At 68.5% G+C, this 42,521-nt stretch carries 53 protein-coding genes and 1 pseudogene; 23 read left to right on the top strand and 31 right to left on the bottom strand.

The window, feature by feature from the left end:
* The first annotated feature begins 516 nt into the window (after nucleotides 1-516).
* The 3 genes from ACFLIM_RS47105 (at nucleotide 517) to ACFLIM_RS47095 (ending at nucleotide 3,605) form a co-directional block, all read left to right on the top strand.
* The gene (locus ACFLIM_RS47105; protein ID WP_393176843.1) at nucleotides 517-1,464 is read left to right on the top strand and encodes an NmrA/HSCARG family protein; all 948 of its coding nucleotides are present in this window, start codon (nucleotides 517-519) and stop codon (nucleotides 1,462-1,464) included.
* Between the two features lie 57 nt (nucleotides 1,465-1,521).
* Nucleotides 1,522-2,586: an MBL fold metallo-hydrolase gene (locus ACFLIM_RS47100; protein WP_393176841.1), complete on the top strand. Its 1,065-nt coding sequence runs from the start codon at nucleotides 1,522-1,524 to the stop codon at nucleotides 2,584-2,586.
* A 161-nt stretch (nucleotides 2,587-2,747) separates the two neighbouring features.
* A complete protein-coding gene (locus ACFLIM_RS47095) occupies nucleotides 2,748-3,605 on the top strand; it encodes a helix-turn-helix domain-containing protein (protein ID WP_393176839.1) in 858 nt (285 codons plus the stop codon).
* 82 nt (nucleotides 3,606-3,687) lie between these two features.
* On the opposite strand, the gene ACFLIM_RS47090 is transcribed toward ACFLIM_RS47095, so the two are convergent.
* From ACFLIM_RS47090 to ACFLIM_RS47080, 3 genes are all read right to left on the bottom strand, one after another.
* Entirely contained in the window at nucleotides 3,688-4,545 is an 858-nt protein-coding gene (locus ACFLIM_RS47090; protein ID WP_393176836.1) for an oxidoreductase, read from the bottom strand.
* A 130-nt stretch (nucleotides 4,546-4,675) separates the two neighbouring features.
* A complete protein-coding gene (locus tag ACFLIM_RS47085; protein WP_393176834.1) occupies nucleotides 4,676-5,524 on the bottom strand; it encodes an NAD-dependent epimerase/dehydratase family protein in 849 nt (282 codons plus the stop codon).
* Between the two features lie 398 nt (nucleotides 5,525-5,922).
* A complete protein-coding gene (locus tag ACFLIM_RS47080; RefSeq protein WP_393176831.1) occupies nucleotides 5,923-6,969 on the bottom strand; it encodes an integrase core domain-containing protein in 1,047 nt (348 codons plus the stop codon).
* A gap of 125 nt (nucleotides 6,970-7,094) precedes the next feature.
* On the opposite strand from ACFLIM_RS47080, the gene ACFLIM_RS47075 reads away from it, so the two are divergent.
* Nucleotides 7,095-7,586 (top strand): helix-turn-helix domain-containing protein, encoded by a 492-nt coding sequence (locus ACFLIM_RS47075; RefSeq protein ID WP_393176829.1) that lies wholly within the window; start codon nucleotides 7,095-7,097, stop codon nucleotides 7,584-7,586.
* Nucleotides 7,571-8,167 (top strand): integrase core domain-containing protein, encoded by a 597-nt coding sequence (locus ACFLIM_RS47070; RefSeq protein WP_393176827.1) that lies wholly within the window; start codon nucleotides 7,571-7,573, stop codon nucleotides 8,165-8,167. The genes ACFLIM_RS47075 and ACFLIM_RS47070 overlap by 16 nt, the downstream gene beginning before the upstream one ends.
* 341 nt (nucleotides 8,168-8,508) lie before the next feature.
* Here the strand turns inward: ACFLIM_RS47070 and ACFLIM_RS47065 are convergent, their stop codons facing one another.
* The 4 genes and pseudogenes from ACFLIM_RS47065 to ACFLIM_RS47050 form a co-directional block, all read right to left on the bottom strand.
* On the bottom strand, nucleotides 8,509-9,243 hold the full coding sequence (locus tag ACFLIM_RS47065) for a TetR/AcrR family transcriptional regulator (protein WP_393176825.1): 735 nt from the start codon (nucleotides 9,241-9,243) through the stop codon (nucleotides 8,509-8,511).
* A 24-nt stretch (nucleotides 9,244-9,267) separates the two neighbouring features.
* Nucleotides 9,268-10,215, bottom strand: a complete 948-nt coding sequence (locus ACFLIM_RS47060; RefSeq protein WP_393176822.1) for an SDR family oxidoreductase — start codon at nucleotides 10,213-10,215, stop codon at nucleotides 9,268-9,270.
* A 331-nt stretch (nucleotides 10,216-10,546) separates the two neighbouring features.
* Nucleotides 10,547-11,231: pseudogene (locus ACFLIM_RS47055) on the bottom strand (response regulator).
* Nucleotides 11,228-11,512, bottom strand: a complete 285-nt coding sequence (locus tag ACFLIM_RS47050) for an ATP-binding protein (protein WP_393176819.1) — start codon at nucleotides 11,510-11,512, stop codon at nucleotides 11,228-11,230. Before ACFLIM_RS47050 ends, ACFLIM_RS47055 begins: the two are co-directional and overlap by 4 nt.
* Before the next feature lie 79 nt (nucleotides 11,513-11,591).
* Between ACFLIM_RS47050 and ACFLIM_RS47045 the strand changes: the two genes are divergently transcribed.
* Nucleotides 11,592-12,233 (top strand): YceI family protein, encoded by a 642-nt coding sequence (locus tag ACFLIM_RS47045; RefSeq protein ID WP_393176816.1) that lies wholly within the window; start codon nucleotides 11,592-11,594, stop codon nucleotides 12,231-12,233.
* Nucleotides 12,234-12,327: 94 nt separating this feature from the next.
* Nucleotides 12,328-12,537 carry a hypothetical protein gene (locus tag ACFLIM_RS47040; protein ID WP_393176814.1) on the top strand — a complete coding sequence of 70 codons (210 nt, stop codon included), beginning with the start codon at nucleotides 12,328-12,330 and terminating at the stop codon, nucleotides 12,535-12,537.
* A 142-nt stretch (nucleotides 12,538-12,679) separates the two neighbouring features.
* On the opposite strand, the gene ACFLIM_RS47035 is transcribed toward ACFLIM_RS47040, so the two are convergent.
* The gene (locus tag ACFLIM_RS47035) at nucleotides 12,680-14,605 is read right to left on the bottom strand and encodes a protein kinase domain-containing protein (RefSeq protein WP_393176812.1); all 1,926 of its coding nucleotides are present in this window, start codon (nucleotides 14,603-14,605) and stop codon (nucleotides 12,680-12,682) included.
* Between the two features lie 87 nt (nucleotides 14,606-14,692).
* On the opposite strand from ACFLIM_RS47035, the gene ACFLIM_RS47030 reads away from it, so the two are divergent.
* A complete protein-coding gene (locus tag ACFLIM_RS47030) occupies nucleotides 14,693-15,754 on the top strand; it encodes an integrase core domain-containing protein (protein ID WP_393176850.1) in 1,062 nt (353 codons plus the stop codon).
* Between the two features lie 243 nt (nucleotides 15,755-15,997).
* On the opposite strand, the gene ACFLIM_RS47025 is transcribed toward ACFLIM_RS47030, so the two are convergent.
* From ACFLIM_RS47025 to ACFLIM_RS46985, 9 genes are all read right to left on the bottom strand, one after another.
* Complete coding sequence (locus tag ACFLIM_RS47025) at nucleotides 15,998-16,519, bottom strand: DinB family protein (protein WP_393176810.1); 522 nt, start codon at nucleotides 16,517-16,519, stop codon at nucleotides 15,998-16,000.
* 2 nt (nucleotides 16,520-16,521) lie between these two features.
* Nucleotides 16,522-17,553, bottom strand: coding sequence for an alpha/beta hydrolase (locus ACFLIM_RS47020; protein WP_393176847.1), 1,032 nt, complete (start codon nucleotides 17,551-17,553; stop codon nucleotides 16,522-16,524).
* A 19-nt stretch (nucleotides 17,554-17,572) separates the two neighbouring features.
* On the bottom strand, nucleotides 17,573-18,049 hold the full coding sequence (locus ACFLIM_RS47015; protein WP_393176807.1) for a DinB family protein: 477 nt from the start codon (nucleotides 18,047-18,049) through the stop codon (nucleotides 17,573-17,575).
* Nucleotides 18,050-18,262: 213 nt separating this feature from the next.
* A complete protein-coding gene (locus tag ACFLIM_RS47010; protein ID WP_393176804.1) occupies nucleotides 18,263-18,703 on the bottom strand; it encodes an Lrp/AsnC family transcriptional regulator in 441 nt (146 codons plus the stop codon).
* Nucleotides 18,704-18,988: 285 nt separating this feature from the next.
* Nucleotides 18,989-19,813, bottom strand: coding sequence for a sigma factor-like helix-turn-helix DNA-binding protein (locus ACFLIM_RS47005; protein WP_393176802.1), 825 nt, complete (start codon nucleotides 19,811-19,813; stop codon nucleotides 18,989-18,991).
* Between the two features lie 189 nt (nucleotides 19,814-20,002).
* Nucleotides 20,003-20,566, bottom strand: a complete 564-nt coding sequence (locus ACFLIM_RS47000; RefSeq protein WP_393176800.1) for a DUF4158 domain-containing protein — start codon at nucleotides 20,564-20,566, stop codon at nucleotides 20,003-20,005.
* Nucleotides 20,567-20,777: 211 nt separating this feature from the next.
* Nucleotides 20,778-21,059, bottom strand: a complete 282-nt coding sequence (locus tag ACFLIM_RS46995) for a hypothetical protein (RefSeq protein ID WP_393176798.1) — start codon at nucleotides 21,057-21,059, stop codon at nucleotides 20,778-20,780.
* Nucleotides 21,060-21,094: 35 nt separating this feature from the next.
* Nucleotides 21,095-21,718: an NADPH-dependent F420 reductase gene (locus tag ACFLIM_RS46990; protein WP_138712430.1), complete on the bottom strand. Its 624-nt coding sequence runs from the start codon at nucleotides 21,716-21,718 to the stop codon at nucleotides 21,095-21,097.
* Nucleotides 21,719-21,751: 33 nt separating this feature from the next.
* Nucleotides 21,752-22,486, bottom strand: coding sequence for an SDR family NAD(P)-dependent oxidoreductase (locus ACFLIM_RS46985; RefSeq protein WP_189316376.1), 735 nt, complete (start codon nucleotides 22,484-22,486; stop codon nucleotides 21,752-21,754).
* A 144-nt stretch (nucleotides 22,487-22,630) separates the two neighbouring features.
* Between ACFLIM_RS46985 and ACFLIM_RS46980 the strand changes: the two genes are divergently transcribed.
* Both ACFLIM_RS46980 and ACFLIM_RS46975 read left to right on the top strand, forming a co-directional pair.
* Nucleotides 22,631-23,242 (top strand): TetR/AcrR family transcriptional regulator, encoded by a 612-nt coding sequence (locus tag ACFLIM_RS46980; protein WP_393176796.1) that lies wholly within the window; start codon nucleotides 22,631-22,633, stop codon nucleotides 23,240-23,242.
* 220 nt (nucleotides 23,243-23,462) lie between these two features.
* Nucleotides 23,463-23,819 (top strand): tetratricopeptide repeat protein, encoded by a 357-nt coding sequence (locus tag ACFLIM_RS46975; protein WP_393176793.1) that lies wholly within the window; start codon nucleotides 23,463-23,465, stop codon nucleotides 23,817-23,819.
* Nucleotides 23,820-24,102: 283 nt separating this feature from the next.
* Here the strand turns inward: ACFLIM_RS46975 and chrA are convergent, their stop codons facing one another.
* Genes chrA through ACFLIM_RS46955 form a run of 4 tightly spaced genes read right to left on the bottom strand, consistent with a single transcriptional unit; the run spans nucleotide 24,103 to nucleotide 27,567 of the window.
* Entirely contained in the window at nucleotides 24,103-25,461 is a 1,359-nt protein-coding gene (chrA, locus tag ACFLIM_RS46970; protein ID WP_393176790.1) for a chromate efflux transporter, read from the bottom strand.
* The gene (locus ACFLIM_RS46965; protein WP_393176788.1) at nucleotides 25,458-26,642 is read right to left on the bottom strand and encodes an MFS transporter; all 1,185 of its coding nucleotides are present in this window, start codon (nucleotides 26,640-26,642) and stop codon (nucleotides 25,458-25,460) included. The genes chrA and ACFLIM_RS46965 overlap by 4 nt, the downstream gene beginning before the upstream one ends.
* Nucleotides 26,639-27,070, bottom strand: coding sequence for a chromate resistance protein ChrB domain-containing protein (locus ACFLIM_RS46960; protein WP_393176785.1), 432 nt, complete (start codon nucleotides 27,068-27,070; stop codon nucleotides 26,639-26,641). The genes ACFLIM_RS46965 and ACFLIM_RS46960 overlap by 4 nt, the downstream gene beginning before the upstream one ends.
* A complete protein-coding gene (locus ACFLIM_RS46955; protein ID WP_393176782.1) occupies nucleotides 27,067-27,567 on the bottom strand; it encodes a Chromate resistance protein ChrB in 501 nt (166 codons plus the stop codon). Before ACFLIM_RS46955 ends, ACFLIM_RS46960 begins: the two co-directional genes overlap by 4 nt.
* Before the next feature lie 464 nt (nucleotides 27,568-28,031).
* Between ACFLIM_RS46955 and ACFLIM_RS46950 the strand changes: the two genes are divergently transcribed.
* Together ACFLIM_RS46950 and ACFLIM_RS46945 are read left to right on the top strand one after the other, a co-directional pair.
* Nucleotides 28,032-28,469 carry a hypothetical protein gene (locus tag ACFLIM_RS46950; RefSeq protein ID WP_393176780.1) on the top strand — a complete coding sequence of 146 codons (438 nt, stop codon included), beginning with the start codon at nucleotides 28,032-28,034 and terminating at the stop codon, nucleotides 28,467-28,469.
* Nucleotides 28,466-29,194, top strand: coding sequence for a recombinase family protein (locus tag ACFLIM_RS46945; protein ID WP_393176778.1), 729 nt, complete (start codon nucleotides 28,466-28,468; stop codon nucleotides 29,192-29,194). The genes ACFLIM_RS46950 and ACFLIM_RS46945 overlap by 4 nt, the downstream gene beginning before the upstream one ends.
* A gap of 238 nt (nucleotides 29,195-29,432) precedes the next feature.
* Here the strand turns inward: ACFLIM_RS46945 and ACFLIM_RS46940 are convergent, their stop codons facing one another.
* The 5 genes from ACFLIM_RS46940 to ACFLIM_RS46920 form a co-directional block, all read right to left on the bottom strand.
* The gene (locus ACFLIM_RS46940; protein WP_393176776.1) at nucleotides 29,433-29,987 is read right to left on the bottom strand and encodes a bifunctional DNA primase/polymerase; all 555 of its coding nucleotides are present in this window, start codon (nucleotides 29,985-29,987) and stop codon (nucleotides 29,433-29,435) included.
* 10 nt (nucleotides 29,988-29,997) lie between these two features.
* The gene (locus tag ACFLIM_RS46935) at nucleotides 29,998-30,372 is read right to left on the bottom strand and encodes a hypothetical protein (protein WP_393176774.1); all 375 of its coding nucleotides are present in this window, start codon (nucleotides 30,370-30,372) and stop codon (nucleotides 29,998-30,000) included.
* A gap of 227 nt (nucleotides 30,373-30,599) precedes the next feature.
* A complete protein-coding gene (locus ACFLIM_RS46930; protein ID WP_393176771.1) occupies nucleotides 30,600-31,205 on the bottom strand; it encodes a hypothetical protein in 606 nt (201 codons plus the stop codon).
* 180 nt (nucleotides 31,206-31,385) lie between these two features.
* Nucleotides 31,386-31,556 carry a hypothetical protein gene (locus ACFLIM_RS46925; RefSeq protein WP_393176769.1) on the bottom strand — a complete coding sequence of 57 codons (171 nt, stop codon included), beginning with the start codon at nucleotides 31,554-31,556 and terminating at the stop codon, nucleotides 31,386-31,388.
* Between the two features lie 31 nt (nucleotides 31,557-31,587).
* Nucleotides 31,588-31,866, bottom strand: a complete 279-nt coding sequence (locus ACFLIM_RS46920) for a hypothetical protein (protein WP_393176766.1) — start codon at nucleotides 31,864-31,866, stop codon at nucleotides 31,588-31,590.
* Nucleotides 31,867-31,968: 102 nt separating this feature from the next.
* On the opposite strand from ACFLIM_RS46920, the gene ACFLIM_RS46915 reads away from it, so the two are divergent.
* The gene (locus tag ACFLIM_RS46915) at nucleotides 31,969-32,499 is read left to right on the top strand and encodes a hypothetical protein (RefSeq protein WP_393176763.1); all 531 of its coding nucleotides are present in this window, start codon (nucleotides 31,969-31,971) and stop codon (nucleotides 32,497-32,499) included.
* A gap of 216 nt (nucleotides 32,500-32,715) precedes the next feature.
* On the opposite strand, the gene ACFLIM_RS46910 is transcribed toward ACFLIM_RS46915, so the two are convergent.
* Complete coding sequence (locus ACFLIM_RS46910; RefSeq protein WP_393176761.1) at nucleotides 32,716-33,366, bottom strand: hypothetical protein; 651 nt, start codon at nucleotides 33,364-33,366, stop codon at nucleotides 32,716-32,718.
* Here ACFLIM_RS46910 and ACFLIM_RS46905 point away from each other — a divergent pair.
* Nucleotides 33,353-33,661: a hypothetical protein gene (locus tag ACFLIM_RS46905; RefSeq protein ID WP_393176758.1), complete on the top strand. Its 309-nt coding sequence runs from the start codon at nucleotides 33,353-33,355 to the stop codon at nucleotides 33,659-33,661. The two genes, ACFLIM_RS46910 and ACFLIM_RS46905, sit on opposite strands and share 14 nt — an antisense overlap.
* A gap of 229 nt (nucleotides 33,662-33,890) precedes the next feature.
* Here the strand turns inward: ACFLIM_RS46905 and ACFLIM_RS46900 are convergent, their stop codons facing one another.
* The 4 genes from ACFLIM_RS46900 to ACFLIM_RS46885 are packed head-to-tail and all read right to left on the bottom strand — an operon-like array spanning nucleotide 33,891 to nucleotide 37,106.
* Complete coding sequence (locus tag ACFLIM_RS46900) at nucleotides 33,891-34,136, bottom strand: ATP-dependent DNA ligase (RefSeq protein WP_393176756.1); 246 nt, start codon at nucleotides 34,134-34,136, stop codon at nucleotides 33,891-33,893.
* 15 nt (nucleotides 34,137-34,151) lie between these two features.
* Nucleotides 34,152-35,264 (bottom strand): alpha/beta hydrolase family protein, encoded by a 1,113-nt coding sequence (locus tag ACFLIM_RS46895; RefSeq protein ID WP_393176754.1) that lies wholly within the window; start codon nucleotides 35,262-35,264, stop codon nucleotides 34,152-34,154.
* Between the two features lie 60 nt (nucleotides 35,265-35,324).
* A complete protein-coding gene (locus ACFLIM_RS46890) occupies nucleotides 35,325-36,005 on the bottom strand; it encodes a response regulator (RefSeq protein WP_393176752.1) in 681 nt (226 codons plus the stop codon).
* A 3-nt stretch (nucleotides 36,006-36,008) separates the two neighbouring features.
* The gene (locus ACFLIM_RS46885) at nucleotides 36,009-37,106 is read right to left on the bottom strand and encodes a sensor histidine kinase (protein ID WP_393176750.1); all 1,098 of its coding nucleotides are present in this window, start codon (nucleotides 37,104-37,106) and stop codon (nucleotides 36,009-36,011) included.
* A gap of 76 nt (nucleotides 37,107-37,182) precedes the next feature.
* Between ACFLIM_RS46885 and ACFLIM_RS46880 the strand changes: the two genes are divergently transcribed.
* From ACFLIM_RS46880 to ACFLIM_RS46840, 9 genes are all read left to right on the top strand, one after another.
* Nucleotides 37,183-37,713 carry a hypothetical protein gene (locus tag ACFLIM_RS46880; RefSeq protein ID WP_393176748.1) on the top strand — a complete coding sequence of 177 codons (531 nt, stop codon included), beginning with the start codon at nucleotides 37,183-37,185 and terminating at the stop codon, nucleotides 37,711-37,713.
* Between the two features lie 47 nt (nucleotides 37,714-37,760).
* A complete protein-coding gene (locus tag ACFLIM_RS46875; RefSeq protein ID WP_393176746.1) occupies nucleotides 37,761-38,366 on the top strand; it encodes a hypothetical protein in 606 nt (201 codons plus the stop codon).
* Nucleotides 38,363-38,740 (top strand): hypothetical protein, encoded by a 378-nt coding sequence (locus tag ACFLIM_RS46870; protein ID WP_393176744.1) that lies wholly within the window; start codon nucleotides 38,363-38,365, stop codon nucleotides 38,738-38,740. Before ACFLIM_RS46875 ends, ACFLIM_RS46870 begins: the two co-directional genes overlap by 4 nt.
* A complete protein-coding gene (locus tag ACFLIM_RS46865; RefSeq protein ID WP_393176742.1) occupies nucleotides 38,737-39,195 on the top strand; it encodes a hypothetical protein in 459 nt (152 codons plus the stop codon). The genes ACFLIM_RS46870 and ACFLIM_RS46865 overlap by 4 nt, the downstream gene beginning before the upstream one ends.
* A gap of 4 nt (nucleotides 39,196-39,199) precedes the next feature.
* Nucleotides 39,200-39,427, top strand: coding sequence for a hypothetical protein (locus ACFLIM_RS46860; protein ID WP_393176740.1), 228 nt, complete (start codon nucleotides 39,200-39,202; stop codon nucleotides 39,425-39,427).
* 10 nt (nucleotides 39,428-39,437) lie between these two features.
* A complete protein-coding gene (locus tag ACFLIM_RS46855; RefSeq protein WP_393176738.1) occupies nucleotides 39,438-40,223 on the top strand; it encodes a GNAT family N-acetyltransferase in 786 nt (261 codons plus the stop codon).
* Between the two features lie 571 nt (nucleotides 40,224-40,794).
* Nucleotides 40,795-41,640, top strand: coding sequence for a tyrosine-type recombinase/integrase (locus ACFLIM_RS46850; RefSeq protein ID WP_393176845.1), 846 nt, complete (start codon nucleotides 40,795-40,797; stop codon nucleotides 41,638-41,640).
* Between the two features lie 97 nt (nucleotides 41,641-41,737).
* A complete protein-coding gene (locus ACFLIM_RS46845; protein ID WP_393176736.1) occupies nucleotides 41,738-42,016 on the top strand; it encodes a hypothetical protein in 279 nt (92 codons plus the stop codon).
* On the top strand, nucleotides 41,902-42,435 hold the full coding sequence (locus tag ACFLIM_RS46840) for a Mu transposase C-terminal domain-containing protein (RefSeq protein ID WP_393176734.1): 534 nt from the start codon (nucleotides 41,902-41,904) through the stop codon (nucleotides 42,433-42,435). Before ACFLIM_RS46845 ends, ACFLIM_RS46840 begins: the two co-directional genes overlap by 115 nt.
* Nucleotides 42,436-42,521: the final 86 nt, after the last annotated feature.

Genomic DNA, 42,521 nt, shown 5'->3' with positions numbered 1-42,521 from the left:
GACAGGCCGCGACCCGCGCACGGCGGCCCTCCCACGCCCAAAACCAGGCTGCCAACTGCGGGAACGGCCCTCATCGAGGAATTGGACCCCAAAATGATCAACAGAATTCACGCCGTGGATCCAGGCTAAGCGATCGCTCAAATCGACTTGTGCAGTCGCTCAATTCGATTGAGCGACTGCACAACATCGCTTGAGCGTCCGCTTAAGAGATGATCTTTGCTTATCAAAGACTTGCAGGTGAGACCGTCGGACGTGATTTTCGCACTCGCACCCACCGCGAACGCGGCATAGATCACTGGAGAGCCACGTACTGGGAAACCAGTCCGCGTGGTTCGGAGGGAGGCCGCGCGGAAAAGGGCCTGTCAAGCAGGAACCTCGCCGCGCGGCCCCACCCTGTTCGTTTGCGATGAGCCTCGCCCAATCCGTGCCTGGTTGCCCCTCCGGTGCGCTCGCACAATCGAGCCGTGACAGGGCACAAGGGCCCGTCGCATTGACAGGATATGGAGTGACTGAAAGATGTCCGAGAAGAAGATCATCGCGGTGGTCGGGGCCACGGGTGCGCAGGGTGGCGGATTGGCGAGCGCCATCCTGGCGGACCCGGACGGCCCGTTCGCGCTTCGCGCGATCACCCGCCGCGCGGGTACGGACAAGGCTCGTGCGCTGGCCGACCGCGGCGCCGAGGTGGTCGAGGCCGACCTCGGCGACGAGGCCGGCCTGCGCCGGGCGTTCGCCGGCGCGTACGGCGCGTACGTGGTGACGAACTACTGGGAGGGCATGTCCGCCGAGACAGAGCTGGCCCAGGCCCGCAACGCGGCGCGGGCAGCGAAGGACGCCGGGCTGCGGCATGTCATCTGGTCGACGCTGGAGGACACCCGCGCCCACATCCCGGTCACCGACGCGCGGGTGCCGGTACTCGAGGGGTCCTACACCGTTCCGCACTTCGACGCGAAGGCTGAGGCGGACCGGTTCTTCGTCGACCTCGGCGTGCCGACGACATTGCTGCGCACCACCTTCTACTGGGAGGCGTTCCTGCAAGGCTTCGCCCCCAGCCGCGACGACGCCGGCCGCCTGGTGCTGACCCTGCCGATGGGAGACAGCGCGTTGGCGGGAATCGCCGCCGAGGACATCGGCCGGGTCGCACTGGCGATCTTCGCCCGTGGCGAGGAGTTCATCGGCGCGGCGGTCAGCATCGCCGGTGAGCACCTGACCGGCGAGCAACTGGCCGCGGCGTTCGCCGAGCTGTACGGCGAGCCCGTGGCCTACCGGCCGCTGACCCACGACCAGTTCCGCGCGCTGGGCATTCCCGCCGCCGCGGAGATCGGCAACATGTTCCAGTACTACACCGAGGCCGCCGACGCCTTCACCGGCGCCCGCGACCTGGGCCTCGTCCGGGACCTGCACCCGGGCCTGCAGACCTTCCGCGACTGGCTGGCCGCCCACAAGGACGCTCTCACCGTCGGCTGAGACCACCAGACCGACCCCCGTGTGCGGTCCACCGCTCACCCTTCAACGGAGACAACCATGTCCGCATCCGACCACTCCTCGAGCCGGCGGTCGTTCCTCGCCCGCACCGCCGCCGTCATGGCCGTACCGTCGATCGCGGCGCTCGCGGGCGGCACCCTGGCCGAACCCGCGGCGGCCGAGACCACCCTGCCCGACTACGCGCCCGTCCCACCGTCGGCGCTCGGCCCCGCCCTCAACGAGCAGGGCTACTACGTCGGGCGGGTGGAGCGGAACCTGTACTGGGTCACCGACGGCACGTACCAGGCGGCGTTCCTGACCACCCGCGACGGCGTCGTGCTGTTCGACGCGCCCCCGACCATCGGGCACAACCTGCAGCGGGCCATCGACCAGATCGCCGCCGCCGACGGCGTGTCCAACAAGGTGACGCACCTGGTGTACTCGCACCACCACGCCGACCACCTGGGCGCCTCCTCGCTCTTCGGCCGCGACGTCGTGCGGATCGGCCATGCCGAGACCAGGAGGCTGCTGCTGCGCGACAACGACCCGGCCCGACCGGCACCCGACGTCACCTTCAAGGACCGCTACACGCTGCGCGTCGGCGGGCAAAGCATCAAGCTGGCCTGGCACGGCACCAACCACAGCCCGGACAACATCTACATCCACCTGCCCGACCACGACACACTGATGCTCGTCGACGTCGCGCTCCCCGGCTGGGTGCCCATCTACAACCTCAACCTCAGCGAAGACATCCCCGGCTTCATGGCCGCCCCGGCCACCGCCCTGTCCTATCCGTGGAAGCACTACATCGCCGGGCACCTGGGCCGGCTCGGCAACCGCGACGACGTGATCCTGCACCAGCAGTACGTCTCGGACATCGCCGCGAACGTGCGTACCGCCCTCGCCACCGTCGACCCGACACCGTACTTCGTGAAGTACGGCGCGAACACCTGGGCCGCCGTGAAGACGTACCTCGACGCCGTGACCGACTACGCCGCCGCACCGGTCGTCGCGAAGTACACCGGGGTGTTGGCCGCCGCGGACGTGTTCACCGCCAGCAGCACCCTCGTCATCCTGGAGTCGATCCGCCTCGACCTCGGCTTCGGCTCACAGATCCATCCGTAACGCGCCGACGAAAGCCACCGACGCCTCGGGCTTGCCGGTACGCCGGCGGCCCCGAGGCGTGCTGCGAATCGACTTCGATCACGCCTTAGCTGGTGACGCCCGGGTCATCCACGCACAGTCTGTGCCTGGCAAGGATGACGGCGAGGGCGATACTGGTAGATATGGACCGCAATGACCTGGCCGAATTCCTGCGAACCATGCGGGAGCAGCTGCGACCCCAGGACGTCGGCCTGCCGGCCGGCACCGCACGGCGCACGCCCGGGCTGCGCCGCGAAGAGGTCGCCCGGCTCGCGCACATCTCCGTCGAGTACTACGCACGGTTGGAACAGGCCCGCGGATCCAGCCCCTCCCGGCGGGTCCTGAGCGAGCTGGCCCGTGCTCTGCGCCTCAGCATGGACGAATGCGTCCACCTGTTCGAACTCGCCGGCGTCGCCCCGGAGTCGCCGGCCGGACCGCGCTCGGACGTGCCGCCCACGGTGCTCAATCTGCTGGAGCATATGACCGACATCGCGGCGTTCGTGGTCAACGCCCGCTACGACGTCATCGCCTGGAACCCGCTCGCCGCCGCGCTGTTCGAGGACTTCTCCGCCGTGCCACCGGCCCGCCGCAACCTCATCTACCGCCACTTCCTCCACCCCGACCCCGCCGCCCGGCACTACGGCATGACCGGCGCCGAGGAGTTCGGCCGGCTCGCGGTCGGCCAGCTCCGCGTCGCCGCGGGCCGCTACCCCACCGACCCGCAGATCCGCACCATGGTCAACACGCTGCACAAGGAGAGCGCCGAATTCGCCGAGCTGTGGGACGACCACCACGTCGAGAGCGGCTCCCACCACCACAAGATCATGCAGCACCCTGTGGTCGGCACGCTGCAGCTCAACTGCGACACCCTGGCCGTCCCCATGCGCGACCAGTACCTCGTCTGCTTCACCGCCGAACGCGGCAGCCCCTCCCACAACGCGCTCCGGCTGCTCTACGTGGTCGGCACCCAGGACATGACCTTGACGATGGACAACGGATGACACCGCGGCGCTTCACGCCGGTCGGCCTGCTTGCGAAGGGGGAGCTGGAACCGTGGACGCGACGCGGTAGGCCACGGACGACTCAAGAGAAAGCTGCATCGAGTTGGCCCATCGCGTCATCGTCGAGTTCGATGCGTTCGACGGCGACGTTTTCCCGCAGATGCTGAAGCGACGCGGTACCGGGGATCAGCAGCACGTTCTCGGAGAGCCCGGCGAGCCAGGCCAACGCGATCTGGGCCGGTGTGGCGCCGTACTCGTGGGCAAGCCGGATCACGGTCGGGTTGCCGAAGATGACCCCACGGCCTTGCCTCGGCCAGCCCAGCGGGACGTACGGCACGAACGCGATCCCGCGCCGGACGCACTCCCACAGCACCGGCGTTGAACTGCGATCGACCAGGCTGAACGAGTTCTGTACGCAGACGACCTCGGTGACGGCCAGCGCCCGCTGGAGGTGGGCGAGTCGGACGTTGCTCAGACCGATGCCGGCGATCAGTCCGTCGTCCCGCGCTTTGATCATTGCCGCGAGCTGCGCGTCGAACTTCGTGTCCGGATCGGCGGAGTCCATCAGACGAAGGTTGACCGCCGCGAGCTGATCGATCTGGAGTGTCCGCAGGTTGTCTTCGATGCCGTGGCGTAGCTCGTCCGGTGCGTCGTAGGCCAGCACGGCACCCGAATTGTCCCGGCGTGCGCCGACCTTGCTGACGATCACGAGGTTATCGGGGTACGGGTACAGCGCCTCGCGGATGAGCTCGTTGACGATGGTAGGCCCGTAATACTCCGCCGTGTCGATGTGGTTGACCCCGGCCTGAACCACCGTTCGCAGCACGGCCAATGCTTCGTCCCGGTTGCCGGGTGGCCCGAAGACGTCTGGACCGGCCAGCTGCATGGCGCCGTATCCGACGCGTGTGACGGTGGACCGACCTAGGTGAAACGAACGCATGGTCTCTCCTGAGACTCGGTGGGCACGTCGCATCCGCCTGTTCAAGCCGACGGCACGGAGCCGTCCCGTCGGAGCATGCGGACCATGGGCGGTCCACCGGTGACCGCCCACGCCCACAAAACGGTGGCGTTCAGTTCGCGGCCAGTTCCTCGAGCACGGTGGGCCGGCTGGGGCTCCACCCGAACCGCTGCTTCGCCCGCGTACCCTGCGCCTGCTGATCGAGCAGAAGTGCTTCGGCGAACAATTCGCCCAGTCGTGTGCGGGTCTCGTCGGCGGACTCCGGCGCCAGGGTGCCCTCGGGACCGACCGCCGCCTGTGCCATCTCCCGCACGGTGGGGTTGACGCCGGAGGCCGCGATGTAGAGCTCCCCGCCGGGAGCGCGTTCGAGCACGTCGACGTAGAGTTCCGCGAGGTCCTCGACGTGGACCGTGGACCAGTGCTGTTCTCCAGAGCCGATGAGCGGCAACGCTCCATCCTCGGTACGCGGTCCGTAAGTGAACATCCCGGCCGGAATGCCCTTGCCGTGGCCGTACACCACCGACGGCGAGATCACCGAGGCCTTGAGGTCCGACTCGAGAACCCGCCGCTGCCGCTCAACGCGCCATGCGGTGAGAGCGGCAGACCTGTAATCGCTCTCCTCCGTGATGTCTGGGTTGTCGCCCCAGGTCCAGATACCGCCGGTGTAGACGAACGGCTTGTCGGTGCCCTCGAATGCCGTCAGCACAGCAGCGATCAACGCGTCGTCACCATCCTGGCCGAGCGCGGCGAGGTGGATCGCGCCGTCCGCGCCGCGCAACTGCCCGGTCAGCCACGCCACGTCGGTCACGTCACCGACGACCGCCTCGGCGCCGGCGTCGGTCGCCGCCTTCGCCGACTCGTCGCTGCGGACGACCGCACGAACCAGGTGTCCACGCGAGCGAAGGACCTGAAGGACGGAAGTACCGATGTATCCGGTACCACCAGTGATCAAAACGTTCACGCTAGCCCCCTTTTCGAAGCTTCAACTGATGTACGGCCGGCCCGCTGAACCTTCACGTCAGCTGTGACCTGCGCCGTTTCGGATGCCGCTCATCGGCCGGCTCAACTCAACACTTCCAGCCGGCGCAGTCGGCATCCAGGCCCAACAAGTGCCTGGCTCGTCCGACGGCCCACGCAGCGCGGTGACCGAGACCGCTCGGCCATGGTGCTCGGGCCCGATAGCGTCCGCGCTGCCCGTCCACACGCCGATGTCATGGCGGCAGGTACTGGCGAGGATGCCCTGGCCTTGGGCGATCGCGGCCTTGTCCCACGGATGGCGTTGCTGGTCGGCGAGAGGTATGAGTCGCCCTGTCCCGCTCGAAAATGGGATCGTGCTCTGGCCTGGGCTTCTCTGCTGACTCAAGCGGCGCGGGTGTACTCGTTGATGAGGCCGCCGAGGATCGGTTTGCGCCGGATGCGTCGCGCATCAAGGTCGTCAGCAAGCAGAGGCGTGTCCACGCGACCCTCCGGCGGGCATTGCCGCAGGGACTGGTGCGGCCTATGGGAGTTGTCATGCAGGGCATACTCCTTCAGCACCGCACGCAGGTGCCCCTGGTTGTAGATCAGCATCCGATCCAGCAGCTCCCGGCGTAACGTGCCCACCAGGCGCTCGCAGATCGCGTTGGCTCTCGGCGCGCCAGGCGGACTCCTGACCATCTCCATGCCCTCGGCTTCGAAGACCGCATCGAAGCCGGCGGCGAACGTGCTGTCGCGGTCCCGGAGTAGGAATCGCAGCGCATCCATCCGCTCGCCCAGGTCCATCGCCAGGTTACGCGCCTGCTGAGCAACCCAGGCACCAGTCGGTTGCGTGGTCACCCCGGCGATGTGCAGGCGGCGGGTCCCCTGCTCGACGAAGATCAGAATATAGATCCGCCGGAGCAGCACCGTGTCCACGGTGAGAAAGTCACACGCGAGAATACGGTGGGCCTGGGCCGACAGGAACTCCCGCCAGGTCGGGCCCGATCGGCGCGGCGCGGGGCCGATCCCCGCGGCGTTCAGGATCTCCCACACAGTGGAATAAGCGATCTTGTACGCCAAGCGCGACAGCTCGCCTTGGATCCGCCTGTGCCCCCAGCTCGGGTTGTCGCGGGCCACGGCCAGGATCAGCTTCTTGACGGACACCTGCGTCGGCGGACGGCCGGGACGGTGCCGGTGATGGCAGGTCCATTTTCTGGCGACCAGCAGCCGGTGCCACCGCAACAGCGTGCCCGGCGTTACCGGGAACACCGTCGCCCAGCCGACCCGGGGAATCTGCCGGGACAGGGCCGACAACCATAATCGATCGGCGGCCTCGCAGCGGGGACGGGTGATGTGACGGCGCAGCACCGCGTTCTCGTGCCGCAGCACCAAAAGCTCGGCGTCCTTGGACAACTCGGAGCGAACCAGCACGACGATCAGCTCCAGCACCCTGTGGGGCTCAAGAACTCGAATCACTACCAGCGCAGAGCCCCTCGTCGGGTGGGCGGAAGGGCCCAGGGCACCGAGCGGCCAGCCCGGGTCGGCTGGGATCATATATCGTGATCTTGTCCACGGTGTACGCCATCACCCGGCGCCTGCTCTCTTTGCCCGCACTGCTGCTACGCCGCGACGTCTCCAAGGAGGCGGAACTGCTGGTGCTCCGACATCAGAACGCGGTCCTACGCCGCCAGGTCCCACGGGTGCGGTACGAACCAGCTGACCGCCTGTGGCTTGCGGCACTTTCGCACTTGATACCCCGTCAGCTCTGGGGGAAGATCTTCCCAATAACCCCGGCCACACTGCTGGCCTGGCACCGCACACTCGTGGCGAACAAGTGGGACTACAGCAACCGTCGCCGTCCCGGACGGCCATCCACCGCGGCTGCGGTCAAGGCCCTCATCCTGCGCATGGCCACGGAGAACACGGAGTGGGGCCACCGACGCATCCATGGTGAACTGACCCGCCTCGGCCACCAGATCTCGGCATCTACCGTCTGGAACATCCTGAACCAGGCCGGGATCGACCCCGCTCCGCGCCGCAGCGGGCCGACATGGAAGCAGTCCTGACCGCCCAGGCCGAGCACATCGTCGCCATCGACTTCCTGCACGTGGACACCGTCAACCTCACACGCCTGTACGCCCTGATCATGCTCGAACACGGCAACCGCCGCGCCCACCTGCTCGGCGTCACCGCCAACCCCACCGGGCCGTGGACCGCCCAGGCCGCCCGCAACTTCCTCATCAACACCGCCACCGACACCGACATGCAGAAGCTGAAGTTCCTGATCCGCGACCGCGGCGGCCAGTTCACCGAAGCCTTCGACACGGTCTTCGCCGACGCCAGCCTGCGCGTCCTCAAGAGCCCACCGCAAGCCCCGAAAGCGAACGCACACTGCGAAAGGATCATCGGCACCCTACGCCGCGAACTCCTGGACAGCATGCTCATCCTCAACGAGCACCATCTCCGCCGAACCCTCACCCGCTACCTGGAGCACTACCACACCGCCCGACCTCACCGCAGCATCGGACAGTTGTCCCCAGCGCAAGCCGAAACCAGACCGCCCACCCCCATCGGCCTGACCACCCAACGAGTACACCGCAGAGCCATCCTCGGCGGCCTCATCAACGAGTACCAGATCGCCAGCTGAAACCACCGAGAATCGGCAGGGTCAGGTCAGACACCGAATCCTATTATTGAGCCCCACACGCTGCGTCCTGTCCCAAATCCAATCACGGATCCCGAGCGAATCATCGACCTGAACATACGCCGACGAGACCGGCTCGGCGGCGTCCGCCACGAGTACTCACATGCGGCTTGACCTGCACGGATGGAGTTTTCGGCAGGCGCAAGGTCAGCAGGATCAGCCAGCCCACAACTCGGATGAAGATCAGGTAGAGCAGACGGAAGCACACAAGGAGCGAGGATAAACCGCAGGTCAACCACCGTACACGGGTATTGGCACAGCACACGCAGGTCAGCGGCCTGCGCTCAGCCGTCACCCGCGATCGTGGGCCAAGCCATGTCCTTCTCAGTTCGGATCGAATCGAACCAGGCACGCGACATCTTCATGTCGGCGAGCACGGCCGAGCCGTGGGGTACACCGAGGATCCGCTCGACCGCCCACATATACCCGGCAACGGTCCGCTCCACCACCGTCATGTCGACATCGCGATCTTCAAGCGCGAAGAACTGATCCGCGAGGTCGTCGTTCAGATCTTGGATCAGCGTAGCCAAGACACGAATGATCGCCTCGGGATCGGGAATCACGAACACCCCCTCGTCCATGCCTTGCCCGAGGATAGGCCGCAACAGGTGGGTGAGCTGATCGATGATCCCCATGCGGACTCCCTGACGAACACGCGCATTGCCGTCGGAGTACCAGACCCGCAGGGTGCTCACCAGAACCTCGCGCCGCTGATCTTTGCGTGCCATCAGTTCAGCGAGGACGCCGCGCAGCTTGCCCGTCGCGGACAGTCCGGGGTCTTCGACGATCGGCTCAAGGAGCGCCGCCACGGCTTTCCCGAAGCGTTCAACCACAGCCCGGAGCAGCTCCTGCTTCGATCCGAAGTAGTGGTAAAAGGCACCCCGGGAGGTGCCGACCTCATCCAGCACATCCTGGATACTCATCTGCTCGTAGCCCTTGGACTCGATCAATCGTTGAGCAGCGTCGAGGAACTCGTCGCGGCGGCGCGCATACGCCGCCGCATTTACTGTCCGCGCCATATCGGAATCACTTGTGTACGCGCGTCAGTGGGCATAGGGGCGTTCGATGAGGCCACCCGAACTGGCGCGTGCACGTAAGTAGTCATCGAAGGTCACCGTACCCCGGTCGCCGTTGGTGAGCAGGTGGTCGCCGAGACCGAATGCCGCCCCCACGCGTCCCGGCACTGGGATCTTGACGACTCGGCGGCGCCGACCCGCCGTGGCCAAGTACGCGTGCATCAAGTCGGCCATGGACTCCACGTGCGGCCCTCCGAGCTCGCGGGCCCGGCCGGCGGGCGGCCCCAGAATCAGCTCCATCATGCGGTCGGCGACATCACCCACATCCACTGGCTGAAAGAGCGCCCCACGTGGCACTATCGCGATCGGCCCCTTGGCCAGCCTCATCAAAAACATTAACAAAAGGTCATGGAACTCGGTGGCACGTAGCACCGTCCACGGCAGCCCCGACTCCTCGACCACACGCTCGGACTCCAGCTTGGCTCGAAAAAACCCGAACGGCACCCGGTCCACCCCCACGATCGAGACGTAGACCAGGTGCGGGCGCGCGTCTCCCAAGGCATCCAGCAGTCCTTGGGTCTGCGCTACATCACGCTGCGGGCGGCGGTAGTCAGCCGCACTCGCGCAATGCGCGATCACATCGACACCGTCGACAGCGGCGGCAAGGCCCTCTCCGGTCTCTAGATCACCCCGTACGAACCCCGACCCTTCGGGCCGTCGCCGGCTCAGCACGCGGACCTCGGCCCGGCCATCCAGCCGTCGCACCAGTTCGCGCCCCAGCACGCCGGTGCCACCAGTAACTAACACTTTCATCGACCCGGCGGACCTCCCTTCATAACCGTCGCTAGGTTGACGTTCCGCCACACAATAATAAACCGTCTGTCGGTCTATTATGATATGGGGCGGCTGGGCGCAGACCGCGTGCGCTGACAATTCCTGTCTGCCGCCGGCATCGTGGATGCCACCTGTGTTCACCCGCGCGCCTTGCTCGACTGCCCTTTGCGTGCGCGGTTTGTGCGCGGAGGCTGGGTAGCGGACTCCCGCTCTGCGGGCTTGGCGCTGCTGGACGAAGACGTCACCGCCCCTGTAGGGCCCACGTGGCAAGCACAACCCCGGCTGTAGAGCGGTCCGGCACGGCTGCGACGCTGGGTCGGTGGCGCTGGGCGGCCGCCGGCTGCCGATTCGCCCGTCGCGGGTGCGCACCGCCAATGGCAGTGGCGAGGTCGGCACCCCCGCCTATGAGCTGTTCTCTCCACAGAGATCCTCGATGAGATGGCCGTGCACTCCAGTGCCAAGTCAGTAGGAACTACACAATGCATCGCCTGGGTGGGTGGGTATCGCGAGGGTTGACTAGGCCGGACTGGTAGGCGAAGACGACGAGCTGGGCGCGGTCGCGAGCATGCAGCTTGGTCATGGCGCGGCTGATGTGGGTCTTGGCCGTGGCCGGGCTGATCACCAGGTGGGCGGCGATCTCGTCGTTGGACAGCCCGCGTGCGGCCAGTACGGTCACCTAATGCTCGCGCTCAGTGAGCTGGTCCGCCCCTGCTGGGGGCTGGTTGCGGGCGGCGGGAGACGAACTCGGCGATGAGGCGGCGGGTGATGGCCGGTGCCAGCAGTGCTTCCCCGCGGGCGGCCACCCGGATCCCGTGCAGCAGGTCGCCCGGCTCGGTGTCCTTGACAAGGAAACCGGTGGCACCGGCACGCAGGGCTTCGTAGACGTACTCGTCCAGCCCGTAGCTGGTCAGGGTGATCACGTGGACGCCGGACAGCTTCGGGTCGGCGGCGATCTGCCGGGTGGCCTCGATGCCGTCCATGCCAGGCATCTGCACGTCGATGAGGGCGACGTCGGGCAGGTGCGCGCGGACCAGCGCCAGCCCTTGGGCGCCGTCGGCGGCTTCGCCGACCACCTCCAAGCCGTTTTGGGCCTCCAACAGTGCGCGGAAGCCGGCGCGGATGAGGGGCTGGTCGTCGATGAGGATGATACGGATCACGAGAGGTCCTCGGTGGGGAGTTCGGCGCGGGCGGTGAAGCCACCGTGCGGGCGAGGACGGGTGTGCAGTCTTCCGCCGAGCGCGGTGACACGCTCGCGCATGCCGGTCAGGCCGTTGCCCGGGACGGGCGGGCAGGCTGGTGAGGCCAGGCCGTCGTCGTCGATCTGGACCGTCAAATCCTGCGCGCCGTAGGTGAGGGTTACCGTGGCCGTGGCGGGCCCGGCGTGCCGAGAGACGTTGGTCAGCGCCTCTTGGACGATGCGGTAGGCGGCGCGCTCCACGTGAGCGGGCAGGCATGGCCGGTGACCGTCACCGTCGTGGGCAGCCCTGCCGAGCTGACCCGGCGATGAGGTTGTTCAGGTGGTTCAGGCCGCTGCCTGCGGGCTCGTCCGTGTCGCGCAACACCTCCAGGGTGGCGCGCAACTCCCGCATGGCCTCAAGCTCGGCGAGCTGACCGGTGACTACGTTCTCGACACCGCCCATACCCGGATCAGGTTCGTCGCCCGGCACGCGATGGCCACCAAGGTGCGCGGGCAGTTCGACGAGTTCGAGGGCGGCGCGTACCTGAACGGCGACGACCCGTCGAAGTCGAGCGCCCAGCTCACGATCCAGGCGAAGAGCATCCAGACCCGCAACCGGCAGCGCGACGAGCACCTGCGCAGCAAGTTCCTGGACATGGACGACCACCCGGCCATCACCTTCGCCTCGACCAAGGTGAAGCAGGTCGGCGAGACCAACTTCAAGGTCACCGGTGACCTGACCATCCGCGGCGTGACCAAGCCGGTCACCGTGGACTTCGAGCTGACCGGCGCCGAGAACGACCCGTGGGGCGACTTCCGGGTCGGCTTCGAGGGCAGCGTCACGATCAACCGCAAGGACTGGGGCGTGAACTGGAACGCCGCGACCGGGGTCCTGGTCAGCGAGAAGGTGACGCTGAAGTTCGACGTCTCCGCGATCCGGCACGCCCCGACCGCATCCAACGCCGACTTGCCCGGCCGATAGCCATAGGAGTCCGGATGGAAGATCGGCTCGACCTTCGGTGCTCCAGATACATCCACACCACCGTCTTGGCCACCCGGTCGGCCACGGTCGGCTCTTGCGGGACTACCTCGCGGTGCTCGACCGGGAGGAGTGGTGCCAGACGGTTCGCGCGAACCTCGACCGAGCCGACGACTTCTACGCCTGGTTCGCCGACAACGTGGCAGCCCTGCTGCGCCGCGAGCCTTCACGGGTAAGGAGACGTGAGCCGCAACGTACGGGTGCGGTGGGCTGTGAATGTGGGACGGTCGGGCGCTCGGGCTCGTGAGCCGGCCGGGGCGGCGGCGCACGCTGGAGTGCCGATCACGCCGCGGGGGTGCGGGGCCGGGAATTCCGATCCGGCCGGCCAGGGCTTCGACGGTCCGGCCTCCCCCACCGCCCAGGACGCGAACGCCCACCGCACGATGTCACTACCGGGCCTCGATCGGGATGCCCCGGAACAGGCCGATGCCGGGGATGTCCACGCTCGCATCCTCGGCCGTTGGCGCCACGTCGGTGAAGGCGTTGTAGAAGGACGCGGTCTCGCCGCTCGTCCAAGCCCTGCCGCGCAGGTCCGAGCACAGACAGCCGGCATCGTTGCTCGCGGTGGCGTGCCTGCCGCCGGTGGCCGGATCGATGAGAACGACGGCGTCGGTGCTGTAGGTGGGCAGACCCACGTTCTTCCCGAAAGCGGACCCTGGCTCCCACCTGCCGCCCGCGTTGTTCGCGGAAACGAACTTCACCGACCATTCGAGCGTCACGGTCTTGCCGTCGCGGCTCAGCGAGTCGATCCGTACCTGCAGGTTGTAGCCATTCCTCGGCACGTCACGCTGAGCCAGCGCGCCGCCCTGCGACAACCGATCGCCCGGCCCTCCCGGCCAGAGCACGACGAGCAATACCGCCGCCGTCACAGCGACGGCGGCCAGAACCGCGGCCACGGGGATCCATCGCCGCCGCCTCCTTCGCAACGCCTCGGCGGCGATGATCGTCCCGGATCCCTCGACAGGAGTCCAGATCTCCTCGACGACTTCCGTGGCGCTCTGGACCGTTACCCTCTCCCGGCCGAGCAGCCGGTCCAGCAACTGCTGTGAGGAAGGACGGCGGCTGGGATCCTTCTCCAGCGCGTACTCCACGACAGGACGCAGCCGGTCGTCCAGGCCATCCAGCCGTGGCGCATCGTGGACGATCCGATACATCAACTCAGCGGCGCCGCCCAGGCCGAAGGGCGGGCTGCCGGTCCCCGCATAGGTGATCACGCCGCCCCAGGCGAACACGTCGGTCGCGGGGCTCACCCGCTCTCCTCTGGGTTGCTCGGGGGCCATGTAGGCGGGTGTGCCGATCAACGACTGGGTGCCCAGGGTGTCGGCGAGCTGAGCGATGCCGAAGTCGATGACGCGGGGCCCGCCGAGAGGGCTGAGCAGGATGTTGGAGGGCTTGAGATCGCGGTGGATGACCTCGGCCTGGTGAATGGCGACGAGGGCGGTGGCCACACCGACCGCGAGCGCCTCCAAGTTGGCGCCCACGAACGGTCCCTGCGCCTCGACCACGGCAGCCAGGTCGGGACCTTCCACGTACTCGGTCACGAGGTACGCCAGCCCATTGTCCACACCGGAATCCAGCACGGGCGCGGTGCAGAACCGTGCCACCCGCCGGGCCGCCTCGGCCTCCTTGTCGAAACGCCGCCGGAACTCCTCCTGAAATGCTCGGTCCGGCTTCATCACCTTCAGCGCGACACGCCGCCCCGAAGGATCACTCGCCAGGTACACCACGCCCATACCGCCCTCACCGAGCCGCCGGACAAGGGTGTAGGGGCCGACCGTCCTCACAGACGTCGTCCTGCCGTCAACATCCATGTGGTCAGCCTTCCCGATCTTTGGACCGCCCGCAATTACAGAATCAATGCCGGTATCTGGTGATCGGTAAGTGTCCTTTACGGTTTGCGTCCCACGCCACAGACCGCGTTGATCACTTCCGACGGCGGCTGTTGCGTCCCCGGCGGCGGTCGCCGGAGCGGCGCGGAGACCACGCCTGGCTCCACGAGCTCGAGCCCCCTCGAAGTAGCCGGCCAGCTGCTCGGGGCTGCGCAGCGTGTAGGGGAAGGCGGCCCGCTCATTGTAGAAGCTCACCGCCCCCACCAGCGCCGGATTGACGTTGACACCGTCAGACAGCGCCAGATGGCTGCCCGGTGGCAACGCCGCGACATATCGGCGGACGGGGTCGGGATCGCGCACGTCGGCGTCGATGTAGTCGGTCATGCCCTCCGGGCTGCCGGCAAGCAGGATGCGGGCGTGCACGAGCACCAGCGGGTCGTTGTCGACGTAGACGACGCGGGACTCGGGGGCGATACGCTGCGCCACTTCTTGGGTGCTGTCGGCGATGGGCAGGCCTGTCCGGTGCCAGAACTGATGCAGCGGGTCTGACCTGGTCTTCTAGGCTTGACTCTCGTGCTGTTTCGACTTCTGTATCTGCTGGTGGTCAGGGTATTCGGCTGGCTGGTGCTGCTCACACGGGGCAGCGCTTCCAAAGAGGTGGAGATCTTGGTGTTGCGGCATGAGATCGCGGTGCTGCGTCGCCAGGTCGCCCAGCCCAGGCCGAACTGGGCCGATCGGGCGCTGCTGGCCGCGCTGGCAAGGCTGTTACCCGCTCGCCTTCGACTGCATCGCATCGTGACGCCCGGCACGCTGCTCGCCTGGCACCGCAGGCTGGTCAAGAAGAAGTGGACCTACCCCGCCAAGCAGGGCCGACCCCCAATCTCCGAAGAGATCCGCGATCTGATCGTCCGGTTGGCGCGGGAGAATCCACGATGGGGACACCGGCGCATCCAGGGCGAGCTCCTCGGTCTCGGATACAGCGTGGGGGAAGGGACGGTCCGCCGGGTCCTGGCAGCGGCGGGATTGGGGCCCGCGCCGCGCCGGGCCTCACCGACCTGGCGCCAGTTCCTCACCTCTCAAGCCTCCGGCATCCTGGCATGCGACTTTCTCCACGTCGATACGGTGTTCCTCAAGCGCCTGTACGTGTTGTTCGTCATGGAGATCGAAACGCGGCGCGGGCACATCCTCGGTGCCACGGCTCATCCGAGCGGTGCCTGGACGGCGCAGCAGGCACGCAATCTGCTGATGGAACTGGGCGAGCGAGCCGACGCCTTCCGGTTCCTGATCCGGGACAGGGATGGCAAGTCTGGCAGAGCATTTGACGAGGTGCTCGTCGGCGCGGGCGTGCACGTCCTGAAGATTCCGCCGCGCTCGCCACGGGCGAACGCGTTCGCCGCGCGGTTCGTCGGCACACTTCGGCGCGAATGCCTCGACCACCTGATCATCTACGGTGAACGGCACCTGCGTACAGTTCTGGCCGCGTATGAACGCCACTTCAACCAGCATCGCCCGCATCAGGGCCGTTCGCTCCGCCCGCCGATGCACGACTCCAGCGAAGTGATCGACATGACCGTCCGGATCCACCGTCGAAGGACTGTCACTGGACTGATCAGCGAGTACCGCAGGGCAGCCTGACCGCCCTGCAAACGCCCAGCTCAGCAGCAGTATCCGCGTTTTGGCACCGCACAACCTCGTGACCAGGGCTGTGTTGCCCGGAGTACGGGACCGAGTAGGTCGTCGGTGCCGAGCGTCAGGCGACGGCGACTATTGCACTGCCGGATGCGGGCATGGTGCCGAGGGCGGCGCAAAGCCGTTCGCGAGGGCGTAACGGTGACGCCTGTGCGCGTGACGCCTGCGCTACGAAACGGACCTCGCCCGCTACCAGCCCCGCTGGCCGTCCAGGAGTTCGCGTAGCAGGTCCGCGTGTCCGGCATGTCGGCTGATGTCCATCGTCACGTGCACCATCGCCCATCGCAGGGTGTAATCGCCCCTGGTCTGGGCGCCGATACTGTCGAGTTCGAGGGATTCGATGACCTCGTCACTGGCGCTGCAGGCCGTGCGGTAGCGGCCGAGCAGGCTATCGAGGTCGTCGTCCTCGGTGACCCGCCAGTCGCCGTCCGGGTCGTCGGCTCCGAACGGCATCGGGTGCTCCTGGCCGCCGAGCACGATGCCGAACCAGTGCTGTTCCACTGTGACGAGGTGGGTCAGGAGGCCGCCCATGCTGATCTCGGATGGCACCAGCCTGGCGCGCAGGTGCGATTCGGACAGGCCGGTCGCCTTCGCCGCGATCGTCGCTCTGGCGAAGCGCAGCCAGGCCCACAGCATGTCCTTCTCGCCGAGCCGGTGGCCAGGGATCCGGCGCTCGTGGGTGTGCTGAGCGACGGGGACGTGGTGTGCCATCGCTAGGCCATCCGTTCGCTGAGCCAGGCCAGGGCGAGGGGATAGCGGTATTCGATGCCGCCGTGGCCGCCGTCGAAGAGCTCGAAGAAGATCCGCTCGTCCGGTACGCCGGCCGTCTTCAGCGCTCGCCGGAACGCGGTCGCGCCGAAGTCGAGGTAGTACTCGTCTTTGTCGCCGGCGTCGATCCAGATCGCCCGGAGCGAGCGCAGCGCCTCGGCGTACACCGGCCGGCTGGCCATCACCACTGGATCCCAGGCCAGCCAGCGCTCCCACACCTGCGGCACCATCGCGCCGGTGTCGTCGAAGGGGATCCGCACGGTGCCGTCCTCGTCCGCGGAGTACGCCGACGCGTAGGCGTACACCTCGATCAGCTCGAGATCTCCCGCCTTCGGCCCGGCGGGCCGGGTCCGAAAGTCGGTGAGGAAGCGCTCGTAGGACCCGCCGTACAGGTCGCGCAGCAACCGGGCTCGCCGGGTCAGCTCGCTCCGGTAGCCGACCTCGAACAGCGCATCTCCGGCGTGGGTGGCCAGCGCGCCGAACAGGTCCGGCCGCAGCATCGAGGTGACCATCGCGCAGTAGCCGCCGGTGCTCTTGCCGGCCAGCGCCCGGTGGTCGCGATCGGCGAGGGTGCGGTAGCGGGCGTCGATCCATGGCACGATCTCGTCGCAGAGGTAGGAGTGGTAGCGGCCGGTTGCCGGGGAGTTCAGGAACTGGCTGCCGCCGTAGGCGGTCCAGCCGTCGGCGAAGACGACGATCGCGGGCGGCGTCTGGCCGCCGGCGAACAGCGCGTCGACCAGTTCCGGGTACGGCTGCCGGAACGGCTGCCGGTTGAACCACATGCCGGCATGCCCGCTGTATCCCGGAGTCACGTAGATCACCGGGTAGCGCCGGTCGCGTTCGGCGTCGTAGCCCGGCGGTAGGTACACCAGCAGCGGCCGCTGGTGCGGATCTTTGAGCGGGTTGTCGCGCAGCAGCACGCTGTCGATCACGACATGGTCGAAACGTCCGGCCAGGTCGGCGGCCCAGGGCAACATCACGGAATCTCCTGCCTGCTCAGCCGATGGCTTCGATGGTGCGAATGATCTGGTTGAGATGGGCGATGTCATGACCGGCCATCTTCTGCGCCAGCCGGATGGCCGGCTCCTCGCCCTGCTCCGGATGCAGGCCGGTGCGGGCCTGCTGCGCCGGATCCATCGAGCGGTAGAGCACGACGTTGGCCCGGCGGATCGCCTCCCACGCCTGGAGCAGCTCTGGGAAGGGCGGCTTGGGCAGTGCCACCAACCGCTTCTCGTCGTAGGCCGGGTAGCTCGGCCGCTCCCCGGTGAGGATCAGCCGGATCCGGAAGCCGTAGCAGATGTCCACGTCGAACAGATGGCCGACGTTCTGCTCGAGGGACCACTCGCCGTCCGGCCGGGCGCTCCACTGGTCCTCGCGCAGACCGGGCGACCAGCCGGCGTACCTCTGCCGGGGTCTCGGCGAGCTGGTCGACCGGGCTCCGGTCGCCGAGAGCCGCCAACAACGCCGCGACATAGGCATCAGGTTCACCCGTCGCGTCCGGTATTTCGATGGCTCGGGTATGGGTCATGGCGCGTCCTCCAGAGGTCCAGCCGGCTCAGTCGTCAGAGACTGTAAGCGACACGACTGCAGGCACCGGAGCTGCGCGGACGAACCACGACGTTCCGTCGCGCATCGATACGGCGACAGGCATGATTCCCCCGCCGGGCCGACGAATCGTCTGTCCCGTCACGACCGGACAGGAGCGGCCTCGACCGAGGAGAGCACGATGGTGGTGACCACCTGCCGGACGCCCTCGATCGACACGATGGCATCGAGCAACTGTTGCAGGCCCAGAGAAGAGGCGGCCCGCACCTTCAAAAGGGCGCACCACTGCCCGGTCACCCGGTGGCACTCCTCGACCACCGCCTCCGGGGTGGACACCTCGAACAGCCGGCCGATGACCGTAGCCAGTTGATCATGGTCGGCCTGCACGGACACGAAGGCGCACAGCCCGAGGTCGACAGCGGACCAGTCCACCACCGCCCGGTACCCGCGGATCACGCCATCGCGCTCAAGACGCTTGACCCGCTCGTGCACCGCCGGACGGGACACGTGCACACGGCGCGCGATCTCCTCGTGGCTGATCCGCCCTTGGGTGGACACCAGCCTGATGATCTCCCGGTCCACCACATCCAGGTCCTTGGGCATGCACGTTCGTCCGTTCGAGTCGAGGGGCTGTGCCTCCATCATCCCGCGTGGTCAATGCACGGCACTCTCGCGGGGCTACTTGGCGGCTGGGGCGCGTTCGCGAGAAGACGGTCATCAGAAACCGGAGAGAGGCCCTCCGGTCGGGTTCGTGCGACCAGAGGAAAAGTAACTCTGCGTAGCCATCGGCCTGAGCCCCTCTTGGAGGACGGTCAGTCGTGCTCGGCCGCCCTATCGGGCGGCAGCGTGTCGGCCGTCTTCCTTACCTCACCCCGCGATGGCAAAGCGCTCCTGCCGGTGAAGGTGTTGAGCTGCTTGTAGCGGGTTCGAGGTGCGGTCGGCTGTTGCGGCTATTCGGTGGGCCGGCGTGCCTGTCTTACTTCGCGGTCGATGGCCCAGGCGTCCGCTACTGGGCCCACGTGCCCGAGCTTGTCGGGGTTGATCACCAAGCGGATCGTCTGGATCTGCCCCTCGAGTACATCGAGGCGCCTTGCCGTCCCGGTCGCGGAAGATCGCGCCCGGCTGGCCGTTGACCTCGTGCGGCTCGAACGTCACGTCGATCCGGGCCATCCAGGGGAAGACGGCGGCAACCAGCCGGGACACGTTCTCGGCGCCGATGACGGCCCTGGCCAGCTGCGGGGCCTTGCCACCGCCGTCGCCGACCATCGATACGTCGGCGGCGAGCAGTTCCTGCAGGCCGGCGACGTCGCCTTCGCGGAGGGCGTCGAAGAACCGCGACGCCAGTTCCTCCCGCTCTTTGCGGACCGCCTCGAAGCGGGGCCGGCCTGCGGCCATATGGCGCCGCGCCCGCACCGCCAGCTCCCGGCATGCCGCCTCCGAGCGCCCCACCGCCGACGCGACCTCGGGAAAGCCGAAGTCGAACACCTTCCGCAGTACGAAGACCGCCCGCTCGAGCGGGCTGAGCCGCTCGAGCAGCAACAGGGCCGCCATCGACACCGAGTCGGCCAGCTCCCCCGACCGCGCCGGATCCTCATAAGGGTCGGCGAGCAGCGGCTCGGGGAACCACGGCCCGACGTACTCCTCGCGCCGGACGCGGGCCGAGCGCAGCACGTCGATCGGGATCCGGGTCACCGTGGCCGACAGGAACGCCTTGGCCGACCTGGGTTGTGTCGGGGAGGTCGTGCCAGTGGCGCGCGTAGGCTTCCTGGCTCGGGTCTTTCAGCGCCTGTGCCGAGAACAGGGTACGGCTGCGCAGCCCGCGGACTAGCAACTGCTGGAACGGCTGGTTGTCATAGCCGGTACCGTTGCTTGCGCGGATCTTCAAGTGCGCGAACTCGCCTGGTTCGTCGGCCAGCAGGGCGCGCAGGCGGTGGGTGACCGCCGGACTGTCCTGAATGTGTTCCACCGTCCGCACCGCCCGGCCGCTGCGGTGCTCCTCGGCCAGCTCGGTGAGCACGTCCCGGACGAGCCGTCGCCGGTGTTCCAGGCGTGCGCCCGTATCTTGCCCGCCAGCTCGGCCTCGGCCGAGGCGAAGTCCTTCAGCCCGAACGCTTTGGCGATCTCCCAGGTGTGTTCCAGCCGTGTCTTGTCCCGCTCGGTGTAGCGCTTCACGCAGGACGGATCGTCGATCCCCAGCTGGGCGGCGGCGACGTCCAGGACCTCGTTCGGCACCTCCAGCGGATCAGCCAGAAAGCACCCCAGATAGCGAACGGTCACGAGCTGGAGGGCGAAGCCGCATCGGATGTGCCGGCCGCGATGTCCCTTGATGAGGGCCATGTCCTCGTTGTCGAGAAAGAAGATCTTCTCCATCTCGGCCCGGGAGGGCGGACCGTCGTAACGGCCGTACTTCGCCGCTTCTGAGTCGCTCAGGAAGTCGACAGGCATGCACGCAACGTATGGCCCAGCAGACACAGCGTCATCAGAGCAACACAACCGTTACCAAGTGCTACCTACTGTGACAGTAAGTAGCTCACTGTCGCGCTGTGAACCGAACGGAATCCGGCGCGGGCCGCGTTTGGAGGCAGGGAAACGCTCGGCTCGCTGACCAGCGGGAACCCCGTTAACGCCGGATTCCGTTCCAAATCTCTCTGACCCCCTAGTAGAAGGTGCTGAGCGTGCTGGCATTCAGCCGCACCCGGCTGGTCGCCGTCGCGGCGACGGTCCCCTGCAGCACCGGGTCGAGGTAACGCTTCATCTGCGGCGGGTACGGCTGCTCTTTGCCCGGATAGATGCTATGCATATCGACCGGCTGGACCAGGCGATCGCCGACCCACAGCGTGTCGTAGCCAAGGTCCTCGATCCCGCGGCAGAACGCGCTCAGGCCAGCGGCGCTGCTGATAGCGGGCCCGACTATGGGAAGTGTGAAACCAAGCTTCATTGGCGAGTCCTTTCGGTGATCCGTCAACCGTTTGCTCAGACGGGAAGTTCGGTGATGCTGAGGGCGAAGTCCAAGTTCCCCACCCCGTGGTTGGCGAGGCCCACCGTGACCACGCCCGCTCCTTCCAGCCAGTGCGCCATTTTCAGGCCGCCGACGTCCAGCGGGCGCAGCCCGAGGCTCTCGATGAACGCCTCCACACTTGCCTTGGCCTGCGCATTATCGCCAGCGATGAAGACGTCGGGCCGACCCTTCTCCAGGACATGACGGAAGATGGTGTTGAACGCCTTCACCACGCTGGCGCTGGCCGGGGCCGCCTTGGCGACTTCCTGCGCGATCGAGGTCTCCTCGCGGTGGGCTAGCCCGTCGAACGTGGAATTGAAGGGATTGCTGATGTCGACGATAACCTTGCCCGCGAGAGCGTCTCCGTACTGGGCGACGACCGGCACGACACCGTCGTACAACAGGGCCACGATGACGATGTCCCCGGCCGGGGCGGTGCCCCATTCTCCCGTCGTGGCGCCGCCGCCGAGAGCCTTGGCCAGGTCAGCGGCCTTGGACTGATCGCGGCCCATGACCTCGACGGTGTTGCCGCCCGCTACCGCCCGCGCGCCGATGGTGCGGGCCATGTTCCCGGTGCCGATGATGCTGATGTTGCTCATGAGATGTCCTGCCCTGGTTGTGCGTTGTTCGGTTTAGATGGCGGTGGTGCCGCCGTCGGCGACGAGTTCCATGCCGTTGACGTAGCTGGAGTCGTCGGAGGCGAGGAAGAGGGCGGCGGTGGCGATTTCGTCGGGGCGGCCCATCTGGCCGCGGGGGATGAGGGACTCGAACTGGCGCTTGGTGGCCTCGTCGAAGAGTTCTTCCTGCTTGGCGGTGGCGACCTGGCCGGGGGTCAGGACGTTGACGCGGATGCGGCGGTCCTTGAGCTCGTTGAGCCAGACGCGGGCCCAGGCCTGCTGGACGGCCTTGCTGCCGGCGTAGACGCTCCAGCCGGGGAAGGCGCCGAGGGAGGCGTTGGAGCCGGTCATGAGGATGGAGCCGCCGTCGTTGAAGAGCGGGAGGGCCTTCTGGACGGTGAACAGGGTGCCGCGGGCGTTGAGCCAGAACGCGGCGTGGAAGTGGGCCTCGGTGATCTCGCCGAGCGGGGCGGGCTCGCCCACGCCGGCGCTGGCCCACAGCACGTCGAGGCTGCCCTTCTCCCGCTTGACGGTGTCGTACAGGCGGTCCAGGTCGTCCAGGTCGGCGGCGTCGCCCTGGACGCCGGTGACGTTGCGGCCGATCTGCTTCACGGCCTCGTCCAGGGCATCCTGGCGGCGGCCGGTGATGAAGACGTGCGCTCCCTCGTCGACGAACAGCTTCGCGCCGGCCAGCGCCATGCCGGTGGTGCCGCCGGTGATGACCGCTACCTTGCCGTCAAGCTTTCCCATGGTCTCTCCTTTGGGTCGGTGGTGCCGTGCGCACCTGGGGTGACGGTGTTATGTACACCGCTCTGTGTGCTTACAGTACTGGGCGGGCGGCCGGGACGCCAACTATGTACACCGGTCGTTACCCAGCTGGGGTACCATGGACCCATGACGGAGTTGGAGAAGGGCCCCAAGGGCCGCCGCCGCGGCCGGGGCGCCCGCGAGCGCATCCTCAGCGCGTCCCAGCAGCTGTTCCGCGAGCAGGGCATCAACCGCACCGGCATGGACCAGCTTTGCGCGGCGGCCCAGGTGTCCAAGCGCACGGCCTACCAGCACTTCACCGGCAAGGAAGAACTCGTCGCCGAGTATCTGCGTCGGTTCGACCCCTCCGTTCTGTCCGGCGTGTTCGACCGCACCGACCTCACGCCCCGCGAACGGCTCCTCGCCGCCTTCGACATCCCCCCCACCACCCCCCTGTGCCCCTACATCGCCGCCGCCGTCGAACTCCACGACCCCCAGCACCCCGCATCCCAGTACGCACGCGACTACAAGAAAGCCGTCGCCGCGCGGCTCGCCGACACCGCCCGCGAAGCCGGCGCCGCCGACCCTGAACAACTCGGCGAGCAGCTCGCGCTGCTCATCGACGGCGCCGCGGCCCGCACTCGGGTACTCAACGCCGACGCCTTCCCCGCCGCCGCCGCCATCGCCGCCGTCCTCATCGACAACGCCATCCCCGCCACAGCCAGCGATGACCGGCGACGGGAGGAAGTGTCAAGTTAACTTGGCACTCCGCGGCTGGGCTGGACGCGCTGCCGGTCGCGCGGCTGCACCCGCTGGAACGCGACACCAGCCGCCCGGCACCTGGCCCGGACCTGCTGGCTTTACGGAACTGGCCGCCCGCCTGCTGAAGGCCGCGGCAGAAGCCGCCGGGGAGATCGGCGACCCCGAGAACCCGCCGACGTGGTCGGCCTGGCAGCTGCTGGCCCCGCACGCTGCCGTAGTGCTGAACAGCCTCAGCGCTCTGCCGGACAGCTCAGACGAGACGATCGGAGCGGCAGCAGACGCTGCGTACATGGCGGCCCGGTACCGGGCAAGCCAGGGATCGTACGCTGCGGCTGCAGCCGAATACGGCGAGGTCTTCACCGCCCGGCTGCGGGACCTCGTCCCCGACCACCCGTCCACACTGGCCACCCGGCACGAGATCGCCCGGATGATAGGCGCCGGGGGGAACTATGCCGGGGCGGAGGCCGAGTACCGCGATGTCCTCACCGCCCGGCAGCGGATCCTCGGCCCCGACCACCCGGACACGCGCAGAACCGCCAGGCAGATCGACTTTCTTGCGGAAAGGCAAGCTTGATCGTCCTTCACCGATCAAGCGCGCTTTGGATATGCGAACTCGCCGGGTCGCCTGTTTCGTAGACGGTCGCCTATGAAACAGCTGGGTCGACGCAGTTGCGGCCGCCGGAGCTCCTCACTATTTGCGTGGCCCTACGCGGTGAGGAACGGCTGGATGTGTGCTTAGCGGCTGCCGCTGGGCGGGCAGCGGGGCTCCTGCGCAACTGGGCGCACCGGAGTAGGTCACCATCGCGTGGTTGCCCGACGAGCGCGGGCGGCGCGCCTGCGCGGCGCGCTCTTGATCACTACCAGGGCAGGAGCACCGTGCCGATGCCGAGCAGCGCACAGATGCCGAGGATGCGCAGCATGGGCCATTTCAGCACGAATGCCATGACCAGCGCGGCCACCGTGATGACCAGGGCGACGGGGTTGACCGTGCCGAGTTCGGGGACCTGCACGGTGAACGGCCCCCACGCCCAGGTGAAGGTCTGGCCGAACAGGGTGTGTTCGGCGAAGTAGAGCGCCAGGTTGGCGATGACGCCGACCACGGAGGCGGTGATGCCGGTGAGCGCGGCGCTGATGGCGGTGTTGTGCCGCAACTTCTCCACGTAGGGGGCGCCGAGGAAGATGAACAGGAAGCATGGCACGAACGTGACCCAGGTGGTCAGCAGGGCGCCGAGCAGCGCGCCGGCCCATGGCGTCAGCGCGCCGGGGTCGCGGTAGGCGCCGAGGAAGGCGACGAACTGCACCACCATGATCAGGGGTCCCGGGGTGCTCTCGGCCAGCGCGAGTCCGCGAACCATCTCGCCGGGTGTCAGCCAGCCGTAGACCTCCACGGCCCGCTGGGCGACGAACGCCAGCACCGCGTACGCGCCGCCGAAGGTGACCAGCGCCGTTCCGGAGAAGAACAGCCCTTGGGTGGTGAACACGCTGTCAGTGCCGAGGAACAGCGCGACGGCGGCCACCGGTAGCCACCAGGCGACCAGCCCGATGGCCAGGATCTTGCCCGCCGAGCGCCAGCTGGGCTGGGCGTGGTGCAGGGCGTCGTCCGGGATCAGCGGCGCCGGCCCGCCGTCGCCGCCGTGCCCGTTGCCCGCCTTGAAGACGTGCGGGGCCAGCCGGTGTACCAGCCAGCCGACGAGCGCCGCGGCGGCGACCACGAAGGGGAACGGCACGGCGAACAGCGCGAGCGCGGCGAAAGCGGCCACGGCCAGGGTGACGAAGAACGGGTGGGTGAGCGAGCGCTTGGCGACCCGTATGACGGCCTGGGCCACGATCGCGAGCACCGCTGGGGCGATGCCCGCGAACAATGCGGTTACCACCGTGGTGTCCTGCCACAGGAGGTAGACCGCCGACAACACCAGCAGCGCCAGCATGCCGGGCAGCACGAACAGGGTCCCGGCCACCAGCCCGCCCCTGGTGCCGTTCAGCAGCCAGCCGACATAGATGGCCAGTTGCTGGGCTTCGGGGCCTGGCAGCAGCATGCAGTAGTTCAGGGCGTGGTTGAAGCGCTGCTGGCCGATCCAGCGTTTCTCCTCCACCAGGGTGCGCTGCATGACGGCGATCTGCCCAGCCGGGCCGCCAAAGGTCTGCAGCGAGATGCCGAACCAGGCCCGTACGGCCTGCCGGAACGGGATCACATCACGGGTGGCTTCGATGGTCATGACGGCCTTTCGGGGGGCAGGGCGGGCAGGCGGACGGATCGGAAGATCCGCCACAAGGTCAGGTCATAGGCGGTCTTGGCGGCGCCCGCGATGACGAACGGCAGCGCCAGGCCGAACGGCAGGAGGAATCCGGCCAGCGCGGGCCCGGCCGGCCGGGTGAGGTAGCGGGCGGTGTTGGTGACGGCGGCGGCCGCGGTCCGCTCCTGTTCGGGGACCAGGGCCATCACGTACGCCTGCCGGGTGGGCACGTCCATCTGCGACAGGCAGGCCCGCACCATCAGCAGCGCGATCGCCCCGCCCAGACCGGGAGCGAACGGCACGGCGGCCAGCAGCAGGTTGGACGGGATGTGGGTGAACACCATGGCGCGCAGCAGCCCGACCCGCGCCGCCACCACCGGGGCGGCCAGTAGGGACGCGGTCTGCAACACGCCGAGCGCGGCGAAGGTGACGCCGATGGTCTGCGTGGTGGCGCCGTAGCGCAGGCTCAGCCAGTAGCCGAGGTAGGCCTGCACCACGAAGCCCCCGGCCAGGCTGTCCACGGCGAACAGCGCGGCCAGCCGCGCCACCGGCCCGCGCGAGCGGGCCAGCATCCGGGGCCGCGGCACCCCCGGTGACACGGCCGGCGCCTCGACGCTCGCGGGCAACCGGAAGGCCAGCACCACCCCGGCCACTCCCACGACGGCCAGGACACCGCCGAGCAGTCGCCGATCCGGCGGCAGCGCACCGAGCAGCGCCCCTGCGGTCCCGGCGACGGCAGCGACCGCGTTGTACAGGCCGAAGCCGCGCACCACCTCGCGCTGCGGCCGCCCCGTGCCGGCCAGCATGACCTGCTCCAGCGTGGTGAACGGCCCGGACTCCATCACCTCGACCGACAACGCGCCGGTCATGGCCACCACCGCCAGCAGCCACAGCGGCGCTCCGAACGCGATCGTGATCCCCGAGCAGACCAACGCCGCGTACAGGGCGCCGTACACGCGGCGGCGGCCGACGCGATCTCCCCAGCGGGCCAGGGCAAGGCTGGAGATCAGCGTGCCGGCCAGGATGGCCGCCAGCATCAGCCCGACCTCGGCCGACGTCAGGCCGTCGAGGCGCAGGATCGCACCGAGCTGAACGGCGGCGATGCCGTACCCGAGGCCGCGCAGCGCCTGAGAGGTCAGCAGCAGGCCGACCGTGCCCGTCACGCCGGCTCCCGCCCCAACAGCAGGGCCCGCCGGTGGAACTCATACAGGCCATCGAAGACCGGCCCGGTGATCTCCAGCACGCGCTCGTCATCGCAGATCATCGACAGCCCGCGCAGGATCACATCCACCCCGGGCGCCTCGGGCGCGTCGAAGCGCTCGTCGTCGATGTCGGCCTCATGCACGATCTCGGCCAGCTTCCACAACACCGGATCGTCCAACTCATAGCGGCGCAGAATCGTCTCGAAGCTGCAGTCATCCCCGTGATGCGACAACTCGGCCCCGCGCATGTCGAACGGCGTCGCGTCCGCCGGCACCGCGGCGGGATCGTCGACAAACACGAACTCCGGCTCGGGATCGATGTGCCGCCGGATCAGCCAGGCACACGCCGCCCGGTCGATGTGCACGCCGGCGCGCGTGGCCCACCTCATCGCGCGTCCTCCGCGACAGCCGCCGTGACGGCCACCGCCAGCGCCCGCACGGCCTGCTGGGCGCTGTCTCGCTCGGGTGGCGGGAAATAGTCACGCCGGCCGATCCTGCGCAGCTCGGCCTGCAGCCGCTTAAGCGTGCGGATCCGCTCGCCCGGCCGCGCCGATGCGGTGGCCTCGGCCTGCTCGATCACCGCCCGATATTCGGCTGCTCGCGCGCTGCGCATCTCGGTGGCGATGGCCTTCTCCTGCGCCGCGTTGCCCGGGACGGCCAACCATACGGTGGCGCTGCCGCCCACCTCGCCGATCTCCTCGGCGATCCAGTCCAGCTGCTCGCGGGTCCGGGCGTCGGCGGGCAAGGCCACCAGCCCGTCACCCAGCCGCGCCACACCGAGCCGGTCCAGCTTGCGCCAGATCGTGATCCGCAACGTCGACGGCTGGCGCGGGATGCGATACGCCAGCAACACCCACTGTCCCGCCGTACCCGGCACCGTCTCCACGCCATACCCGCCTCTCCATGTCGGTATCCACGGTTACAGTAACCACGGTTGCAGGAAATTGGCAATCGAAGAGAGGGCGCTTGCGGTCACACATGATCGACCGGAATTCACCGTGCCCCAAGGTCCCACTGCACGGCGCCGTCGGGACTGTGGAGGGGGCCCCAGATCTGTGTTCGGACGCCAGGTGCACACAGTCCGAAAGCCAGGCCAGCGCCCGTGATTTTCAGGACTATTTATGGGACGGACGTCGGGAAGGTCAAACGCGTCGGCGTGCAGCCCTCGGGACACGGCTTCGTTGTCAACGAGGCCAAGAGGCCTACGGGCGTGCAGGCCACTTCGCGTATCCGTGCAGACGACTTCGGAAACCGACACCCGTCCCAAAAATCTTGCGCGAGGCCTTGAGTTTCGGGACGGATTTAGGGACAGTCGAGGGTGAGTCGCCAAGACGAAGGGACACCGACCAAATGGCGAACACCCCGCAAGTCCACGACGCGACCGCCACGCCGCAGGCCCTGGCCGCCCGCCTGGCCGCCGACGCCGAAACGATGGCCGCCCTGCTCGACCCCGAGGCGCCGGCCTTCGAGAACTTCGACGGCGACTACGCCGCCGTCCTCGCCGAGCTCGGTCCCGCGATCAGGACGCTGGGCCGGGTCGTCGAGCACGTCTTCGAAGTCGTCGCCGAGATCGCCAACGACGCCGACGCCGACGCCGAGACCGAACAGGACTGGGACAAGGTCACCGAGGCCGCCGGCGAGGCCAAGGAAGCGGTCTGGTGGCACGGCAACGAACTGGCCGCGGCCGCCGAGCACGCCCAGAACACCCAGGCGAGCGTCATCCACGCCGTCCAGCAGGCCACCGCGCAACTGCGCGCCATCTATGCGGAAGCGGCGGGCCGCGCGTGAGCCAGCACACCACCGAGCACAGCGGGCCCTCCAACGCGATTCGTGTCGGCTACGCCCGGGTCTCCACCCGGGCCCAGGACCACGCGGCGCAACTGCAACTGCTGAACGCCGCCGCCTGCCGCGAGATCGTCGAAGAGACCATCTCCACCCGCCGCCGCGACCGGCCCAAGCTGCAGGCCACGGTGGCGGCGCTGAAGGCCGGCGACACGCTGGTCATCACCAAGCCCGACCGGGTCGCCCGCAGCATGAAGGAGCTGCTGGTCTTCCTCGAGGACGAGCTGGCCCCGCGCGGCATCAACCTACATATCCTGACCGGCATCTGCGCCGGCATCCACCGCCCCAACGGGCAGAGCATCGCCGACAAGATGCTGTTCATGGTCGCGGCCATGGCCGCCGAGATGGAACGCGACCTCATCTCCGAGCGCACCAACGAGGGCCTGGACGCCGCCCGCGCCGCCGGCCGCGTCGGCGGCCGCCCGGTCGCGGTCACCGACGACCGGCTCGCCGCCGCCCGGGCCCGCCGCGGCCGCGGCCAGTCCGTCACCCAGATCGCCCGCGAGCTCGGCGTCGGGCGGTCGACGCTGTACCGGGCCCTGGAAGAGGACGGCCCGCTCACCGCCACCGCCGCCGCCGCGCCGGTCGACCAGGACCACGCGCAGCCCTCCCCCAGCCCGATCGGCACGGCAGCCGAGCCGCCGTCATCGGCGCCGCCAGCCTGGTCGTAGGCGGCCGCGATCGAGGCGGCCCGGTGGTAGGTGCCGGTCTCGTGGAAGGTGGCGACCAGCTCGATGGCGGCCTGGGCGGCGGCCAGCTGGTGGCCGGCCTTGCGCATCTGCGGCGGCAGGGTGCCGAGGTCGGCGAAGTCCGCCACCTGCACGTTGTCGTGCCCGGCGGCGAGCTCGCGCACCAGCGCGGCCAGGTCGAGGCCGTCCAGGTCGCCGGGGGTGTTGTCGTGGTCGTGCGTCATGGCGTTCTCCGGGCCGAAGGAACGGGGCGGTGGAGGAGGTCGGTGAGCCAACCGGGCAGGGTGGCGATCGGCAGGTCGCGGTCGATGGTGTAGGTCGTGCCGTCGACGACGGAGCCGGGGCCGACCAGGTAGCCTCCGCGGCCGCCGGCGCCGGGCCCGCGGGTGTCGATGCCGGGTCCCAGTGGCGTGGTGCCGGACGCCGAGTCGATGATGCGGCCGGCGGGCACCGTGAAGTACAGGTGCAGGCCGCCGCCGCTGGGGGTGCGGACGGTGAGCGTGTCCGGCCACGGCTGCCCGTGCTCGGCGCAAGCGGCCGCGAAGCGGGCGATGCCGTCGACGCCGCCTTTGACGTCGAGGTCGATGCCGAGCACGCCACTCTTCCAGCAGCCGACTCCGATGTTGTCGCCGGCGCGCCAGGTAGCGGCGAGCACGTCGGGGTCGGTGGCGGCGGCGTGCTGCCAGCCGGGGCCCAGCAGCCGCTTGCCGCCGGGCTCCAGGCCGAACACCGCCAGGCCCCGGGCGGCGGCCGCGAACGGGTCGGGGGTGATCACTTGTCCCGGCCTACAGGTCGCCACAGTGGCAGTCGTAGCCGGAGCGGGTGTCGCCGCCGCACTCGGGGCACTCGGCTTCGGCCACCTCCAGCTCGGCGAGGTCGTCCGGGTGCATGTACTCGCGGTGCCGCCAGCCGGTGCAGGTGTGGTCGTTGCAGCCGCAGCCGGAGCACTCGGGGCAGGCCATGCCGTTCGTCCATCCGCACTTCTCGCACAGGGTCTGGTTGGCCGGGTCGGTCATGATGGCCACCGCTTCGAGCGGGGTCTCCTCGCGCCCGTCCAGCCAGTCCTCGAGCTCGGCGCGGACGGCGGTGTACTTCTTGCCGGGCCGGTGCTCCTGCAGCTCGCGTACGGCGCGGCCCAGGTCGCGGTTGCTGTGTGGCATGTCTCGTCCCATCCACGGGCGGATGCCCACGCTCCTTCCCCCGCCTGGTCGAGAGCGCGCACGCCGGTCACCGGCGCGTCGAAGATCCAAGGGTGGGATGCCCCTCGCCGTCCTACGACACTTCCTCCATCAACGCCTTCCCTGCGTAGGCCGGGACAGGCTCGGAGTCGGCTGGAGCGTCAGCCGCAGCAGCAATCTACAACAGGCCGGCGACAAATCGAGGGGTCTCAACGGATCTCCACCGTCACCACGGCGCCGACCAGTCGGCCCTGGCGTGCGACGGCGTCGACCCGGTCCAGGGTCTCCTGCAGGCTGTGCGGGGCCTGATCCAGGCCCAGGCCGGTGCCCACCAGCAGCAGGCATCGGCCCTGCGTGGTGACCGCGCGCTGCCAGGCCGGGTCCGCCTGCAGGTCGCCGTCGTAGAGCTCGCCGCCCGGCCCGCTCACCCGCAGCCCGGTACCGCCGCTCAGATGCACGACCCAGCCGGGCGCCGCCTGGACCTGGTCGCCGGCGTCGGCCACCAGGTGCAGGCCGTGCTGCAGCAGCCAGTTGGTCACCGCGTCGACGCGCTCGCCACCGCCGGCGTCGGCGGCCACCGCCACCCCGGCCTCCAGCAGCAGGACCGGCCGGTAGCCGCCCGCATGCGGCAGCAGCGCGGCCACCGCGGTGACGCTGGTCTCGGTGCCGGGCTCGTACATCACGGCGGTCAGGCCGGGCACGTCCATCACCCCCGACCGGGCGCAGAAGCGGTGCGCGAGCTTGGCCAAGCTCACCGGACCGTCCCGCAGGATGAGCACTGCCGCGGGCAGCTCGGGCAGTTTCCCCGGCCGCATGCAGACCCAGCACTCGTAGGAGATGGCCGCTGCGCGGGCGAGCTGGTCCAGGTCCGCCGGCGCCAGCAGCCGGGCGACGTCGGGCGCGACGTCCAGGCCTTGCGGTTGGGGCCTCGACAGCCCCCGGGGATGTCGGGACAGGGGCGTACCGTCAGCCCCATGACGGCTGACAACCGCACCTCAGGCACCCACCACCAGGAGAATCTGATCGACTTGGTCGACGACCTCGCCGAGCTCGACGCGGCGCTGCTGGCGCAGCTGGACCCGGTCGACCGTGCCCGGCAGGTACGCGCCCGCCGAGCGCTGTGGCGCTACGCCGATGCGATGTGGGACGCGGCCAAGGCCGAGCATGCCGGGCAACGAGGGCGGGCGCCCTCGACGCCTACAACTGCGTGGCCGCGCTGCGCGACTTCACCGCCGAGCTGCACGCCGCCGCCCAGCAGGCGCAGGCCGACGCCAGCGACCCGGACCTCGACGATAACGACCAGGGCGACGTCGACATGTGGACGGAGCGACGCTCAGCAACACGCGCCGCTCGCTCCTCGACGAGCAGCCCCTTCAGCACCGCGATCACGGCGTCCTTGAGCTCCAGCACCCGCCGCAGTTGCTCGTTGGCAGCCCGCCACGCCTCTTCGGCTGTAGGCGGAGAAGTCGCGGGCACGAGACATATGATCGACGATCAGGCCGCCGTGATCAAACCGGACCAGCGCTACAGGTCACGAGAGCCCGTGAATGGACACCTCACACCCACGCGGCATGTGGCATGCTCGACGCCATGCCATTTGTCACGTGGCGAGCCCACGCAGTGGGGTTCGCCGGCACGGCAAGCATGTTCGTCGGCGCTCTCGCACTATCCGCATCCGGCGGGCAGAGCCACTATCTGGCGTTCAGCGCCTCTCTTTGCGCAGGCGGCGCGTTGCTCGCGTGGCTCGGTTTCACCGCACGTCGAATTGGCTGGAGCGCTTGGGTGGCCATGGGGGTGCTGGGGACGGCGGCGCTGTTCCTGAGCCTGCTGGTGGTGCGGGAGGACGTTTGCTGCATGTTCGGCTATCACCGCGGCCTTGGCTATCCGTGGGGCTGGCTGGACAGCGACGCCTCCGCAGACAGCATGGACGTGATCGAAGCGTACAGATCCAACCCTGGAGAGCTGGAAAAGATCGTCGACTGGCCGAAGGTAGTGCTCGACGGATTGTTCTGGTGGCATCTGGCGGCGGTCGCCGTCCTACCGGTTACACAAGCGCTCCGAGGTGTCCATTCACGGGCTCTCGTGACCTGTAGCGCTGGTCCGGTTTGATCATGGCGGCCTGATCGTCGATCATGTGTCTCGTGCCCCGTCGACGTCGCGTAGCTGAAAGCGTCAACGTCCCTCTGACACCACGACGCGACGATCAAGACAGCAGAGCGCCAGCCCAAAGATGCACAGTTGAATACGCGACCTCACCAGTATCGACCCCGGACCTGTTCCCGCTCCCGCCCGCCGACCATCGCCACCGCGATCTCGACAAGCCTTTCAGGGCGGCAGCAGCCTCGGCGCGTGCGCGATGTAGTCCTGCTCTCGGGTGAACCAGCTCGACTCCAGCCGCACTCCGCTCATCGCCTCCACGGTGGCGAGGGCGATCTCCCGTTCGAGGTAGGGAGGGTCGTACTCGCCAGTCTCGTCCTCCCGGCGCAACTGCTCGCCCAGGGCCCGCAGCCAGCCCAGGTACGGGTCCAGGGCATGCGGGTCCCGACCCCAGCAGGGCAGGGAGCCGTCAAAGGACGGAAGGTTCACCTCGGTGACGGACCGTCCGTCGGCCGCGTAGAACAGCCCGTGCGCGTTGTTGATCAGCCACCAGAAGCCCCACGCCTGCGCGTTCTCCGTCAGGGGGGCCAGCGTCTCCGACTGGCTGAAGGCGTAGGAGTTGGCGATGAAGATCAGTACGTTGTCGCCGCGCTGTTCCATGGACGCCTCGCCCTCCCCCTTCGGCGGCAGGGGCACGCGTCGGGTGATGGCGCCCGGGTCGCCGCCGAGCCGGCTCACCACCTCGGGCACCGTCAGCCGCGTGTCCCGGCCCCGTACCACGACCCAGGCCAGCGCATCAGTGACGTACGGATCCAGGAAGTTCAGATCCCTGATCACGTTGCTGTAGTGGTCGACCATCTCTTCGGTGACCGCGCTCATGCCGCGCTCCCTTGGTGAGGTGCGAGGAAGTGGCCAGAGGGTATCCCCGCCGTCCTGGCCGCGCACCGGACGCCCGAGTGAGGTCGGTGTAGCGGGCCGGACGGCCGCTCAGGCCCGGGCGAGCGCGACCGCGTCCGCGAGCGCGGCGGCGGCGGCCAGGGCAGGGAGCCGGTGCCGCTCCGTCGGCATCCACTACCCCCGCCGCACCATCACGATCGCCCTCGCCCGCGGTGCCGCCCACGCCACCGGCGCCGGCCTTGTCGGCCTGCTCTTCTGGTGGATCACCCACCGCTGAGCTGTACAGCATCACCGAATGGTCTGCACGCTCATTGCGGGGCGTGCAGACCACTTCGAGCATCCGTGCACTCGACTGACACACACTAATGATCTTGGTCAGAACTCTTGAGTTTCGGGACCGTTTCAGGGTCTACATGACCTTCAGTGGAAGGATCGCAGTCGCAGACGGACCAGCGGAGGTTTGTCACTGTTGCCCGCAATGAGCGACACCTGTCGCCGACATGCAATTAGGCAGCAAGGCCGGATGACCGGCGCACACGCAGCGAGGATTCTCGATACCGCGCCCTGACCCCAACAGAATTGAGCTTGAGCCAGCCTTGCATCCCAGGCTCGTAGCGCGAGCGGGCTGGTTTGATCATCAGTCCTTCCACGCCGGCGGTGTGCAGTCTGGCATACCAAATACGGGCTCCGTGCTCGTCGACCGTCTGCATGCTCAACGCCAGGACGCCGGCCCCCGGGATGGACGCGAACATCTCGCCGCCTGACCGTCACTTCAAGGTGCGGGTGAGGAAGGCGGCCAGCGTACGGTCGTAGCGCTCGCGGTCGGTGCTCCAGATCTCCGAGTGGCCGGCACCGGGGAACTCCTCGTACTGGATCGGCCAGTTCATCGCGCTTGACGCCTTAGCCAAGTCACGCGCTGTCTCCACCGGGTGCTCCTTGTCGGCGTCGCCCATCAGCAGCAGCGTGGGCGGCTTCACCCGCGGCGGGTGTCCGAGCAGGTCGATCGTGGCAATGTCGAAGCCGCCGCGCCAGTTGATGATCTGCTGCATGAGCGGCACTATGAACGACGGCATGTGCATCTGGGCAGCGGCGAACTCGCCGGTACGCCGGCTGCTGATCTCCGGGTTCTCCAGTACGGCGGCCGAGACCACGTCGGCCAGGGGCGAGCGGGTGAGCAACTGGCCGACGATCGCGCCGCCCATCGAGCCGCCGTAGAGCACGATGCGCCTGGCGCCCATGGACTGCGCCTTGCGTATCGCGGCCTCCAGGTCACGCCACTCCGACTCGCCCTGGTGCAGTAATCCGTCCGGGGACGCGGGCGCGCCGAGGTCGTTGCGGTAGGTGATGTCGAGCACCGGCATGCCCACCTGGTGCATGGTGGCGATGGCGTGCAGGCTGGAGTTGCGGTAGGCGTTGCTGCCGTGCACGGTGATCGCCCAGGTGTCGCCGCGCGCGGGGACGTACCACGCGGGCGCGTCGCCCAGCTCGGTCGGCACCATGATCTCCGTGAAGTCGAGGCCGAGCGCCGTCTTCGGGTCGCCGCTGTAGGTCATGTACATCGACGCGCGGATTCCGGTCGGCGGGGTCTGGCCGCTGACGCGCACGCGCTCCACTCGGTCGGCCGACCTCTTGACGATGTCGCCGACCATGGCGGAGCCGCTGCTCCAGTTGAGCGACCACGTGCCCGGGCGGGTGGTGGTGGCGGACGCGGTGACGGTGATGGTTTTGTCCGTCACGCCCAGGACGACCTCGGGATAGGTGATCGTCAGCGGGTGCTTCGGCACCAGGGCAATGTCGCTGACATACCAGGCACCCGCTCCCATCCCTCCGACCAGCAGGACCGCCAGCACGGAGGCGGCCACAAGCAACTTTCGCTTCATGCCCTCAGGCTGGTCGTGCGGCACGGGCCGGCGGATCGCCCGTAGGAGTGGGATCCCGCCTCACTCCTGAGAGCGAGGCGCGACAAGCCCCGACTCGTACGCGAGCACCACCGCCTGGACCCGGTCGCGCAGGCCCAGCTTGGCCAGCACGCTGCTGACGTGCGTCTTCACCGTGTGCTCCGTGACGAACAGCTCGGCTGCGATCTCCGCGTTGGACAGGCCACGCGCGACCAGGCGCAGCGTTTCGAGCTCCCTGGCGGTGAGTGCGGCAAGCCTGCGGTCGTCGGCCTGGCCTACGGCGGGACGTGACCGGCCCACCACGTCGGCGATCAGCCGCCTGGTCACCGTCGGCGCGAGCAGCGACTCGCCTGCGGAGATGACCCGGACCGCCTCCACCAGCTCGGCCCTTCGCATGTCCTTGAGCAGGAAGCCGCTCGCGCCCGCGCGCAGCGCGTCGTAGACGTACTCGTCGAGGTCGAAGGTGGTCAGGACCAGCACCTTCGCGGCGGTGTCATGGCAGATCTCAGCGGTCGCCGCGATGCCGTCGACCCTCGGCATCCGCACGTCCATCAGCACCACGTGCGGGTGGAGCTCGCGCGCCGCGCTGATCGCCTCGGCGCCGTCGGCGGCCTCGCCCACAACCTCGAGGTCGGGCTGCTCCGCCAGCATCATGGCCAGGCCGTCGCGGACGAGGGTGTGGTCGTCGGCTATGAGCACCCGGATGCTGGTCTGCGTTGGCACACCTCAGTCTATGGGAGTGCCCGTGAGAGGCAGGCTGGCGGCGACGCGGAAGCCCATCCCATCGGGGCCCGTGACGAGCCGGCCACCGGCCACCGCCACCCGCTCACGCATGCCGATCAACCCCTGTCCGCTCTGGCCGTCCGCGTCGCCGCGGCCGTCGTCGCGGACCTCCAGGTCGAGGGCGTCGTCCCGCCACGTGATGCGGACACGCACCCGGGTCGCCTTCGCGTGCTTGATCGTGTTCGACAGGGCCTCCTGCACGATCCGGTACACCGTGACGGCCAGGTCGGAGCGGCAGGGGCGCGGCTCGCCGCGCTCCTCGAAGGTGGCGTCGAGCCCGGCCTGCCGTACCCGCTCGATAAGAGAAGGTACGGACTCGATGCCGGGCTGCGGGTGGCGCTCGGCCTCCTCCGGCCTGAGCGCGAGGAGCACCCTGCGGAGCTGGGACAGGCCGTCCCTGGTGGTCGTCGATATCGTGTCGAAGATCTGCTCGGCCTTGGCCGGGTCGGTACGCAGCGCCACGGGCCCCGCCTCCGCCTGAAGGATCACCAGGCTCATCGCGTGGGCGACGATGTCGTGCATCTCGCGCGCGATCCGCTCCCGCTCGCGTACGGCGGCGCCCTCCCGCTCCTCGGCGAGCCGCCGCGCCCGCTCTTCGAGGACGGCGATGCGGTCCCTGCGTGCTCGAGCGCCCGTGCCCAGCGCGTAGGCGACGACGAACGCCGCCGCGGTCGGCCCGTAGCTGAGCGGCTGGTGATGCTGCAGCACCGCCACGGAGGCGAACCCCGCGATGCTGCAGAGAGCTCCGAACAGCATCCGCGTAGGCGGGGACAGTGAGGCGAGGGTGTAGGTCGCGATCAGCGACGCGGCGGGGATCCCGCCCATCGTGTCGGTGAGGAACAGCGCGCCGGTGCCGATCCCCGTCACGGCGCTGGCGAGCAGCGGGATCCGCCGCCGCCACAGGAGCGGCAGCGTGTTCCCCGCGGCCAGGGCGGCCACCCACCACTCCAGGCGGTGGTTGAGCACGGCCATGATCATGATGCTCAGGAAGCACCCGATCGCGAGCACCGCGTCGACCACCGCGGGAGGTACACGACGCATCCGGCCAGTATCCACGACACCCGATGGCCGTGGCCTCACTCCTGAGAGCGAGACCGGCCGGTTCAGCGTGGGCCGCATGCTCGGCATCCACATCACCGGCCGTCGCCTGGCAACGCGCCAGCAGCGGCGTCTTCTGCCCGGCCGCTGGCGAGTCCGGCGGTACGGCGATAGCCGGCTCGGCACGTACCTGCGCCCGCGGCGCCAGCACGGCGACCACCAGCCCGGCCACGCCGAGCGCCATGCCGGTGAACATGCCGATCATGCTGGCCCGCTGATCCAGCACCTGCAGCACGTCCTCAGGCAGGTGCAGCGGATCGGCGAAGAACCAGAGCAGGCCCGCGACCAGGCAGGGCGCCAGCACGACGAGCGCGATGATCGCCACCACGCGCCACCGCCGCGAACCCGGCACGTGCTCCGCCCCTGGCGTCATCTTCGACATGCGTCCAGAGCGCCCCCGAACCGGCGCGAGCGCGAACTAATAGTGACGAACGCGTTACCGCCAACTCCGCGCGAAACGATCGTCGGAAGCGCGGCTCAGCAAGCCTCTGCCCGAGATCAGAGTAGCCAGGGGATAATGAGGCGACGCTTCCCGGTAATCCCTTCCTGAAGGGTTTCAGCCAGACACCGAACGGGACGATCTTCGATTCCGCGCGGGTGGAGCAGCTGCGCAAGGGGCCGTTAGGGGACCTCCCCGACGTGGACGCCGCGTCAGCGCTGGCCCGTCTGAGCTGGGACGAGCTGCTGGAATACGGCACCGAGCAGAAGAACCTCAGGCTGGACAACGCCGAGATCGCCGTCGCGTTGAGGGCTCTGCGTGCTGTCCTGGGGCGTCTTCGTATCGTGTTCGACCCGCCGTTTCGCGACCAGTTCGGTTTCCATCAGTACTGGAAGAGCCGGGGGATGTCGGATGCGGGAGGCTGGGCGAAGCGGCGGGCCTACCTCACCGGCCTGTTCGAGCCGGTGCTCGCACAGTTGGAGACCATCGAGGACCTGCAGACCGGGCAGCAAGCCGACCGCGATGGCGCTGCCGGCCAGATCACGGAGGTCACCCGCCGTAGGTTCATCGACGGTCTCGACGCAGTCCGCAAGAAGATCATGGATGAGCTGGCGGAGGCGGGCGCCCCGGTTGAGCGCCCGGATCTGTTTTGGTGGGGCACGCTCGACGAGGTCGCCTTCCTCGACCGCTTAAGCCGTGTCCGGCCCGACCCTGGGTCTGCCTGCTCTGCCCGCTGGCGATCTTCGCCCCGCGGCACGCGGTGAACCTGCTGCGGCTCAAGGCGTTCTTCTCTCGGCAGTGGCGGCAGATACCTACCGCGCACTTTATGGCCGTCTTCGGCCACTGCTGGTTCACCGACCCCACCCGGGCCCTCTGCCTGCGCTTGGCCGGCACCCCCACAGCCGAGAAACCGCTGATCGGGATGTGTGATTCGGCTCGCTGCCCGCAAGCCACCCACCACGCATGTCACCGACCGGTCTGGGCCGAGCATGCCGAACGAACCAAGATCTTCCTCGGTCAGCTCGGCAAGACCCGCGTCACCGAGCACGCCCGGCTTGCCGCCGACCACGACCGGGCCCTGCGCGTCATTGCCGAGATCGACGCCGCATCGCCGACCACGAACCAGGACAACACATGAGAATCACCGCAGCTCAACGAACCGAGAACGAGAACCGCATCCGCGCCGCGATGGACCGGCTGCTCCGCGGTGAGATCCCACCCGGCGGGAACTGCGACATCAAAACCCTGGCCCGTGAGTCCAGCGTCGATCGCACCGCGTTCTATGGCAAACGCCCCTACTCACACCTGCGCCTTGAGTTCGAGAATCGGCTCCAGCGCCTGCAAGAAGCCGGACACACCCCCGACCCGAAGACCGCGCAAATTGACCGACTCAAGACCGAGAACGGCAAGCTCAAGGAACGGCTGGCTCAAGCAGAACAGGCCATCGAAGAACTCGGCGACTTCCGCAACCAGGCCTTAGCCCGGTTGGCCGCGCAGCACGAGGAGATCGTCCAGCTCCGCACCGCCTCAGCCCCCAGCACTCGCGTCACCCGGCTCCCCACGCCCCGAACCGAAGCCATCGGACCATGCTGAAACCGTGAACCACCTTGCCGACCTGCTGCGACGCCATTTGAATGCGATAGGTTCGCGCTGGTGGTCGCCGCCGCCCGGCAAGATCGCGGTGATCGTGCTGGCGGTGCTGCGGCACGACCAGCGCCTGGCGGACATGGCCGGCGACAACGGCATCGCCGAGTCCACCGTGCGCCGCTGGCGCGACGAGATGATCCGCCTACTCGCGGTCAGGGCCCCGCGCCTGGACCGCTAACATGCCCCGCATGCGCCTATCAGCTTCTGCCGTTGCCGCCGCCAGCGCGGCCTGGGTGTGGGTTCCGGACGACGCCGAGGTCGTCGAGGGCAACGAGTACACGATCACGCGGCTGCCCGACTATTTCGACTGGGATCTCTCGGTACTCGCCTTCACGCCGACCGGGCCGCTCGGGCCAGCGGTTGACGCGGTGCTTGAGCGGGCGCGAACGTTCGGGCTGCCGGAGCTGGACTGGGAGGTGGGGCTCAGTGCCCCGGCCGGGCTTGCCGCCGAGCTGTCAGTGCGCGGCGGGAAGGTGAAGCTGACTCTGGACGTCCTGGCCAGGGACCTGAGCCAGGGCTTGCCCGCGCTGCCGTCGCCCGCGGCAGACGTGACGATCCGGTGGGCGACGGACTTCGAGACCTTGCGGGACGGGTCGGCGGTCGGGGTCACCGGGTTCGGCGGGGCGCTGCCGCCCGACGAACGGATCGAGGCAGACGCGGCCAGGGCTGCGGCCTCCGTCCCGGCGGGCGGTGGCGGCATGCTGGTCGCCTACGTGGACGGGACCCCTGTCGGTTCTGGCGGCGTCTCGCTGGTGGACGGCGTCGCGCGGCTGTCGGGCGGGGTCGTGGTGCCCGCCGCGCGCGGCCAGGGAGTCTACCGGGCGGTCCTCGACGCGCGACTGTCCTACGCGGTGATGCACGGCGCGACAACGGCCCTGGTGAAGGGGAACGTGGCCACCTCAGGTCCGATCCTGCGCAAGGCGGGCTTCACCACCTTCGGCCAGGAGCCGATCTACGCCGTCCCGCTGCGCTGACGTCCCGCTGGCGGTTGCGCCTCCGGGCCCGCCCACCGCGCCTCCGGCGCTAGAAGGCCCACACCGGTTCACAGCCGACATCCTCGGCTCGTGGACCGCGTGGACCAGGCCGGGCGGCGGCTCGCCGGGCCGGGCAGGGCCCCGGCAAGAGACGCGCCCCGGACGTAACTATGGTGCCGCCGAGGCTCGTTGGAATTGTGACCAAACTCAGAACACGCCGGGGATACCGTCTCCCTTGTCTACCAGTGCCGCCTTCGCGCACCTGAAGAACTGGCGCGTGCTCGAGCAAACTCCGCACCGACCTCGCCCGCCCACCGACCTCCTGCGCGCCCTCCTTGTCCTAACCGAGTTCGAAGTGGCCCGATGACAGAGGATCTACGCCGCAGACTGATGCCGGCAGCCAGTACGAGCAGCCTGACAAGCCATCACACCAGCTTTCTGAACAGCAACTTCAAGATGGAGGAAGCTCCGTGGTCAACTCGGAGTGACTTTCGTCATATCCATATCGTCGTAATGCAACACGCGCGCCAAATCGGCGTCGGAAGCCAACCTCCCGCATGGCGGCCGTTCAATCACCACACGGCAGCCACCGCACACAGCCACTGCGGACACAAGGCATACCTACGCCACTGCGTTGATCAACTCAGGGGTATCGCTGCAGGCATTGATGGCGCTGCTCGGTCACGTGTCGGCCGAGATGAGCCTGCGCTACGGCAGGCTGTTCGACCAGACCGTCCGCGCCGACTACGAAAAGGCCCTCACCCTGGCCAAGTCCCGCCTCGGGCCGGTCCTGCCCGAACGCGCTCCGCTGCCGATCGTCGAGGTCACCGGCGGCAGCACCGACTGGCGCCAGGCGCCCCTGCTCAAAGCACGCCTGTCGGGTGGTTACTGCCTGCGCACCGCCGCCCAGGGCTCCCGCGCCTACGCCAACATCTGCGAGCACTGCCCCGAACTTCCGCACCGACATCGCATTCCTGCCTATCCTGGCCACCCAACGCGCCGATGCCCAAGCGCTGGCCGCCGATGCCGAAGCCCGCGGCTGGGACGAGGAAGCGGCTCGCCACCGCCACCTCATCAAACGCCTCGATCTTCTGATGAACAAGACAGGACAGTCGTGACCGACCAGATCGCTATCCGCGTCGAGCGAGCGTGCCAAGACCTGCTCGCCGCTGACTGCGAGGTGACCTTCCCCGCGATCGCGGCACGCACCGGTATCGGCAAGGCAACCCTCTACCGAAGGCCAGAGCTACGCACCCTGATCGAAGAACACCGGCAACGAGGCCGTGACGCGCTCACGCTCACCGGGCTGGAGGTTCAGATCGATCAGCTCCGCGCGGCCCTGGAAGCCGTCGCGACCAAAGTCCGCCGTCACGAAGAAGACCTTCGACGGCTCAAGCACGCCCGTCGAAGCGACTGATCCGCTCTTCCCGGCGACGCACTCCTACGCCCCCGGATTAGCCGGATAACCACACGGCCACGGGAAGATCGAACGGCTGATCGGCACCATCAACCAGATGTGCCTGGCCCACCTTCCCGGCTACGCGCCCCGCGGCACCCCCGACCGCGCCGGCCAGGCCCAGCTGACCCTGCCGGAGCTGGACGCCGCGATCGGCCGGTTCATCCGCGAGGTCTACAACCTGCGGCCACACAGCGAAACCACGATGGCGCCCCAGGCTCGGTGGGAGGCCGGCGGCTTCATCCCGCGCATGCCCGACTCACTCGAACAACTCGACCTGCTGCTGCTCACTGTTGCCAAACCCGCAAAATCCACACCGACGGGATCCATTTCCTGAGCCTGCGCTACCTCGACCCCGTCCTGGCCTTCTACACCGGCGAGCAGGCCATCATCCGCTACGACCCCCGCGACATCACCGAGATCCGCGTCTACCTGCACCGCGCCGGCACCGTCGGCACCGGCGAGGAAGAGTTCTTGTGCCGGGCGATCTGCCCCGAACTGGCCGGCACCACCATCAGCCTCAAAGAGATCACCACCGCTCGCTACATGCGGACCACCCCGGCCGACGCGCTGCGCCACGGCCATGAATCCCCAGAGTTCCCGCGAACCCAAGGGTCGAGACCGGGCCGTTGGGGTGGTCTGGGAGGTTATGCACCCTCGGGTTTGCCGGAACCCAAGGCCGTCTGCGGTCAGCCGGTCACGGAGCGGCACCGAGTGTCAACGGCCAAGTGCGTGTCGCCGCTGGTGGCCATGTAGAAGTCCCCGCCTCTTCGTAGTTGACTACTTCTTGATCAGGCGTGCTGGTGTCCTGGTTCGTGCCTGTTTCATCCGGAAGGACTCGC

Origin of the sequence: Nonomuraea marmarensis (assembly GCF_043197025.1) — a bacterium.
Lineage (GTDB): Bacteria > Actinomycetota > Actinomycetes > Streptosporangiales > Streptosporangiaceae > Nonomuraea > Nonomuraea marmarensis.
The sequence above is the reverse complement of the archived record's forward strand: the minus strand, read 5'-3'. Positions and strand labels throughout refer to the sequence as shown.

Excerpts from the sequence above, each read along its gene's own strand:
- ACFLIM_RS46980 (WP_393176796.1), top strand. The coding sequence starts at position 22,631 with ATGACGGAGTTGGAGAAGGGCCCCAAGGGCCGCCGCCGCGGCCGGGGC.
- ACFLIM_RS46880 (WP_393176748.1), top strand. The coding sequence starts at position 37,183 with ATGCTCGGCATCCACATCACCGGCCGTCGCCTGGCAACGCGCCAGCAG.
- ACFLIM_RS46895 (WP_393176754.1), bottom strand. The coding sequence starts at position 35,264 with ATGAAGCGAAAGTTGCTTGTGGCCGCCTCCGTGCTGGCGGTCCTGCTG.
- ACFLIM_RS47015 (WP_393176807.1), bottom strand. The coding sequence starts at position 18,049 with ATGTCGCGGCGTTGTTGGCGGCTCTCGGCGACCGGAGCCCGGTCGACC.
- ACFLIM_RS46925 (WP_393176769.1), bottom strand. The coding sequence starts at position 31,556 with ATGCTCGGCCTTGGCCGCGTCCCACATCGCATCGGCGTAGCGCCACAG.
- ACFLIM_RS47065 (WP_393176825.1), bottom strand. The coding sequence starts at position 9,243 with ATGGCGCGGACAGTAAATGCGGCGGCGTATGCGCGCCGCCGCGACGAG.
- ACFLIM_RS46865 (WP_393176742.1), top strand. The coding sequence starts at position 38,737 with ATGAGAATCACCGCAGCTCAACGAACCGAGAACGAGAACCGCATCCGC.
- ACFLIM_RS46960 (WP_393176785.1), bottom strand. The coding sequence starts at position 27,070 with ATGAGGTGGGCCACGCGCGCCGGCGTGCACATCGACCGGGCGGCGTGT.
- ACFLIM_RS46985 (WP_189316376.1), bottom strand. The coding sequence starts at position 22,486 with ATGGGAAAGCTTGACGGCAAGGTAGCGGTCATCACCGGCGGCACCACC.
- ACFLIM_RS46990 (WP_138712430.1), bottom strand. The coding sequence starts at position 21,718 with ATGAGCAACATCAGCATCATCGGCACCGGGAACATGGCCCGCACCATC.
- ACFLIM_RS46910 (WP_393176761.1), bottom strand. The coding sequence starts at position 33,366 with ATGAGCGCGGTCACCGAAGAGATGGTCGACCACTACAGCAACGTGATC.
- ACFLIM_RS47025 (WP_393176810.1), bottom strand. The coding sequence starts at position 16,519 with ATGGCACACCACGTCCCCGTCGCTCAGCACACCCACGAGCGCCGGATC.
- ACFLIM_RS46900 (WP_393176756.1), bottom strand. The coding sequence starts at position 34,136 with ATGTTCGCGTCCATCCCGGGGGCCGGCGTCCTGGCGTTGAGCATGCAG.
- ACFLIM_RS47020 (WP_393176847.1), bottom strand. The coding sequence starts at position 17,553 with ATGTTGCCCTGGGCCGCCGACCTGGCCGGACGTTTCGACCATGTCGTG.
- ACFLIM_RS47090 (WP_393176836.1), bottom strand. The coding sequence starts at position 4,545 with ATGCGTTCGTTTCACCTAGGTCGGTCCACCGTCACACGCGTCGGATAC.
- chrA (WP_393176790.1), bottom strand. The coding sequence starts at position 25,461 with ATGACCATCGAAGCCACCCGTGATGTGATCCCGTTCCGGCAGGCCGTA.
- ACFLIM_RS46915 (WP_393176763.1), top strand. The coding sequence starts at position 31,969 with ATGCTCGACGCCATGCCATTTGTCACGTGGCGAGCCCACGCAGTGGGG.
- ACFLIM_RS47105 (WP_393176843.1), top strand. The coding sequence starts at position 517 with ATGTCCGAGAAGAAGATCATCGCGGTGGTCGGGGCCACGGGTGCGCAG.
- ACFLIM_RS46845 (WP_393176736.1), top strand. The coding sequence starts at position 41,738 with ATGTGCCTGGCCCACCTTCCCGGCTACGCGCCCCGCGGCACCCCCGAC.
- ACFLIM_RS46885 (WP_393176750.1), bottom strand. The coding sequence starts at position 37,106 with ATGCGTCGTGTACCTCCCGCGGTGGTCGACGCGGTGCTCGCGATCGGG.
- ACFLIM_RS46995 (WP_393176798.1), bottom strand. The coding sequence starts at position 21,059 with ATGAAGCTTGGTTTCACACTTCCCATAGTCGGGCCCGCTATCAGCAGC.
- ACFLIM_RS47070 (WP_393176827.1), top strand. The coding sequence starts at position 7,571 with ATGGAAGCAGTCCTGACCGCCCAGGCCGAGCACATCGTCGCCATCGAC.
- ACFLIM_RS46930 (WP_393176771.1), bottom strand. The coding sequence starts at position 31,205 with ATGCGGCCGGGGAAACTGCCCGAGCTGCCCGCGGCAGTGCTCATCCTG.
- ACFLIM_RS47000 (WP_393176800.1), bottom strand. The coding sequence starts at position 20,566 with ATGCCTGTCGACTTCCTGAGCGACTCAGAAGCGGCGAAGTACGGCCGT.
- ACFLIM_RS47100 (WP_393176841.1), top strand. The coding sequence starts at position 1,522 with ATGTCCGCATCCGACCACTCCTCGAGCCGGCGGTCGTTCCTCGCCCGC.
- ACFLIM_RS46935 (WP_393176774.1), bottom strand. The coding sequence starts at position 30,372 with ATGCCACACAGCAACCGCGACCTGGGCCGCGCCGTACGCGAGCTGCAG.
- ACFLIM_RS46950 (WP_393176780.1), top strand. The coding sequence starts at position 28,032 with ATGGCGAACACCCCGCAAGTCCACGACGCGACCGCCACGCCGCAGGCC.
- ACFLIM_RS47095 (WP_393176839.1), top strand. The coding sequence starts at position 2,748 with ATGGACCGCAATGACCTGGCCGAATTCCTGCGAACCATGCGGGAGCAG.
- ACFLIM_RS46855 (WP_393176738.1), top strand. The coding sequence starts at position 39,438 with ATGCGCCTATCAGCTTCTGCCGTTGCCGCCGCCAGCGCGGCCTGGGTG.